52 protein-coding genes (1 of these 52 only partly in view) are annotated in these 56,745 nt (G+C 66.1%); 17 read left to right on the plus strand and 35 right to left on the minus strand.

Annotated features, from left to right (window positions below; genetic code table 11):
• From mrdA to M3I56_RS29725, 4 genes are all read right to left on the minus strand, one after another.
• A partial coding sequence (gene mrdA / locus M3I56_RS29710) for a penicillin-binding protein 2 (RefSeq protein ID WP_254356989.1) occupies positions 1–2,242 on the minus strand: 2,242 nt, incomplete at its 3' end.
• A 101-nt stretch (positions 2,243–2,343) separates the two neighbouring features.
• On the minus strand, positions 2,344–2,856 hold the full coding sequence (gene mreD, locus M3I56_RS29715; RefSeq protein ID WP_069264625.1) for a rod shape-determining protein MreD: 513 nt from the start codon (positions 2,854–2,856) through the stop codon (positions 2,344–2,346).
• The gene (mreC, locus tag M3I56_RS29720) at positions 2,856–3,974 is read right to left on the minus strand and encodes a rod shape-determining protein MreC (RefSeq protein WP_254356990.1); all 1,119 of its coding nucleotides are present in this window, start codon (positions 3,972–3,974) and stop codon (positions 2,856–2,858) included. Before mreC ends, mreD begins: the two co-directional genes overlap by 1 nt.
• A 191-nt stretch (positions 3,975–4,165) precedes the next feature.
• Positions 4,166–5,209: a rod shape-determining protein gene (locus M3I56_RS29725; RefSeq protein ID WP_004189550.1), complete on the minus strand. Its 1,044-nt coding sequence runs from the start codon at positions 5,207–5,209 to the stop codon at positions 4,166–4,168.
• Between the two features lie 431 nt (positions 5,210–5,640).
• Between M3I56_RS29725 and gatC the strand changes: the two genes are divergently transcribed.
• From gatC to M3I56_RS29750, 5 genes are all read left to right on the plus strand, one after another.
• On the plus strand, positions 5,641–5,940 hold the full coding sequence (gene gatC / locus M3I56_RS29730; protein ID WP_028203206.1) for an Asp-tRNA(Asn)/Glu-tRNA(Gln) amidotransferase subunit GatC: 300 nt from the start codon (positions 5,641–5,643) through the stop codon (positions 5,938–5,940).
• 192 nt (positions 5,941–6,132) lie between these two features.
• Positions 6,133–7,623, plus strand: a complete 1,491-nt coding sequence (gatA, locus tag M3I56_RS29735; RefSeq protein WP_028203205.1) for an Asp-tRNA(Asn)/Glu-tRNA(Gln) amidotransferase subunit GatA — start codon at positions 6,133–6,135, stop codon at positions 7,621–7,623.
• Between the two features lie 2 nt (positions 7,624–7,625).
• Positions 7,626–9,101 carry an Asp-tRNA(Asn)/Glu-tRNA(Gln) amidotransferase subunit GatB gene (gene gatB / locus M3I56_RS29740; RefSeq protein ID WP_254356991.1) on the plus strand — a complete coding sequence of 492 codons (1,476 nt, stop codon included), beginning with the start codon at positions 7,626–7,628 and terminating at the stop codon, positions 9,099–9,101.
• Positions 9,102–9,235: 134 nt separating this feature from the next.
• Complete coding sequence (locus tag M3I56_RS29745; RefSeq protein WP_254356992.1) at positions 9,236–10,072, plus strand: PPK2 family polyphosphate kinase; 837 nt, start codon at positions 9,236–9,238, stop codon at positions 10,070–10,072.
• Positions 10,073–10,158: 86 nt separating this feature from the next.
• On the plus strand, positions 10,159–10,938 hold the full coding sequence (locus tag M3I56_RS29750) for an exodeoxyribonuclease III (protein ID WP_254356993.1): 780 nt from the start codon (positions 10,159–10,161) through the stop codon (positions 10,936–10,938).
• A gap of 30 nt (positions 10,939–10,968) precedes the next feature.
• Here M3I56_RS29750 and M3I56_RS29755 read toward each other — a convergent pair whose 3' ends face one another.
• The 8 genes from M3I56_RS29755 to argB form a co-directional block, all read right to left on the minus strand.
• On the minus strand, positions 10,969–12,108 hold the full coding sequence (locus tag M3I56_RS29755) for a M48 family metallopeptidase (protein WP_254356994.1): 1,140 nt from the start codon (positions 12,106–12,108) through the stop codon (positions 10,969–10,971).
• Positions 12,105–13,499, minus strand: coding sequence for an AmpG family muropeptide MFS transporter (locus M3I56_RS29760; RefSeq protein ID WP_254356995.1), 1,395 nt, complete (start codon positions 13,497–13,499; stop codon positions 12,105–12,107). Before M3I56_RS29760 ends, M3I56_RS29755 begins: the two co-directional genes overlap by 4 nt.
• 81 nt (positions 13,500–13,580) lie before the next feature.
• Positions 13,581–14,189: a methionine biosynthesis protein MetW gene (metW, locus tag M3I56_RS29765; protein ID WP_028203199.1), complete on the minus strand. Its 609-nt coding sequence runs from the start codon at positions 14,187–14,189 to the stop codon at positions 13,581–13,583.
• Positions 14,186–15,331, minus strand: coding sequence for a homoserine O-acetyltransferase (locus M3I56_RS29770; RefSeq protein ID WP_254356996.1), 1,146 nt, complete (start codon positions 15,329–15,331; stop codon positions 14,186–14,188). The genes metW and M3I56_RS29770 overlap by 4 nt, the downstream gene beginning before the upstream one ends.
• A 311-nt stretch (positions 15,332–15,642) precedes the next feature.
• A complete protein-coding gene (locus tag M3I56_RS29775) occupies positions 15,643–16,233 on the minus strand; it encodes an HdeD family acid-resistance protein (protein ID WP_051481330.1) in 591 nt (196 codons plus the stop codon).
• 60 nt (positions 16,234–16,293) lie between these two features.
• Positions 16,294–16,980: a nucleoid occlusion factor SlmA gene (slmA, locus tag M3I56_RS29780; protein ID WP_254356997.1), complete on the minus strand. Its 687-nt coding sequence runs from the start codon at positions 16,978–16,980 to the stop codon at positions 16,294–16,296.
• 45 nt (positions 16,981–17,025) lie between these two features.
• Entirely contained in the window at positions 17,026–17,799 is a 774-nt protein-coding gene (locus M3I56_RS29785; protein WP_254356998.1) for a pyrimidine 5'-nucleotidase, read from the minus strand.
• 52 nt (positions 17,800–17,851) lie between these two features.
• The gene (gene argB / locus M3I56_RS29790; protein ID WP_028203194.1) at positions 17,852–18,751 is read right to left on the minus strand and encodes an acetylglutamate kinase; all 900 of its coding nucleotides are present in this window, start codon (positions 18,749–18,751) and stop codon (positions 17,852–17,854) included.
• Between the two features lie 321 nt (positions 18,752–19,072).
• On the opposite strand from argB, the gene M3I56_RS29795 reads away from it, so the two are divergent.
• Complete coding sequence (locus tag M3I56_RS29795) at positions 19,073–19,309, plus strand: cysteine-rich CWC family protein (RefSeq protein WP_254356999.1); 237 nt, start codon at positions 19,073–19,075, stop codon at positions 19,307–19,309.
• 13 nt (positions 19,310–19,322) lie between these two features.
• On the opposite strand, the gene M3I56_RS29800 is transcribed toward M3I56_RS29795, so the two are convergent.
• Positions 19,323–20,717 (minus strand): hypothetical protein, encoded by a 1,395-nt coding sequence (locus M3I56_RS29800; protein WP_254357000.1) that lies wholly within the window; start codon positions 20,715–20,717, stop codon positions 19,323–19,325.
• Between the two features lie 193 nt (positions 20,718–20,910).
• Between M3I56_RS29800 and M3I56_RS29805 the strand changes: the two genes are divergently transcribed.
• Together M3I56_RS29805 and M3I56_RS29810 are read left to right on the plus strand one after the other, a co-directional pair.
• Positions 20,911–22,347: an ATP-binding protein gene (locus M3I56_RS29805; RefSeq protein WP_254357001.1), complete on the plus strand. Its 1,437-nt coding sequence runs from the start codon at positions 20,911–20,913 to the stop codon at positions 22,345–22,347.
• A gap of 18 nt (positions 22,348–22,365) precedes the next feature.
• On the plus strand, positions 22,366–22,908 hold the full coding sequence (locus M3I56_RS29810) for a response regulator transcription factor (RefSeq protein WP_254357002.1): 543 nt from the start codon (positions 22,366–22,368) through the stop codon (positions 22,906–22,908).
• A gap of 70 nt (positions 22,909–22,978) precedes the next feature.
• Here M3I56_RS29810 and hslU read toward each other — a convergent pair whose 3' ends face one another.
• From hslU to M3I56_RS29855, 9 genes are all read right to left on the minus strand, one after another.
• A complete protein-coding gene (gene hslU, locus M3I56_RS29815; RefSeq protein ID WP_254357003.1) occupies positions 22,979–24,328 on the minus strand; it encodes an ATP-dependent protease ATPase subunit HslU in 1,350 nt (449 codons plus the stop codon).
• A 36-nt stretch (positions 24,329–24,364) separates the two neighbouring features.
• Positions 24,365–24,901, minus strand: coding sequence for an ATP-dependent protease subunit HslV (hslV, locus tag M3I56_RS29820; protein WP_254357004.1), 537 nt, complete (start codon positions 24,899–24,901; stop codon positions 24,365–24,367).
• 337 nt (positions 24,902–25,238) lie between these two features.
• Entirely contained in the window at positions 25,239–25,658 is a 420-nt protein-coding gene (gene dksA / locus M3I56_RS29825; protein ID WP_028203189.1) for an RNA polymerase-binding protein DksA, read from the minus strand.
• 594 nt (positions 25,659–26,252) lie between these two features.
• Positions 26,253–27,338 carry a GTP-binding protein gene (locus M3I56_RS29830; protein ID WP_254357030.1) on the minus strand — a complete coding sequence of 362 codons (1,086 nt, stop codon included), beginning with the start codon at positions 27,336–27,338 and terminating at the stop codon, positions 26,253–26,255.
• Positions 27,339–27,559: 221 nt separating this feature from the next.
• Positions 27,560–28,762, minus strand: a complete 1,203-nt coding sequence (locus tag M3I56_RS29835) for a class I SAM-dependent rRNA methyltransferase (protein WP_254357005.1) — start codon at positions 28,760–28,762, stop codon at positions 27,560–27,562.
• A 63-nt stretch (positions 28,763–28,825) separates the two neighbouring features.
• Positions 28,826–29,764: a tyrosine recombinase XerC gene (gene xerC / locus M3I56_RS29840; protein WP_254357006.1), complete on the minus strand. Its 939-nt coding sequence runs from the start codon at positions 29,762–29,764 to the stop codon at positions 28,826–28,828.
• 21 nt (positions 29,765–29,785) lie between these two features.
• Positions 29,786–30,469 carry a DUF484 family protein gene (locus tag M3I56_RS29845; protein ID WP_028203185.1) on the minus strand — a complete coding sequence of 228 codons (684 nt, stop codon included), beginning with the start codon at positions 30,467–30,469 and terminating at the stop codon, positions 29,786–29,788.
• 130 nt (positions 30,470–30,599) lie between these two features.
• Entirely contained in the window at positions 30,600–31,466 is an 867-nt protein-coding gene (gene dapF / locus M3I56_RS29850; RefSeq protein ID WP_254357007.1) for a diaminopimelate epimerase, read from the minus strand.
• Between the two features lie 58 nt (positions 31,467–31,524).
• A complete protein-coding gene (locus tag M3I56_RS29855; protein ID WP_254357008.1) occupies positions 31,525–32,412 on the minus strand; it encodes a lipid A biosynthesis lauroyl acyltransferase in 888 nt (295 codons plus the stop codon).
• Positions 32,413–32,683: 271 nt separating this feature from the next.
• Here M3I56_RS29855 and metK point away from each other — a divergent pair, with 271 nt between their 5' ends.
• Positions 32,684–33,874, plus strand: coding sequence for a methionine adenosyltransferase (gene metK, locus M3I56_RS29860; RefSeq protein WP_254357009.1), 1,191 nt, complete (start codon positions 32,684–32,686; stop codon positions 33,872–33,874).
• A gap of 114 nt (positions 33,875–33,988) precedes the next feature.
• On the opposite strand, the gene M3I56_RS29865 is transcribed toward metK, so the two are convergent.
• On the minus strand, positions 33,989–34,357 hold the full coding sequence (locus tag M3I56_RS29865; protein ID WP_028203181.1) for a hypothetical protein: 369 nt from the start codon (positions 34,355–34,357) through the stop codon (positions 33,989–33,991).
• A gap of 526 nt (positions 34,358–34,883) precedes the next feature.
• Here M3I56_RS29865 and M3I56_RS29870 point away from each other — a divergent pair.
• Entirely contained in the window at positions 34,884–35,645 is a 762-nt protein-coding gene (locus M3I56_RS29870; RefSeq protein ID WP_254357010.1) for a phytanoyl-CoA dioxygenase family protein, read from the plus strand.
• Positions 35,646–35,667: 22 nt separating this feature from the next.
• Here the strand turns inward: M3I56_RS29870 and M3I56_RS29875 are convergent, their stop codons facing one another.
• Positions 35,668–35,874 carry a DUF3185 family protein gene (locus M3I56_RS29875; protein ID WP_254357011.1) on the minus strand — a complete coding sequence of 69 codons (207 nt, stop codon included), beginning with the start codon at positions 35,872–35,874 and terminating at the stop codon, positions 35,668–35,670.
• A 245-nt stretch (positions 35,875–36,119) separates the two neighbouring features.
• On the opposite strand from M3I56_RS29875, the gene mgrA reads away from it, so the two are divergent.
• Both mgrA and M3I56_RS29885 read left to right on the plus strand, forming a co-directional pair.
• A complete protein-coding gene (mgrA, locus tag M3I56_RS29880; RefSeq protein ID WP_254357012.1) occupies positions 36,120–37,163 on the plus strand; it encodes an L-glyceraldehyde 3-phosphate reductase in 1,044 nt (347 codons plus the stop codon).
• A gap of 275 nt (positions 37,164–37,438) precedes the next feature.
• Positions 37,439–38,362 (plus strand): fatty acid desaturase, encoded by a 924-nt coding sequence (locus tag M3I56_RS29885; protein ID WP_254357013.1) that lies wholly within the window; start codon positions 37,439–37,441, stop codon positions 38,360–38,362.
• A gap of 130 nt (positions 38,363–38,492) precedes the next feature.
• Here M3I56_RS29885 and M3I56_RS29890 read toward each other — a convergent pair whose 3' ends face one another.
• From M3I56_RS29890 to M3I56_RS29910, 5 genes are all read right to left on the minus strand, one after another.
• Positions 38,493–38,678 (minus strand): hypothetical protein, encoded by a 186-nt coding sequence (locus M3I56_RS29890; protein ID WP_028203177.1) that lies wholly within the window; start codon positions 38,676–38,678, stop codon positions 38,493–38,495.
• Positions 38,679–39,010: 332 nt separating this feature from the next.
• Positions 39,011–40,252 (minus strand): MFS transporter, encoded by a 1,242-nt coding sequence (locus M3I56_RS29895; protein WP_254357014.1) that lies wholly within the window; start codon positions 40,250–40,252, stop codon positions 39,011–39,013.
• Positions 40,253–40,356: 104 nt separating this feature from the next.
• A complete protein-coding gene (locus M3I56_RS29900) occupies positions 40,357–41,910 on the minus strand; it encodes an efflux transporter outer membrane subunit (RefSeq protein WP_254357031.1) in 1,554 nt (517 codons plus the stop codon).
• Positions 41,910–43,163, minus strand: coding sequence for an efflux RND transporter periplasmic adaptor subunit (locus tag M3I56_RS29905; RefSeq protein ID WP_254357015.1), 1,254 nt, complete (start codon positions 43,161–43,163; stop codon positions 41,910–41,912). Before M3I56_RS29905 ends, M3I56_RS29900 begins: the two co-directional genes overlap by 1 nt.
• 10 nt (positions 43,164–43,173) lie before the next feature.
• Positions 43,174–46,356 carry an efflux RND transporter permease subunit gene (locus M3I56_RS29910; RefSeq protein WP_254357016.1) on the minus strand — a complete coding sequence of 1,061 codons (3,183 nt, stop codon included), beginning with the start codon at positions 46,354–46,356 and terminating at the stop codon, positions 43,174–43,176.
• Positions 46,357–46,903: 547 nt separating this feature from the next.
• Between M3I56_RS29910 and M3I56_RS29915 the strand changes: the two genes are divergently transcribed.
• The gene (locus M3I56_RS29915) at positions 46,904–47,116 is read left to right on the plus strand and encodes a hypothetical protein (RefSeq protein WP_028203174.1); all 213 of its coding nucleotides are present in this window, start codon (positions 46,904–46,906) and stop codon (positions 47,114–47,116) included.
• Between the two features lie 123 nt (positions 47,117–47,239).
• Positions 47,240–48,292 (plus strand): serine/threonine protein kinase, encoded by a 1,053-nt coding sequence (locus tag M3I56_RS29920; RefSeq protein WP_375541814.1) that lies wholly within the window; start codon positions 47,240–47,242, stop codon positions 48,290–48,292.
• A gap of 15 nt (positions 48,293–48,307) precedes the next feature.
• Here M3I56_RS29920 and M3I56_RS29925 read toward each other — a convergent pair whose 3' ends face one another.
• Entirely contained in the window at positions 48,308–50,266 is a 1,959-nt protein-coding gene (locus M3I56_RS29925) for a DUF3857 and transglutaminase domain-containing protein (RefSeq protein ID WP_254357018.1), read from the minus strand.
• Between the two features lie 451 nt (positions 50,267–50,717).
• Between M3I56_RS29925 and M3I56_RS29930 the strand changes: the two genes are divergently transcribed.
• The 3 genes from M3I56_RS29930 (at position 50,718) to M3I56_RS29940 (ending at position 52,739) form a co-directional block, all read left to right on the plus strand.
• Positions 50,718–52,118, plus strand: coding sequence for an OFA family MFS transporter (locus M3I56_RS29930; protein WP_254357019.1), 1,401 nt, complete (start codon positions 50,718–50,720; stop codon positions 52,116–52,118).
• A gap of 13 nt (positions 52,119–52,131) precedes the next feature.
• A complete protein-coding gene (locus M3I56_RS29935; protein WP_254357020.1) occupies positions 52,132–52,260 on the plus strand; it encodes a DUF1145 domain-containing protein in 129 nt (42 codons plus the stop codon).
• A gap of 206 nt (positions 52,261–52,466) precedes the next feature.
• On the plus strand, positions 52,467–52,739 hold the full coding sequence (locus tag M3I56_RS29940) for a hypothetical protein (protein ID WP_375541813.1): 273 nt from the start codon (positions 52,467–52,469) through the stop codon (positions 52,737–52,739).
• Positions 52,740–52,764: 25 nt separating this feature from the next.
• Here M3I56_RS29940 and M3I56_RS29945 read toward each other — a convergent pair whose 3' ends face one another.
• The 5 genes from M3I56_RS29945 to M3I56_RS29965 all read right to left on the minus strand — a co-directional run.
• Entirely contained in the window at positions 52,765–53,787 is a 1,023-nt protein-coding gene (locus M3I56_RS29945) for an XdhC family protein (protein WP_028203170.1), read from the minus strand.
• Positions 53,760–54,332, minus strand: a complete 573-nt coding sequence (locus M3I56_RS29950) for a CoxG family protein (protein WP_254357032.1) — start codon at positions 54,330–54,332, stop codon at positions 53,760–53,762. The genes M3I56_RS29945 and M3I56_RS29950 overlap by 28 nt, the downstream gene beginning before the upstream one ends.
• On the minus strand, positions 54,332–55,594 hold the full coding sequence (locus M3I56_RS29955; RefSeq protein WP_254357033.1) for a VWA domain-containing protein: 1,263 nt from the start codon (positions 55,592–55,594) through the stop codon (positions 54,332–54,334). Before M3I56_RS29955 ends, M3I56_RS29950 begins: the two co-directional genes overlap by 1 nt.
• Positions 55,595–55,656: 62 nt before the next feature.
• On the minus strand, positions 55,657–56,544 hold the full coding sequence (locus M3I56_RS29960) for a MoxR family ATPase (protein WP_028203168.1): 888 nt from the start codon (positions 56,542–56,544) through the stop codon (positions 55,657–55,659).
• A 77-nt stretch (positions 56,545–56,621) separates the two neighbouring features.
• Positions 56,622–56,745: the end of a xanthine dehydrogenase family protein subunit M gene (locus M3I56_RS29965; protein WP_254357021.1), read on the minus strand. It continues 674 nt past the right edge of the window; the window shows 124 of its 798 coding nt (coding positions 675–798); its start codon lies off the right edge, out of view — the gene reads right to left on this strand; it ends in the stop codon at positions 56,622–56,624.

The following is a 56,745-nucleotide window of genomic DNA, read 5'->3' on the forward strand; positions in this document are numbered from 1 at the left end:
GCACGGAAGCGGGCGCGGGGCGGGCGGCGCCCGTGTCGGGCGTGGGCCGCGCCGCCGCGCCGGAGGCCGTAGCCGGACCGGCAGCGGAGGCAGGCGCAGCAGCGGCCGCGCCCGAGGCTTGCGAAGCCGCCGCCGAAGCCGCCGCGGCCGCAGATGCCGCGCCGGGAATCGGCAGCGGCGTGAAGCCGGCGGCGACCCGTACAGGCTGCACGGCGGGCGTGGCCGAGGCGGCCCCAGACGCCGCCGACGCCGCCGACGCCGCGTCGGGCGGCGCGCCGATCACGGGCGCGGACGCGTCCTCCGTGGCCGAAGCCGCCGCGCTCACGGCCGCCTGCGCGACGCCCGGCTTCAGGCGATCGACGAGGTAGTAATCAAGCACGCGCCGAGCGATCGGGCCAGCGGCCTGCGCGCCCCAGCCGCCGTTTTCGACGATCAGCGCGACGGCGATCTGCGGCTTCTCGGCTGGCGCGAACGCGATGAAGAGCGCGTGGTCGCGCAGATTTTCGGCGAGCGCATGCGCCTTGTACTTGCCGCCCTGCAGCGAGAAGACCTGCGCCGTGCCGGTCTTGCCCGCCGAGGTGTACGGCGCGTTGCGGAACACCTGGTAGGCCGTGCCCGAGGGATTCATCGTCACGTTTTCCATGCCGCGCTTCACCACGTCGATATCGGCCTGACTCACGTTCAGGCGCCCGCTTTCGCTCGGCACCGTGAGGCGCTCCTGCTTCGTGATCGGATTTTCGATCTCCTTCACGAGGTGGGGCTTCATCAGGATGCCGTTGTCGGCGAGCGTGGCCGTGGCGTGCGCGAGCTGCAGGATCGTGAACGAGTTGTAGCCCTGGCCAATACCCAGGCTGACCGTCTCGCCTTCGTACCAGCGCTGCTGCTCGGGCTTGCGGTACGCCTTGCGCTTCCATTCGGTGGAGGGCAGGATGCCGCGCGCCTCGCCCGCGATGTCGATGCCGGTGAGCTGGCCGAAGCCGAGCGGCTTCATGAAGTTCGCGATGTTGTCCACGCCCAGGTCGTGCGCGAGCATGAAGAAGTAGGTGTCGTTCGACACCATGATCGCGCGGTTCATGTCGACCCAGCCCTGGCCCGAGCGCACGTCGTTGTTGAAGCGGTGGCCGCCGAACATGTAGTAGCCGGGGTCAGAGAAGCCCCACTGCGGCGTGCGCTTGTGCAGCGTGAGCGCGGCAAGCGCCATGAACGGCTTGTAGGTCGAGCCCGGCGGGTAGGTGCCGTGCAGCGGACGGTTCAGCAGCGGATGATCGGGCGAATTGTTGAGTTCGTCCCAGGTCTGCTGGTCGATGCCATCCACGAACGAGTTCGGATCGAAGCTCGGCGCCGAGACGAACGCGAGAACGTCGCCCGTGGACGGCTCGATCGCCACGAGCGCGCCGCGCTTGCCCGCGAATGCCTGCTCGGCCACCTGTTGCAGGCCAATGTCGATCGACAGCACGAGGTTGTTGCCGGGCGTAGCCTGGGTGCGCGAGAGCGTGCGCACGGGGCGGCCGCCCGCCGTCACTTCCACTTCCTCGAAGCCGGTCAGGCCGTGCAGTTCGGTCTCGTAACTTTGCTCGACGCCGATCTTGCCGATGTAGTCGGTGCCGTTGTAGTTGTTTGCGTCAAGACGCGGATCGTAGTGCTCGGGATCGCTGTCGTTCTTGTCGGAGAGATCGTCGATGCGCTCCTGGTCGCGCTGCGAAATCCGGCCGATATAGCCGATCACGTGCGCGGCCGTGGGCCCGAGCGGATACTGACGGAACAGGCGCGCGCGCACTTCCACGCCGGGGAAGCGGAAGCGCTGGGCCGTGAAGCGCGCGACTTCGTCGTCAGTGAGGCGCGTGCGGATCGGCAGGCTCTCGAAGTTCTTCGAGTCTTCGAGCAGCTTCTTGAAGCGGCGGCGGTCGCGCGCATCGATCGGAATCACGGTCGAAAGCTGGTCGATCGTGTCGTCGAGCGTGTCGGTGAGCTTCGAGGGCGTGATTTCGAGCGTGTACGCCGAGTAGTTCTTCGCGAGCACGACGCCGTTGCGGTCGGTGATGATGCCGCGGTTCGGCACGATCGGCGCGACGGAAATGCGGTTTTCGTCCGCCTGCAGCGAGTACTTGCTGTGGTTCCAGACCTGCAGATAGAGGAAGCGGAACGCGATCAGCCCGAAGCAGACGAACACGAACAGCCCCGCCGCCGCGACGCGCAGGCGGAACTTCGTGAGCTGCTGCTGGGTGTCCTTGAATTCGGTCATGCTGTCAGACCCAGGCTCCGCGGTTCCAATCGCGAGGAACGGCGGGCCGGGGTGCGTAAGAGGTAGTCAAGCGAGTCTTCCAGCGGCGAGCGGCGCGCCGCTCAAATGGGCCGCGTGTCGTCGGGATCGACGGGGCGGCGCTGCGGCAGGAGCAGCAGCACGCTCGCGATCGGCCAGAGGATGGCCTCGACGAAGCCGCTGATGAGGTAACCCCAGCCAGGAAACGACGCGCCCATCAGCAGGCGGATCACGAACGGCACGACCTGCGCGCCGACCAGCATGGGCGTGACGGCGAACATTTGCAGGCCGATCGACATCCACAGCACGCGGCGGTGAATGGTGATCGCGCCATACGAAAGCAGCGTGTACGCGAGCGCGTGCTCGCCGAGCAGGTTCGCGTTGTGGACGTCCATCAGGAGCCCGAGGAAGAACGCGACGCCCATGCCGACCTTGCGCGGCTGGTGAATGTTCCAGAACAGCAGCACGAGCGCGACGAAGTCGGGCACGCCGGGTAGCTTGCCCCAGGGCAGCAGGTTCAGCAGGAACGCCGCCGCGAGGCTGAAAACGATGAAGTACGGATTGACCGGCTGCAGAATGTATTGCGGACGCGGCATCAATGGCCCCCTTTCTCGACGGCCTTCGCTGCCTCTTCCCGCAGGCTCTCCCTGGGCCTTCTCTCGAGCTGCTTTTTCTCCGCCGGCCTGGTGTCGGCTGCGGCTGCGTTCGCTGCAGGCTTCGCCTGCTGCGCCGGGGCCGATGCAGCGGCGGCGGGTTTCGCCTTCGCGTCATCGGCTTTCTTGTCGCTCTTCTTGTCCGCGGCCTTGGCAGGCTTCTTCTTCGCGTCCTTCGCCTCGGCGGCCGCTGCGGCTTCTTCGGCGGCGATCGGGTTGGGCGGCACCTGCGGGACATAGTGCAGCACGAGCACCTGGCGCGCCCCGCGCACGGCGGCGAGCGGCAGGCAGACCACGCGCGCAAACGCAGTGTCGGCCTGCTTGTCCACGCGCAACACCTTCGCGACCGGCAGACCTTGCGGATAGATGCCGTCGAGTCCGCTCGTCACGAGTTCGTCGCCGACTTGCAGATCGGCGCTGATCGGCACGAAGCGCAGATCGAGCAGGTCGCCCTTCGCCGTGCCGTAGATCACGCTGCGCAGGCCCGTGCGCACGACTTCGACCGGCACGGCCTGGTCCTTGTCGGTGACGAGCGTGACTTCGGACTGCATGGGGAACACGCGCGTGATCTGGCCGATCACGCCGTCCTCGCTCAATACCGGCGAACCGTTCTGGATACCCTGCTGCGCGCCGCCGCCGATCACGACCTTCTGCGTGAACGGGTCGCGCGTGTCGTACTGGATGTCCGCTGGCGTGGTTTGCGCGCCGATGCGCTGCGAGAGCTGCAGAAGCGCGCGCAGGTGCGCGTTTTCGGCTGCGAGCGAAGCGGCCTCGTTGGCCTGCTGCGAGAGCTGGAGGTTGCGCGCGTGCAGCTGGGTGTTTTCGGTGCGCAGCGTGGAACTCGTCACGGCCAGATCGGCGGCGCCCATAAAGAAGTCACGCGGCACGAGGGCCGCGCGTTGCAGCGGGTAGAGGCCTGCGCCGAGCACGCCGCGCACGATTTCGAGCGTCTTGAAACGCGCGTCGGAGACGAGGAGCGCGAGCGACAGCACGACGAAGAAAATCAGCCGTGCGAGTGCCGATGGGCCCTGTCTAAAGAGGGGCGGCGGACTGTATTCCATGGTCGGCGCCGGGGGCGTGTGCGGTTCGGTGAAACAGAGGGTGTAACGGAGGGCACAACGAAGTGTGAAACTTCGGCGCCCCGAAGGACGCCCCGTTGCGGGCGCCGTGGCGGCGCGCGTGCCGCCACGCCATCAGTGGCGCGGCGAGGCCGAAACCGCGCCGCGGGCGAGCGCAGCGGTGCGCGGCGCGCTTACTCGTACGAGAAGATGCTGCCAAGCTTGTCCATGCGCTCGAGCGCCATGCCCGAGCCGCGCACCACGCAGGTGAGCGGGTCTTCGGCCACGAGCACCGGCAGACCGGTTTCTTCGGCGAGCAGTCGGTCCAGGTCGCGCAGCAGCGCGCCGCCGCCCGTGAGCATCATGCCGCGCTCGGCGATGTCGGCGCCCAGTTCCGGCGGCGTTTGTTCGAGTGCGATCTTCACCGACGAGACGATCTGGTTAAGCGGGTCGGTGAGCGCTTCGAGAATTTCGTTGCTCGAAATGGTGAAGCTGCGCGGAATGCCTTCCGACAGGTTGCGGCCCTTCACTTCCATTTCCTTGACTTCGGAACCCGGGAAGGCCGAGCCGATTTCCTTCTTGATGGCTTCGGCAGTTTGTTCGCCGATGAGCATGCCGTAGTTGCGGCGGATGTAGTTGACGATCGCTTCGTCGAACTTGTCGCCGCCCACGCGCACCGAGCCCTTGTAGACGATGCCGCCGAGCGAGATCACGCCCACTTCGGTCGTGCCGCCGCCGATGTCGACGACCATCGAGCCCGTGGCTTCCGAAACCGGCAGGCCCGCGCCGATCGCGGCGGCCATCGGTTCTTCGATGAGGTAGACCTGCGAGGCGCCCGCGCCGTGCGCGGCTTCCTTGATCGCGCGGCGCTCGACCTGGGTCGAACCGCACGGCACGCAGATGATGATGCGCGGCGACGGCGAGAACATGCGCGACTCGTGCGCCGTCTTGATGAACTGCTTGATCATCTGCTCGGTGACGGTGAAGTCGGCGATCACGCCGTCCTTCATCGGGCGGATGGCTTCGATGTTGCCCGGGACCTTGCCGAGCATCTGCTTGGCTTCCTTGCCGACTGCCTGAATCGTCTTCTTGCCGTTGGGGCCGCCTTCCTGGCGAATGGAGACGACGGAGGGTTCGTCGAGGACGATGCCCTTGCCGCGCATGTAGATCAGGGTGTTGGCGGTGCCGAGGTCGATCGCCAGGTCGTTGGAGAAGTAGCTACGCAGAAAACCGAACATTCAAAAATCCTGTCTCGCTTGTGGCCGTCCTTCCAGCTTCGTGGGCGAGGGCGGCAGCGGAAAAATTAACAGCCTCAGGGCGACATGCTCCGTCACGAGAGCACTCCGAAATCACGGCGGAGGGCGTCGCAAGGGGCGCCACGAGGGGCCTGAGACTGCGGGGATGGTTACCGGAGGCAGCCTGGCTGCGCCGCCCGTTTGATCTTGTCTGGCCGCATTGTGCTGCGGTCAGAACTGAAAGGCGGATGCAAGGCGGTCCGGGTTTGGGTCGAACGCGTAATGATACCTTATAATTTTGCCTGTTTTGCAGGATCCGGAAGGCAGTTTTTGACCTCATCGAAGCTTTCCTCCAGAGCCGGATCCGGCGCGATAAACCGCGGTTGCAGCACCGAATTTCCGCACTGCCGCAGCCCCTTTTTTCCGGTGACCGCATGGCCCTGACCCTGAACGATGTGAAGCGCATCGCGCATCTTGCGCGCCTCGAACTGGCCGACGCCGAAGCCGGCAATACGCTCGAACGCCTGAACGACTTCTTCGGCCTCGTCGAGCAGATGCAGGCCGTGGACACGACCGGCATTGCCCCGCTCGCCCACCCGATCGAGCAGATCGAGGACGTCGCGCTACGTCTGCGCGAGGACGCCGTGACCGAAATCGTGGACCGTGAAGCGCTGCAGCGTCCCGCGCCCGCGGTGCAGGACGGACTTTACCTTGTACCGCGCGTGATTGAGTAAAGGCGCAGGATTTTTTCGCCCTTTTCGAATCCTTTCGAGTCGTCGGAACCGTTCGAAAAGGCACGGACTCCCGAGTTTTCCGGGGTTTTCCGAGCAGTGGCCGACACGTTTGCCAACGTCGGTCGAGCCGCTTCCGGACGGCGCAACGATCTGATTTCGACCACGCCGTGACGTTCTTCCAGGAATCACGCAATGCATGACAAAAGCTTGACCGAACTGCGCGCCGCACTGGCTGCGAAGGAGTGCTCCGCAGTCGAACTGGCCCAGCACTTTTTGGGCCGGATTGATGCGCATCAAGACCTGAACGCTTTCGTCGACGTCAATCCCGAATTGACGCTCGCCCAGGCCAAGGCCGCCGACGCGCTCCTGCACTCGGGCCACGCGGGTCCGCTCGCGGGCATTCCGCTCGCGCACAAGGACGTGTTCGTCACGCGCGGCTGGCGCTCGACCGCCGGCTCGAAGATGCTCGCAAACTACGTGAGCCCGTTCGACGCGACCGTGGTCGAGCGGCTCGAGCGCGCGGGCATGGTCTGCCTCGGCAAGACCAACATGGACGAATTCGCGATGGGCTCGTCCAACGAGAACTCGCATTTCGGCGCCGTCAAGAACCCGTGGGACACGAAGGCCGTGCCGGGCGGCTCGTCGGGCGGTTCCGCCGCGGCCGTCGCCGCGCGCCTCGCGCCCGCCGCGACCGGCACCGACACCGGCGGCTCGATTCGCCAGCCGGCGTCGTTCACGGGCGTGACGGGCATCAAGCCCACCTACGGCCGCGTCTCGCGCTACGGCATGATCGCGTTCGCCTCGTCGCTCGACCAGGGCGGCCCGTTCGCGCACAGCGCCAGCGATTGCGCGCTGCTCCTGAACGCCATGGGCGGCTTCGACGAGCGCGACTCGACCAGCCTCACGCACGAGCACGAGGACTACACGCGCTTCGTCGGCCAGACGTGGAGCCAGGACGCCAGCGCCGACAAGCCGCTCGCGGGCCTGCGCATCGGCCTGCCGAAGGAATACTTCGGCGCGGGCCTCGCCGACGACGTGCGCGCCGCCATCGACGCCGCGCTGAAGACGTACGAGTCGCTCGGCGCCACGCTTGTGGAAGTCACGCTGCCGAAAACCGAGCTATCGATTCCCGTGTACTACGTGATCGCCCCGGCGGAAGCCTCGTCGAACCTCTCGCGCTTCGACGGCGTGCGCTTCGGCCACCGCGCGGCCGAATACCGCGATCTGCTCGACATGTACAAGAAGTCGCGCGCCGAGGGCTTCGGCCCTGAGGTGAAACGCCGCATTCTGGTGGGCACCTACGTGCTTTCGCATGGCTACTACGACGCGTACTACCTGCAAGCGCAGAAGATTCGCCGCATCATTGCGCAAGACTTCCAGGAAGCGTTCAGGCAGTGCGACGTGATCATGGGGCCGGTCGCCCCGAGCGTGGCATGGGACCTCGGCGCGAAGGGCGACGATCCGCTGCAGATGTACCTCGCGGACATCTACACGCTTTCCACGAGCCTCGCGGGCCTGCCCGGCATGAGCGTGCCGTGCGGCTTCGGCGCGGGTGCGAACGCGCAGCGACCCGTCGGTCTGCAGATCGTCGGCAACTATTTCAACGAGGCCCGCATGCTGCAGGTCGCCGACGCCTTCCAGCGCGCGACCGACTGGCATCGCAAGGCGCCGGCAGGGGTATGAACATGGCAACACAGTGGGAAGTTGTTATCGGTCTCGAAACGCACGCGCAATTGTCGACGGCGTCGAAGATCTTCTCCGGCGCATCGACGCAGTTCGGCGCCGCGCCCAACTCGCAGGCCTGCCCCGTCGATCTCGCGCTGCCGGGCGTACTGCCGGTGATGAACCGCGGCGCCGTTGAGCGCGCGATCCAGTTCGGCCTCGCGATCGGCTCGACGATCGCGCCGCGCAGCATCTTCGCGCGCAAGAACTACTTCTATCCGGACCTGCCGAAGGGCTATCAGATCAGCCAGTACGAGATTCCGGTCGTGCAGGGCGGGAGTATCACGATCCAGGTTCCGGCCAACGAAAAGGCTGGCAAGGAAGCGTACGAGAAGACCGTCAACCTCACGCGCGCGCACCTCGAAGAAGACGCGGGCAAGTCGCTGCACGAAGACTTCGCGGGCATGACGGGCATCGACCTGAACCGCGCCGGCACGCCGCTGCTCGAAATCGTCACGGAACCCGAAATGCGCAGCGCCGCCGAAGCGGTTGCGTACGCGAAGTCGCTGCACACGCTCGTCGTGTGGCTCGGCATTTGCGACGGCAACATGCAGGAAGGCTCGTTCCGCTGCGACGCGAACGTGTCCGTGCGTCCGGTCGGCCAGAAGGAATTCGGCACGCGCGCCGAGATCAAGAACCTGAACTCGTTCCGCTTCCTCGAAGAGGCGATCCAGTATGAAGTGCGCCGCCAGATCGAGCTGATCGAAGACGGCGGCACGGTGGTGCAGGAAACCCGCCTCTACGATCCGGACAAGCGCGAGACGCGTTCGATGCGCAGCAAGGAAGACGCGCACGATTACCGTTATTTCCCCGACCCCGACCTCATGCCGCTCGTGATCGATGCCGCGTGGGTCGAGCGCGTGAAGGGCGAGTTGCCCGAGCTGCCCGCGACGATGCAAACGCGCTTCATCGAGCAGTATGGCGTGACGCCGTATGACGCGAACGTGCTGACGTCGAGCAAGGCGATGGCGGCTTACTTCGAAGCGGTCGTGGCGAAGGCGGGCGCGGCGCAAGCCAAGGCCGCCGCCAACTGGCTAATGGGCGAAGTCTCGTCGCAGCTCAACCGCGAAGGCCTCGACATCGCCGCTTCGCCGGTATCGGCCGCGCAGTTCGCCGTGCTGCTCGCGCGCATCGCCGACGGCACGATCTCGAACAAGATCGCCAAGGAAGTGTTCCAGGCGATGTGGGACGAGAAGGCCGCGGACGTCGACGCTGCCGACCGCATCATCGAAGCGAAGGGCCTCAAGCAGATCTCGGACACCGGCGCGCTCGAAGCGATCATCGACGAGGTGCTCGCCGCTAACCAGAAGTCGGTGGAAGAATTCCGCGCCGGCAAGGAAAAGGCGTTCAACGCGCTGATCGGCCAGGCCATGAAGGCAACCAAGGGCAAGGCGAACCCGCAGCAGGTCAACGAGCTGCTGAAGAAGAAGCTGGGCTGAGTTTGACTTAAGCCGGCCTGATTCGGGCATGCTTGCGAGGCGGCGTCGTGCGTAGCAGTGCGGCGCCGCCTTGCCGCTTCAGGCCGGCAACGGCGCTGGCGCCGTCAAATTCACGAGAGAGAGGAGAACAACGCATGTCCCATATCCCGAGTCTCGACGATTACCGCGTGCCGTACTTCAGCGACAAGAAGCCGGAGACGTTCTCGTTGAGCGCGCTCGACCCCGCCGTGAAACCGTTTTCGAGCGGCAGCAAGGACGGCGACCGCAACCGGCTCGCTGAGATCGGCAACAAGCTCGACGTGCTGCAGGAGCGCCTGCATTCGCAGCGCCATCAGCGCGTGCTGCTCGTGCTGCAGGGCATGGACACGAGCGGCAAGGACGGCACGATCCGCGGCGTGTTTCACGAGGTCGATCCGCTCGGCCTGCGCATCGTGCCGTTTCGCGCGCCGACGCCCATCGAGGCCGCGCGCGACTTTCTCTGGCGCGTGCACCTGCAGGTGCCCGCGGCGGGCGAACTGGCGATCTTCAACCGCAGCCACTACGAAGACGTGCTCGTGCCGCGCGTGATCGGCCAGATCGACACGGCCGAGTGCGAGCGCCGCTACCGGCAGATTCGCCATTTCGAGGCGCTGCTCGCGCAGAGCGGTACGTCGATCATCAAGTGCATGTTGCACATCTCGAAGGACGAGCAGCGCAGCCGCATCCAGGCGCGCATCGACGACCCCACCAAGCACTGGAAATTTGACGTATCCGATCTCGAAGCGCGCAAGCATTGGGACGCCTATCAGGCCGCATACCACGACGCGCTCGCGGCCACCTCCACGGAATACGCGCCGTGGTACGTGATTCCCGCGAACTCGAAGTCGCATCGCAACCTCATGGTCGCCGAACTGCTGCTGCGCCTGATGGAAAGTCTGCAGCTCGAATTTCCGCCGCCCAAGGCCGAACTCAAGGGTCTCAAGATCGACTGAGACCGACCCAATTCCCTCGCGGGGCGCAGCGCAGGTCCGGTTCGGCGCGCCGTGCGAGGCAACGCACAATCAAGAGGAAAGAAGACATGTTGCGTGTGATCACCGCGAATCTGAACGGCATCCGCTCGGCGGCGAAGAAGGGCTTTTTCGAATGGTTCGGCGAACAGAAGGCCGACGTGCTCTGCGTGCAGGAAATCAAGTGCTCGCAGGACGACATGACGCCCGAATTCCTCGCCCCGCACGACTTCACAGGCTACTTCCAGCATGCGGTGAAGAAGGGCTATAGCGGCGCGGGCGTCTATTCGCGCCACGAGCCCGACGACGTCATCATCGGCTTTGGCAGCGAGGAGTTCGACCCGGAAGGGCGCTATGTGGAAACGCGCTTCGGCAAGCTCTCGGTGATTTCGGTGTACGTGCCTTCGGGCTCGAGCGGCGACGAGCGTCAGGCCGCGAAGTACCGCTTCATGGACGAATTCATGCCGCATCTCGCGGAACTCAAGCGTGAGCGCGAAGTGATCCTGTGCGGCGACGTGAACATCGTCCACAAGGAAATCGACATCAAGAACTGGAAGGGCAACCAGAAGAACTCCGGCTGCCTGCCCGAAGAGCGCGCATGGCTCACGAGCCTCTTCGACGACGTGGGCTACGTGGACGTGTTCCGCACGCTCGATCCGCGTCCCGAGCAATACACGTGGTGGAGCAATCGCGGCCAGGCGTATGCGAAGAACGTGGGGTGGCGTATCGACTATCAGATCGCGACGCCCGGCGTTGCGCACAAGGCGAAAAAGACGTCGATCTTCAAGGACATCAAGTTCAGCGACCACGCGCCGCTGACCATCGACTACGACTACAAGGTCAAGAGCTGACGCTCACCGCGCCGCGCTGTGAAACCGCTTTCAGGGCGCCGACACCACCTTGCGCTTCTGCACCGCCGGGATGCCCTGGTAGTCGGGCAACTCGTCGAGCGGCTTGCCGATGGCCTTTGCGTAGAGCGGCATCATGTCGGCGAGGCGCTTGGCGATATCGGCGCGCCGCGCGGGCGTGTACGGATGCACGTAGATGAAGCCCTGGTCGCGGTCGGCGCGCGTCGCCACCGCGAGCTTGTCCCACAGCGTGAGCGCCGCGCGCGGATCGAAGCCCGCGCGCGAGGCGATATCGCTGCCGATCACGTCGGCTTCGGTTTCGTCGGCGTGGGCGTAGTGCATCTCCACGAGCTGCGAGCCGATGCCGAGCGGAAACACGCCGAGATCCGCGAGCCCGAATAGCTGCGGCACGGAGCCCGATTCGATCTGCGCGGCCTGTTGTTCGCCAAGGCGCTCGCGCACGTGCTCGCGCACCGCATGTGCGATCTCGTGGCCGAGCAGCATGCCGAACTCGTTGTCGTTGAGCTTCACGCGGTCGAGCAGGCCGCCGTACACGACGATCTTGCCGCCCGGCAGCGCATACATGCGGATGTCGTTCGAGCGGATCACCGCCACTTCCCACTTCCAGTTCTTGACGCGATCGCTCCACTTCAACGAGTAAGGCGCGAGCCGGTCGACGAACGCCCGCACGCGCTGCACGTGCGGATCGCTTTCGGCATAGAGGCGGTTCGAATGGGCCGCGCCGCGCACGATCTCGTTGAACTCGGCGGTGGCCTGCGCTTCGAGCATCGGCGAAGGAATCAGGTTGCGATATACGGCGGCGTTGCCGAAGCGCACCACGCGGCCCGTGTTCGGCGCACCGGGGGCGACGTTGCCCGGCGAGGCGCTCGCGTTCGCGCCGCTGTTTGCTGCGCCGTTCGCGTTGTTCGCCGCGCCGTTCGCCTGATTGGTTGCGGCATTGCCTGCGCTCGCGGCGCTGCCTGCTGGCGGCGTGGCAGGGTTGCCCGGCACGGCCGCCGGGGCGCTCGTGGCGGCCGGGTTCTCGGCACCCCGCGCATTCCATGCAGAAAGGCCCGGCAATGCCGCGGCAAGCGCCAGCACGAGTGCGCGAGCGCGTGCGCCGCTGCGCTGCAGCGCACGCGGGCTTTGCGCGGCGGTCTCATGCGTGCTCACGACCGGATTCTCCACGGGGCAATACGAATGAGCAGGAGCATACCCGGTACCGCGAGCACCGTGCAGACGATGAAATAGTCGAACCAGCCGATCTTCGCGACCACGTAGCCGCTTGCGGCGGAGGCCAGCGTGCGCGGCACGGAGGCGAGGCTCGTGAAGAGTGCGAACTGCGTGGCGGTGTAACGCGGATCGGTCGTGCTTGCAATATAGGCAGTGAACGCGGCGAGCGTGAGCCCCGTTGCAAAGGTCTCGAAGCCGTACACGAGCGCGAGCGCAACGGCGCGCGGGTCGAGCGTGAACTGCACGGTGGCGCCGAAGAGACTCGCGGCCCACGAAACCGCGTGGCTCACGGCGAGCACGGCATCGTAGATGGCGGCGAGCGAGGGCGACCCTGCGCCGAGCTGCGCGAGCCACGCGAAACCCAGAGTAGAAATCATTTGCAGGAAACCGAAGATCCACAGCCCGCGCCCAATGCCGATCTTCACGAGCGCCACGCCGCCGATAATGCCGCCCGCGAGGCTCGCACCGAACGCCGTCATCTTGGCGATCACGCCGATCTCGGTGCGCGAATAGCCGATGTCGAGGAAGAACGATGTGGACAGGGTGGTCGCCATCGTGTCGCCGAGTTTGTAGAGGAAGATGAAGGCGAGCACAAACAGTGCCGCGGCGAGACCATCGCGGCGCACGAATTCGGCGAACGGCTGCACGATCGCTTCGCGCAGGTTCCTGGGCGGCGCGCCGTGCACTTCGGGCTCTTTCACCACGAGCGTCATGATCATGCCGGGAATCATGAACACCGCCGTCACGACGAACACGGTGCTCCACGGCAGGTGGTCGGAGAGGATCAGCGCGAGCGAGCCCGGCACGAGCGCCGCGATCTTGTAGGCATTCACGTGCACGGCGTTGCCGAGGCCCTGCTGCGTATCGGTCAGCAGTTCGCGCCGATAGGCGTCGATGGAGATGTCCTGGCTCGCGCCGAAGAACGCCACCAGCGCGGTGAGCGCGGCCACGGTCCAGATCGAGTCTTTCGGCGAAACGTAGCCGAGCGTGCCGATGGCGAGCGCCACGAGAATCTGCGTGACGAGCATCCAGCCGCGCCGCCGCCCCGGGCGCCAGCCGGGCAGGCGCGGCACGTAGCGGTCCATGAGCGGCGCCCAGACGAACTTCCAGGTGTAGGGGAACTGGATCAGCGCGAAGAGGCCGATCTCCTTGAGATTGACGCCCTCCGAGCGCAGCCACGCCTGCACCAGATAGACGAGCGTGAAGAGCGGCAGCCCGGAGGTAAAGCCGAGGAACACGCAGATCAGCATGTGCGTATTCAGATACGCACGCCAGCCGGGGTGGGATTCGTGAGCGGTAAGAGCGGGTGCCTCGTGGGGCGGATTCTGCATGTCGTCGTTAGCGGCGGCGGTGTTGGGTGCGGTTCCTCGCGAACCGGTCGGGCAGAAAAACACGCGACGCCGCGCACGGCGTCATTTTTTTCTCACGCGATAGACCGCAAGACTACCACGCCAGTTCACACCCCATCGAACGGTCTGACCCCCATGCAGCACGGCGCGGTCGAGAATTTCGATGCCCACCTCGGGCGCGAGCGCCTCGAAGTCCTTCACCGTGAGAACACGCACGTTCGGCGTGTTGTGCCACTGATAGGGCAGCGACTTCGAAACCGGCATGCGTCCGCGCAGCACCGAGAGCCGGTGCGGCCAGTAGCCGAAGTTCGGGAACGAGACGATGCACTCCTTGCCCACGCGCGCCGTCTCGCGCAGGATGGCGGCCGTCTGGTGAATGGTCTGCAGCGTTTGCGAGAGGACCGCGAAATCGAAGCTCGCGTCCTCGAACAGGCGCAGGCCGTCTTCCAGATTTTGCTGGATCACGTTGATGCCGTTCTTCACCGAAGCGAGCACGCCCGCGTCGTTGATCTCGATGCCGTAGCCCGTGCACTCCAGTTCCTCGGTGAGCAGCGAGAGCAGCGAGCCGTCGCCGCAGCCGAGGTCGAGCACTTTCGCGCGCGGTTCGATCCAGCGCGCGATGGTGCGAAAGTCGGGACGGGCGGAAAGACTGTCGAAAGCGCTCTGGTTCATGCGCCCACCTCAGCAGCAATACGTTCGTAGTAAGCGCGCACCACATTGTGATAGCGCGCGTCGTCGAGCAGGAAGGCATCGTGACCATGCGGCGCGTCGATTTCCGCGTAGCTCACCTGGCGCTTGTGATCGAGCAGCGCCTTCACGAGTTCGCGCGAGCGCGCGGGCGCGAAACGCCAGTCGGTCGCGAAGCTCGCCACGAGATATTTCGCCTTCGTGTGCGCGAGTGCGCGCGTGAGGTCGCCGTCATACGCCTTGGCAGGGTCGAAGTAGTCGAGCGCGCGCGTGATCAGCAGGTAGGTATTGGCGTCGAAGTAGTCGGCGAACTTGTCGCCCTGATAGCGCAGGTACGACTCCACTTCGAATTCCACGTCGAAGTTGAAGTTGTATGCGTTCTCGGCGCCTTCCGCACGTCGCAGCGCCCGGCCGAATTTTTCGGCCATGTCATCGTCGGACAGATAGGTGATATGGCCGATCATGCGCGCCACGCGCAGGCCGCGGCGCGGCTTCACGTGGTGGGCGTAGTAGTCGCCGCCATGGAAGTCGGGGTCCGAGAGGATGGCCGAGCGCGCGACCTCGTTGAACGCGATGTTCTGCGCCGAGAGCTTGGGCGTGGAGGCGACCACGATGCAGTGGCCGAGGCGATCCGGATAGCGCAGGCTCCATGCGAGCGCCTGCATGCCGCCGAGGCTGCCGCCCATCACCGCGGCGAACTTCTCGATGCCGAAGCGATCGGCCACGCGCGCCTGGGCGTCCACCCAGTCCTCGACGGTCACGACCGGAAACTTCGCGCCATAGGGCTGGCCGGTGGCCGGGTCGATGCTCATCGGGCCGGTCGAGCCGAAGCACGAGCCGAGATTGTTCACGCCGATCACGAAGAAGCGGTTGGTGTCGAGCGGCTTGCCCGGGCCGACCATGTTGTCCCACCAGCCCACATTTTTGGGATCGTCCGCGTAGACGCCCGCCACGTGGTGCGACGCATTGAGCGCGTGACAGACGAGCACCGCGTTGCTGCGCGCGGCGTTGAGCGTGCCGTAGGTTTCGACCACGAGGTCGTACCCGGCCAGTGCCGTGCCGTTCTGCAGTTGCAGAGGCTCGTCGAAATGCAGTGTTTGAGGAGCGACGATGCCGATCGATTCCATTCGTTCCGCCTTGGTTTTTCGGGCGGCTAAACGGTGTCGGCGGGCGCGGAGTGCGAAAGGATTGGCGCAGCTGACGACCTCTTTAGCCGCATTTATATCGAACTCCGGGGCCCAGGCCTTTGGAGTTCACGCGCCCGCAATCGAGTCAGCAAATCGGCGCGTGGGTATTGCAAAAGGAACGCAGAGTATATCGGAAAAAGTGCAAAGCGACGCGGCGCGCGGGCAAGGCGGGCCGGGCGGCGCGCTGCCGCCCGGCGCCTTGGCACGGCCGCTTCACGTGCCCGCGCACCGCGCGAGGCTGCGAAGCCTTATCACTTCCCGGGCGCAGAAGGATGCGCGTTGCGCCAGCGCCGCAGCTGCAAGGCCGCGATGATCATCAGGAGGCCGTACAGGACCGCATAGGCGGCGATCACCCAGATCAGCGAGAGCGCGCCCGCGCCGGGGAACATCGCGAAGAAGAAGCCCACCGTGGCCGAGAGCAGCCCCGAAATCCCGACCGCCCACGGATGCGCGATGGCGTGCCGGTACTGGATCGCGTAGACGATTTCGAAGATGCCTGTGAAGAACGCCCACACGCCGATGATCATCACGAGGACGATGGCGGTCTCGCCGGGCCAGAAGAACGCCACGAGGCCCGCGATCACGCCGATCAGACCGATGATGACGTAGGTCCAGCGCCGCCTGCCGCCGCCGCGCGCACCGTAGATGAGCGCGAACGCGCCGTCGACGATGGCGTAGGCGCCCCAGACGATGGCGAGCGTGAGCACGGTGAGACCGGGCAGCGAGAAGGCGAGCACGCCGAAGAGGATGGCGGCGATGCCGCGCGCGACGAGCCAGCCCCAATGGGCGGACAGGCCCATCAGGATGGGCGGCAGGCCGAGGGGAGGAACGGGACGGTTCATGCGACGGTTCTCCTGGTAGCGACGCGAGCCACCGCCGCGGAAAGACGCCGCGCGGTCGCGCTATTGAAGAATGATGCGGATCTGCTCGTCGGCGTGCTCGCTCGGTGAACGAGTGAAGCCGCTTTGCGCATAGCGATGCCAGCAACCGATCACATAGCGCACGACCAGATTCGCCCGGACCGTTGGATCGTATCCCCTGGCGGCAGGCTTCGCGTTGACATGGTCAGACCCCGAAAGCGCCTTGCGCTCGGCCTCCTGCGCGAGATCGACGCGCAGGCACTGGCGCAGCGACGCTTCGACGCGATCGAGCATCTGGTTCACGCGCTCGGCGAGGCGCTCGTGCTCGCCCACGAGGGCTTCGCAGGTCAGTACGCGGGTCATGCCGGCGTTGCGTGTCGAAAAATTGACGAGCATCAGGGCGATCGCACGCGCCTGCAGCACGCCGCTCGGCTCCTTTTCGACGATCTGGTTGATGAGTCCGAAGAGCGTCTGCTCGATGAAATCGATCAGGCCCTCGTACATCTGGGCCTTGCTCGCGAAATGGCGATACAGCGCGGCCTCGGAAACCCCCAGGCGCGCGGCCAGCGCCGCGGTGGTGATTTTTTCGCCGCGCGGCGCCTCGAGCATGCTGGCGAGCGTCTGGAGAATGTGGATACGGCGTTCGCCCGGTTTCGGGCGGGGAGCGCGGCGGGCCGCGCCCGGCGAATCTGCTGCTTCGACTGCTTCACGCGTTTGTGTCGGCTGCATGGATATCGTCCCTGGCGTTGGCCTCTGGGTGTGCGCTCCCCCGTTTTACTTCGAGCGTCCCGACTGCAGGCCTAGTTTCAGGGATTTTAGCGAACGAATGCGACGATCGACATAGTGAGGCCTGCCGGTGCCCGGCAGGTGCGGCGGCAAATGCCCGGTGATCCAGACGGTGCGGATGCCGAGGCGCCGGTAGCGCTTGAGGTGGCTGCGCGTGTCTTCGATCAGGATCGCATCGGCGAGTGCCACGCCCGCCCGGCGCAGCGTGCCGCGCAGCATCGCGCAGTCGGGCTTGGCGCGCCAGTGGCTGCGCGAGCGCATGCCTTCGATGGCGATCACGCGTTCGAACAGCCGCTCGATGCCGAGTGCCGCGAGCACCGCGTGCGCGTAGTCCTCGGGGCCGTTGGTGAGAACGATCTTGCGTCCGGGCAGGGCGGCGAGCGTGCGGGCGAGGCCGCGCTCGGCGTGCAGCATGCCCTGCAGGTCGTCGAAGGTGTGCACGACCTTGAGGAAGTCGTGCGGGTCGATCGGATGATGGCGCGTGAGGCCGAGCAGCGTCGCGCCGTAGCGGCGCGTGTAGCTCGTGCGCAGATGATTGGCTTCGTCGCGGCTCACGCCGAGCGCGTCGACGATGTACTGCGTCATGCCGGCGTTGATGGCCGGGAAGATCGCGCGCGACGCATTGTGCAGCGTGTTGTCGAGGTCGAAGAGCCAGACCGGGCCGCGCAAGGCGGGGGCGCCATAGCTCGGGCCGCCCGCTGTGCGGGCGACGCGGCGCGGCCGGCGCCGGGCACGCCTGGCATGAAGGCTGGAGTCGGTCATCGCGGACGTGAGACTCGGCGGCGGCACGGCGCCGCCGCAGGGAGGAAGGGGCTTAGTGCGAGCGGATCATCGTGCCGAACGGCTGTTCGGTCAGGATTTCCAGCAGCACGGAGTGTTCGATGCGGCCGTCGATGATGTGCACCGAGCGCACGCCGCTCTTGGCCGCGTCGAGCGCCGATGAGATCTTCGGCAGCATGCCGCCCGAGATCGTGCCGTCTTCGAAGAGGGCGTCGATTTCACGCGCCGAGAGGTCGGTGAGCAGATTGCCCGCCTTGTCCATCACGCCCGGGATGTTCGTCATCATCACGAGCTTTTCGGCGTTGAGCACCACCGCGAGCTTGCCCGCCACAAGGTCCGCGTTGATGTTGTATGAGAGGCCGTCTTCGCCGAAGCCGATCGGCGAGATCACCGGAATGAACGCGTCGTCCTGGAGCGCCTTCACGACCGCCGGGTTAATGGCCTCGACTTCGCCCACCTGGCCGATGTCGATGTACTGACCGGGGTTGTCGCGGTCCGGCATCATCAGCTTGCGCGCGTGGATCAGGCCGCCGTCCTTGCCGGTCAGGCCGACCGCGTGGCCGCCGAAGTGGTTGATGAGCGTGACGATGTCCTGCTGCACCTCGCCGCCGAGCACCCACTCGACGACTTCCATGGTTTCTTCGTCGGTCACGCGCATGCCCTGGATGAACGTGCCTTGCTTGCCGATCTTCTTGAGCGCCGTGTCGATCTGCGGGCCGCCGCCGTGCACGATGACCGGATTGATGCCCACGAGCTTGAGCAGGATGACGTCGCGCGCGAAGCCCTGCTTGAGCCGCTCTTCGGTCATCGCGTTGCCACCGTACTTGATGACGACGGTCTTGCCGTGATACTGGCGAATGTAAGGCAGCGCTTCGGCCAGAATTTCGGCTTTCAGGGTGGGGGCGATCTGCGAAAGGTCGATGGGCTCGGACATGGCGGCGGAGACTGGACGAAAAACAGACGAAACTCGCGGACGAAGATCCGCGGACGAAATACGCGGCGGCAAAACGGTCGAAACAGGCCGGATTGTACAGGACTGGCGCGGTGCAGCAGAGAAAAGGGCGGGGAAAACGACGCGCATCTCGCGCTCGGCGAGGCACATGCGCAACACGGGCGCGGGCGCGTCGGCAGCGCCGCAAAACGGGGCGAAATCGGCAGGAAATGGCAGACCTGAAAAGCGAGGCGCAGGACGCACGCGCGGGCTGTGGCATCATCTTCTTGTCGCCAACCCATGGCTTCGAGAGGAGTGCGCGCCATGACCGCCTCCGCCGTGCCCGCCACCGGCATGAAAAGCGCCCGCTGCCCGCGCTGCGGGAACAGCTTCGACTGCGGCAGGAACACCGAACCCTTCGATTGCTGGTGCAAGTCGCTGCCCGCGTTGCCCGCGAGCGAGCTGGACCCGCGCGGGCGCTGCCTCTGCCCCGAATGCCTCGCGACCGCGGCGGCTCCGGCGGCGGGCGCCGTGCCGAAGGGCAGGAGCGCTATGCCATGAAGTGCGCGCTGACTTACGCGCTGCGTTGCGCACCCTGCGCGAGCGCCGCGAGATCGGCGCCGACTTCGTCGATCACGGGCTCCCACTGTCTGAACGCCTTTTGACGGTACAGCCGGGTATTCGGATTCCACGGACTGTCGCGCCGATCCAGCAGCCAGACCCAATGCGGATTCACGTCCAGCAGCACCCACGCGCGCTTGCCGAGCGCGCCCGCAAGGTGTGCGCTCGACGTGCACACGGAAATCACCAGGTCGAGCGCGTCGACGAACGCGGCAGTGTCGTCGAAGGTCTTCCACTGAGCGCTGAAGTCGGCCACCTCGAACCCCGCCTCGCGCGCCGCGGCGATGTCTTGCCCTGCGCCGGGCCGCAGCGAATAGAACGTCACGCCCTCGATGCCGCCGAAATGCCGGGCGTACCGCTCGAGCCCGACGCGACGAAACGGGTTGCGTTTGTGCGTGAGGCTGCCCGTCCACGCGAGCCCGACCTTCAGACGCTTTTCACCCGCAAGGCGTTCGCGCCAGCGCGCCGCCGCCTCGGGATCGGCCTTGAGGTAAACCGTGGGTCCCGGGATCGTGGCTTCCTCGGTGCCGAAAATGGGCACGTAGCGGCAGAATTGCAGCAGATCGCCCATGCCCTGTTCGCCCCATACCAGCAATGTGCGGCCTGCGAGCGGCTCGCCTCGCCACTCGGGCTTCGGGAACACCGGGCGGCCCATGGCCAGCTCACTCGACCCCTGCCAGCGCATCTCGTGTCCGGGCCAGCCTTCTGCATCGTTGCCGCGCAGAAGCTGGGTCATCGACAGGTTCAAGCGTAGCGATGCGTCGTTGGGCGCATACTGGCAGGCGGCGCGCGCGGCGCGTTCGACCTCGTCCCACTGCTGCGTTTCCTTGCAGGCCATCGCGTGATTGTTCAGGGCGAGCGGGCTTTGCGGCGCGAGATCGAGCGCGCGGGAGCTGGCGCGGAGTGGACGCGCCGTGTCGGTATCGGTTGGGAATACGCGGGCAAGGTTGATCCAGGCGTTGACGTTGTCGGGCTCTTCGGCGACCGTTTCTTCGAGCAGCGGCAGAATCTCGCGGTCTCCAAAATTGATCTGCATCAAAGCTGTTGCAAGATTGTTGCGCAGATTTGGAAACGTACGCGCGATTCCCAGCGCGTGGCGGTAAGGTTCTACCGCTTCGGCGTGACGGTTTGCAAACTGCAGCGCGAGGCCCGCTGCGAACCACGCGGCGGCCCGCTCCGGTGCGAGCCGGGCGATCGCGGCGCTCAGGCGTACGGCTTCTTGCGCCAGGGCGCTGTCCTGTGCGCGAGCGGCGATGAGGACGAGCGAGTCGTTGTCCAGGCCGCGCAGCTCGGCGCGCGTGGCGGCCAGCAATTCGTGTGCGGACGCATCGGTCGCCTTCGGTTCCACTGGCGGTGGCAGCGTCGATGAAATCGAGAAAGAGATTGCGCACAGTGTGAAGTACGTCAGGGGGCGAGGCTTGCATTGTTCCGTCTTGCTTGTCAGAAAGCGCCGAAGCGAATGTGGTCGGCGGATGACATAGATTGAAGCAAACCCTTTCAAGATGATGAATCAGATAAGTCTTAACCGGTAAACTGACAGCATGCATCGCATAACCGTCAGTGCTCGTGTCAATCTCAGCCATCTGTTCTGGCTGCGCAGTCTCGCCATCATCGGCCAGCTCTGTACGATCGCATTCGTGCAGCTCTTCATCGGCGTGCAGTTGCCGCTGCCCGCCATGCTGTTCGTGATCGCCATGGAAGTGGCGTTCAACGGCGTGACCTGGCTGCGCGTCACGCAGGATCGTCCCGAGTCGAATCTCGAACTGTTCGGCCAGCTCTGGGTCGATCTCGGCGCGCTTTCCGCGCTGCTCTTTCTTTCCGGCGGCACGACCAATCCGTTCGTCTCGCTGTACCTGCCCTCGCTCGCCATCGCGGCCGCCGTGCTGCCGTGGTATCTCACTGCCTGGCTCGCGGCCTTCGCAGTGGCCTGCTATGTGCTGCTCGGCTTCGACAACGTGCCGCTCAATCTCGACAATCCCGCCAACCTGTTCGACTACTATCGCGCGGGCATGTGGGTGAACTTCATGGTGAGCGTGTGCCTGATCGTGTGGTTCGTCGCGCGTATGTCGCGTGCGCTGCGCCAGCGCGACACGGCGCTCGGCGACGCGCAGCAGCGCCTGCTGCGCGACGAGCGCGCCGTGGCGCTGGGCGTGCAGGCCGCCACCGTGGCGCACGAGATCGGCACGCCGCTCTCGACCATCGCCATGCTCACCGAGGAGCTGCGCGACGTCGCGCGAACGGACGAGGGCCTCGAACCGTATGCCGCCGACCTCGAACTGCTCGACAAGCAGATCTCGCTTTGCACCTCGGCGCTCGCACGGCTGAGGAGCCGCGCGTCGTCCACGGGCGCGCGCCAGGTCGTGAGCGAATGGCTCGGGCCGTTCGTCGAGCAATGGCGCCTGCGCCATCCGCACGTGAAGTTCGAACTCCTCGACAATGGGCCGGGCGACTTCGCCCTCGACGACACCGTCGCCGTCGGCCAGATCCTCACCATCCTGCTCGACAACGCCGCGCGCGCCAGCCGCGATTTCGTGACGCTGCGCGCCTATGCGGCCGCGCGAGCCGGTTACGTCGATTTCGAAGTTTGCGACGCGGGGCCCGGCATTCCGTCATCGCTGCGTGCCTCGCTGGGCGCCGCGCCCGTGGACAGCACCCAGGGCGGTCACGGCGTCGGGCTGTATCTCGCGTTTTCGTCGGCGGCGCGGCTTGGCGGCTCGATCGAGCTCAACGACGTCATGCCGCCCGGCAGCGCGTCGGGCGAAGTGAGCGGCGCGGACGACGAGACGCCGGCCGGCGTCGTAACCGGCAGCGGCATGCCCAAGCGCCGCCCGCGTGGCACCCGTGCGGTGCTGCGCCTGCCGGCGAAGCAGGTCAAGGTGGGTCAGGCGAGCCCCGCGGCGGCGGCGCGCGAGGGCGCAGCGCCCGCGGGTTCGGAGATTGGATCAGGCGAGGGGCCGACCCGGCCCGACGCCGCGTAACAACACGGAGAATCAGGCATGAGCGATATGAGTTTTCTGGTCATCGACGACGACGAAGTGTTCTCCGACATCCTCACGCGCGGCCTCACGCGGCGCGGCTTCGAGGTGAAGCAGGCACACAATGCGGAAGAGGCGATTCGCTGCGCCAACCAGCAGAAGTTCTCGCAGATCACCGTGGACCTGCATCTCGGCAACGACTCAGGCCTGTCGCTCATCGCGCCGTTGCGCGAGCTGCAGCCGGACGCACGCATGCTCGTGCTCACGGGCTATGCGAGCATCGCCACGGCGGTGCAGGCTGTGAAGGACGGCGCGGACAACTATCTGGCCAAGCCCGCCAACGTCGAGATGATTCTCTCGGCACTCCAAAGCGATGCGAGCGCCATGCAGGCCGAAGAGGCCATCGAGCACCCGGCGCCGCTCTCGGTCGCGCGCCTCGAATGGGAGCACATCCAGCGCGTGCTGGCCGAGCACAACGGCAACATCTCGGCCACGGCGCGCGCGCTCAACATGCACCGGCGCACGCTGCAGCGCAAGCTCGCGAAGCGCCCGGTGCGCCAGTAAGCACAGCCCGGCGCGGCAAAAAAAAAGGGACCCCGCGGGGGGTCCCTTTTTCATGCGCCATGCGTAACGTTTAGAGCACGTAACGCGACAGGTCTTCGTCCTGCGCCACTTCGCCGAGCGCCTTGTCGACATAGGCGGCGTCGATGCTCACGCTCTGGCCCGCGTGATTGCCGGCCGCGAACGACACATCTTCCAGCAGCTTTTCGATCACCGTGTAGAGACGGCGCGCGCCGATGTTCTCGGTCTTCTCGTTCACGGAGAAGGCGATTTCCGCGAGGCGGCGAATGCCGTCTTCGGCGAAATCGAGTTGCACGTCCTCGGTTGCGAGCAGCGCCTGATACTGCTTCACGAGGCTCGCGTCGGTCGCGACCAGAATCGCTTCGAAGTCCTTCACGGAGAGCGAGTCGAGTTCCACGCGAATCGGGAAACGGCCCTGCAGTTCGGGAATCAGATCGCTCGGCCTCGAAAGATGGAACGCGCCGCTCGCGATGAACAGGACGTGATCGGTCTTCACCATCCCGTATTTCGTGTTGATGGTCGTGCCTTCCACGAGCGGCAGCAGATCGCGCTGCACGCCCTGACGCGAAACTTCACCGCCGCTGCCTTCGTTGTTGCGCGAGGCGATCTTGTCGATTTCGTCGAGGAACACGATGCCGTTCTGCTCGACGTTCTGCACGGCCTTTTGCTTGACCTCTTCGTCATTGAGCATCTTGCCGGCTTCCTCGTCGGTCAGCAGCTTGAGCGCTTCCTTGACCTTCACCTTGCGGCGCGTTTTCTTGCCGCCGCCCAGATTGGCGAACATCGAGCGGATCTGCTCGGTCATGTCTTCCATGCCCGGGGGGCCCATGATGTCCATGCCCACTTGCGGCTGCTCGACGTCCAGCTCGATTTCCTTGTCGTCGAGCTGGCCTTCGCGCAGGCGCTTGCGGAAGGTCTGACGCGTGGCGTTGTCGCCGCCTTCGGCGTGGCTCGCCGCATCAGACGAACCGAAGCCTACCGGGCGCGCGCTCGGCAGCAGGATGTCGAGGATGCGGTCTTCGGCCTGATCCGTGGCCTTGCTGCGCACCTTGCGCATTTCCGTTTCGCGCGTCTGCTTCACCGAGATTTCGATGAGGTCGCGCACGATGCTGTCCACGTCGCGGCCCACGTAGCCCACTTCGGTGAACTTGGTCGCTTCGATCTTGATGAACGGCGCGTCCGCGAGCTTCGCGAGACGGCGCGCGATTTCGGTCTTGCCGACGCCGGTCGGCCCGATCATGAGGATGTTCTTCGGCGTGATTTCCTGGCGCAGCGGATCGGCGACCTGCTGGCGGCGCCAGCGGTTGCGCAGCGCGACGGCCACGGCCTTCTTCGCGTTCGCCTGGCCGATGATGTGCTTGTCGAGTTCCGAGACGATCTCGGCGGGGGTCATGGTGCTCATCCTGATTCCTTCTCGTCTGTGCGGTCGGTTGGCGAGTTATTCGATGGTTTCGATCACGCGATTGTGGTTCGTGTAGATACACATGTCGCCCGCGATCTCGAGCGATTTTTCGACGATCTCGCGCGGCGAGAGTTCGGTGTTCTTCAGGAGCGCGCGGGCCGCGGCCTGCGCATACGCGCCGCCCGAACCGATCGCACAGATGCCTTCTTCGGGATCGAGCACGTCGCCGTTGCCGGTGATCACGAGCGTGGTGGTCGGGTCGGCGGCGATCAGCATGGCTTCGAGGCGGCGCAGCATGCGGTCGGTGCGCCAGTCCTTGGCGAGTTCGACGGCGGCGCGCGTGAGGTTGCCCTGATGCTTTTCGAGCTTGGCTTCGAAGCGGTCGAGCAGCGAGAACGCGTCGGCGGTGCCGCCGGCGAAGCCGACCATGACCTTGCCGCCGTAAATGCGCCGGACCTTCTTCGCGCCACCCTTCATGACGATGTTGCCGAGGGTGACCTGGCCGTCGCCGCCGAGCGCGACCTTGTCGCCGCGCCGCACGGATACGATCGTCGTGCCGTGAAATTGCTCCATGTGCGTTCCTTTTTACAGTTGATGCCGGGTTGGATGCGAAGGTGGTGTGCCTGCCGCTTTTGGGTGGGCGCCGCGGTGCCCGCGCGTCGTGGGCGCTGCGGGCGCCGCCGCCCTGAATCCGGGTGCGCTGCGCGCGCCTCTCGGGCGCCGCGAGCGCATATCACCTGGAGTTTAGGGCGGCGATGGGCATATCAAGGCCCGCGGGCACAGAAAACGGCACGGCGGCCGGGCGTGCAACGGCGCGCGCAAAAGAAAAAAGCGCACGGGACTCCGTGCGCTTCGACAGGGAAGGCAAGTCGCTAGCCGCGCAAGCAGGGCTGCGCGGCCAGAAAAAAGCTCAATCGCCGAACAGCTTCTGGCGCAGTTCGCGTCGCTCTTGCGCTTCGAGCGAGAGCGTGGCGGTCGGACGCGCGAGCAGACGCGGGATGCCGATCGGCTCGCCCGTTTCTTCGCACCAGCCGTAGTCGCCGGAATCGATGCGAGCGAGCGATTGCTGCACCTTCTTGAGCAGCTTGCGTTCGCGGTCGCGTGTACGCAGCTCGAGCGCATGCTCTTCTTCGATGGTCGCGCGGTCGGCCGGATCGGGAACGATCACGGTTTCGCGCAGATTCTCGGTGGTCTGGCCCGCATTGCGGAGGATTTCCGCCTGCAGCTGTTCGAGCCGGTTCTTGAAGAAGGCGAGCTGATCCTCGTTCATGTAATCCTTGTCGCTCATCTTCAGGATTTCGGCTTCGGTCAAGAGTCGTTTCGTCGTCATCTGGCTTGCTTCTTCAATGAGTGAGGCAAAACTGGCACATCTTGCCTGCACTTTTGTGTTGCCCGCAGTGGCCGCAGTGGCCTTTACCAACCTTTACCACTTTGCCAGGCGCAGTTACCGCGCCGTTATATGCGCGCTGGCGGGCACGGACGATGAACTGTCGTGACGCCCGAAGCGCCGCTGCGGGGCCGAACTCCTCTGGAAACCGGTCATCAGATGCTCCTGAGGCATATATCGTACCGACTGCGCGCTGCGACGCGATGCGCTGCCGGCGGGGCGTCCCTCGGCTGAATTCCGGGGCACCTCTCTTCCAGTGGGGCCGTATTGTAACCGAACCGCAAACTCGCGCCGCAAGCGGGAAATCCCTGCGGTGGCCCGCCTGTCACCAGGCCGTTTGTGTACCGGTCGATATCCAGAAAATATAACGCGCCAATCGTGAAAAAGCGATGGTCGGGTACGTTATTTGACGCACGAAACCGGCAGAATTCTTTGCGCGGGCCGCAAACTCAGTCCCGGGCCGCGTCGCAGTGCACAAACTCCAGACGAAAACGCCCGGCAGCGGGCCGGGCGTATCGGGAAAAGCGGGGAAGCCTGTCAGGCGAGGCAGGCGTCGAGCCCGTCGGTGATGAGGTCCTGCGGCAGTTCGATGCCGATGAACACCATCTTGCTGCCCTTCTTCTCGATCGGCAGCCACTTGGCGGCCAGGTCGCTGCCCATCATCTGATGCACGCCCTGGAACACCACCTTGCGGTCCACGCCCTTCATGTAGAGCACGCCCTTGTAGCGCAAGAGGCGCTCGCCGTAGATCTGCAGGATGCCGCCGAGGAAGTCTTCCAGGCGGTTCGGATCGAACGGACGGTCGCTGCGGTAGACGAACGACTTGATCTTGTCGTCGTGGTGCGCGTGATGGTGGTGGGCGTGATCGTGGCCTTCGTGGTTGCACTGGCCGTGATCGTGGTCGCAATCGGCGTGGTCATGATCATGCGCGTGATCATGGTCATGATCGTGATGCGCGTGAGCGTGATCGTCTTCGGCGAGGAAGTCGGGGTCGATTTCGAGCTTGGCGTTCAGGTTGAAGCCGCGCAGGTCGAACACTTCCTTGATGTCGGCCTCGCCGAAATTCACCTGGCGGATCTGCGCCTTCGGGTTCATGTGCAACACGCGATGACGCAGGTCGGCGAGTTCGTTTTCGTCGACGAGGTCGGCCTTCGTGATGAAGAGGCGGTCGGCGAAACCCACCTGGCGCTGCACCACTTCGTGCTCGTCGAGCTGATGGTTGCCGTGCTTGGCGTCCACGAGCGTGATGATCGCGTCGAGCAGGAATTCGTCGGCGATCTCGTTATCCATGAAGAACGTCTGCGCGACCGGGCCCGGATTGGCGAGGCCGGTGGTTTCGATCACCACACGGTCGAAGTCCAGCTTGCCGTCGCGCTTTTGCTGCGCGAGGTCGCCGAGCACGCGCGCGAGGTCGCCGCGAATCGTGCAGCAGATGCAGCCGTTGCTCATCTGGATGATCTGCTCGGTGCTGTCCTGCACGAGGATTTCGTTGTCGATGTTCTCTTCGCCGAACTCGTTCTCGATCACGGCGATCTTCATGCCGTGCTTCTCGTTCAGGATGCGCTTGAGCAGCGTGGTTTTGCCGCTGCCGAGAAAGCCGGTCAGGATGGTGACGGGAATCATGCTGGTTGCCATGCTGTCTGCCTGGTAGGTGTTCGAGGGGTACGTTCAGGCGCGCCGCTTCGTGCTGTCGCTGCCTTCGAGTGTTACAACATAACTTCCTATTGAAACATATCTGCGCTGCGCCCGCATGCGGCGGCCGGGCGCGAAACCCAATCGGGGCGCGAACGCCCGGTTCGAAAGGTGCTCCAGCGCGCCGCCGAAAAAGCTCAGGTAAGGCCGTCTCAGGCGATTTGCAACAGCAGGCCCTTCAGATATTCGCCTTCCGGGAACGCCGTGAGCAGCGGGTGATCCACACCCGCGCCAAGGCGCTTGAGGATACGCGCGTCCACCCTGGCGTCGGCGGCGGCGCCGGCCACGATCTTCTGGAACAGCGCCGAATCGATCGCACCCGAGCACGAGTACGTGAACAGCAGACCGCCCGGGCGCAGCAGCTTGAAACCCGTGAGATTGATGTCCTTGTAGGCGCGCGCGGCGCGGTCCACGTGTTCGCGCGAGGCCGCGAACTTGGGCGGATCGAGCACCACGAGATCGAAGCGCTCGCCCTCGTCGTAGAGGCGGCGCAGCGTCTTGAAGGCGTCGGCGTCGAGCCAGGCGGCGAGCGCTGCGTCGAAGCCGTTCGCCTCGACGTTCTTCTGCGCCGTGGCGAGCGCTTCGCCCGAGGAGTCGATCGACACCACGCGTTTCGCGCCGCCCTTCATGGCCGCGAGCGAGAAGCCGCCGGTGTAGCAGAAGCAGTTGAGCACCTCGCGCTCGCGCGCGTACGTCTGCACGAGCGCGCGGTTGTCGCGCTGATCCACGTAGAAGCCGGTCTTGTGGCCGTTGCGCACGTCCACGTGATAGCGCACGCCGTTCTCGCTCGTGATGATCGTTGCGGGCGGTTCGTCGCCGGCGAGCAGGCCGGTGATCTGTTCGAGCCCTTCCTTCTCGCGGATCGACACGTCCGAGCGCTCGTAGACGTTCGGGCAGCCCGTGGCCGACGTGAGCGCGGCGACGATCGCCTCCTTCCACACCTCGACGCCCGCCGCCATGAACTGGCACACGAGCTGGCCGCGGCCGTCGCCGCCATCCTCGAGGTAGTAGTCGACGATCAGGCCAGGCAGGCCGTCGGCCTCGCCGAAGATCAGGCGCACCGCGCCCGTGCCGCTCACCATCGCGCGGCGGTCGGCCACGGCGCGCTGCACGCGCCGCTTGAAGAACGCGTGGTCGATCGGCTCGTTTTCGTCGAAGCTCCACACACGCGCGCGGATCTGCGAATGCGGGCTGTAGGCGGCGCGCCCGAGAAAGCGGCCATCGGCCGCGCGAACGATGACGGTGGCGCCTGGCGCGGGCTTGCCTTCCACGCGGTCGATCGCGTTCGCGTAGACCCACGGATGGCGGCGCAGCAGGGATTTTTCTTTGGACGGCTTGAGGGTGACGATATTCATGATGGGTTCGATGCAGGGTAACGGCACTGGTGTCGCGCAGCGTTGCGCGAGCGCCGTGGCGTATCAATCGCGCTTCTTGGCGCGCGGATGCGCGGTGTCGTAGACCTTCGCGAGGTGCTGAAAATCGAGCGACGTATAGACCTGGGTGGCCGAGATGCTCGCGTGGCCGAGCAGTTCCTGCACGGCGCGCAGGTCCCCGCTCGACTGCAGCAGATGGGTGGCGAACGAGTGCCGCAGCACGTGCGGGTGCACGTTCGCCGGGATGCCCGCCGCGATGGCGGCGCGCTTCACGCGCTCGCGCACCACGCCCGGCGCCATGCGGTTGCCGCGCACGGAGAGAAAGAGCGGGGCGTCGTCGTGCTTCACGAAGGCGCTGCGGGCGGCGAGCCAGGCGTCGAGCGCGTCGAGCGCCTTGCGCCCGACCGGCACCATGCGGTGACGGTTGCCCTTGCCCAGTACCTCGACTTCGGCGGCGTCGCGCTTGAGCCAACCCGCCGATTCGTAGCCATCGCGCTTCACGTAACGCACGTCGAGTCCCACGAGCTCGGCGAGACGCAGCCCCGACGAGTAGAACAGCTCGAGCATCGCGCGGTCGCGCAACGCCTCGGGGCCGCCTTCTTGCGCGCCGGCGATGGCGGGCGCTTCCATGAGATGCGCGGCGTCGTCGACGGAAAGCGCCTTCGGCAGTGTTTTGGCGCGCTTGGGCGCACGCACGGCGGCCACGGGATTCGCGTCCATTTCGATGCGCCCCGCGAGCCAGCGATAGAAGGCGCGCCACGCCGATAGCCGGTGCGCGATCGAGCGCGCCGAGAGACCGCCCGCATGCGCGCGCGCCACCGCGCCGCGCACTTGCGCGGGGGTGAGCGTTTCGAGCGGCTTGCCGTTGGCGAGCGTCTTCAGCTCGTCGAGTTCATGCGTGTAGCCGCGCAGCGTGTGCTCCGAGAGCCGCCGCTCGTGTTCGAGCGTCGCGAGGTAGTCGGCGATCGGATCGGTTGGGTTCACGTCGTGCGGCCTGGACGGGTGTCAGTGCGGCAGCAGGCGCGAGAGCGCTGCGCTCGCGAGTGCGCCGATCTGCGTGAGAAAGTCGGTGGCCATGCCTTCGTGGAAGCGGCGCGGGTCGGGCGAGCCCATCACCAGCAGGCCAAAGGCTTCGGCCACTGGCGCGTCGTTCGAGGCCACGGCGGGGGCGCGCAGCGCGATGATCGCGACCGATTCGGCGGCGCCGTCGCTCGAGTCGAGCCATTGCGCGGCCTCGAAGCCGGTGTTCGCGCCGCAATACGGCGTGTCGAGACTGTTCGCGAAGATGCGCACTTCCTCGCCGGTATGGCGCGCGAAGTCGGCCTGGCTGTAGGCCTCGGCCACGTCCCACACGCGCAGCGCGGCCTGCGGCATGTCGAACACGTCGCGCAGGTTCTGCGTGATCGAGCGCGGCAGCGCGTACGGATCGCGCTCGGCGATCATGCGCGTGGTCCAGCGGTTGAATTTCGCGGCGATCGAATCGTTCTCGTGACCGTAGCGAAGCAGCTCCGAAAGACGCCGCTCGAGATGCTTGTTCTTCTCGCGCAGCATTTCCATCTGGCGTTCCTGCAGCGAGACGGCAGCCTTGCCGTGCGGATTGCCTAGCTTGATCGTCGCGAGCAGTTCGGCGTGCTCAACGAAAAAATCGGGGTGGGCGAGCAGATAGTCGGCAACTTCGCGATCGTTCATGTTGTGGACGCGTTGTAGTTGTGAGGCGCGCACGGCGGCGCGCAGGCTGTCATGCGGTTGATTGTTTTTGCGTATTCGTGCGGCGCGACGTTCTCTCGTTGCGCACGCCGCACGACGCCGATGGTGCGCGCTAGTCGGCCAGCTCGATCTCGCCTTCGAACACCGTGGCGGCCGGGCCCGCCATGGTGAGCGCGGCGGATTCGTTGCGCGCGCCGTCCCAGGCGATGGTCAGCAGGCCGCCGTGGGTATGCACCTTCACGGGCGTGTCGAGCAGCCCGCGGCGAATACCCGCCGCCACGGCCGCGCACGCGCCCGTGCCGCACGCGAGTGTTTCGCCCGCGCCGCGCTCGAATACGCGCAGCTTCACTTCGTGGCGCGAAACGATCTGCATGAAACCGGCATTCACCTTGTTCGGGAAACGCGCATGCGTTTCGATGACCGCGCCTTCAGCCTTCACCGGGTACGCCTCGACGTCGTCCACGACCTGCACCGCGTGCGGGTTGCCCATCGAGACGACTGACACCCAGCGCCGTGCGCCGTTCACGTCGAGCGGCCAGAGCGTGTCGTTGCCTTCGCGGCGGCCTTCGAGGCCGTTCGCGTTGAACGGCACGAGCGCCGGCTCGAACTCGGGGCGGTCCATGTCGACGACGACTTCACCGTTTTCCTGCACGACGAGCGTGATCGTGCCCTTCTGCACCTGCACGCGCACGCGGCTCGAATCGGTTAGCTTGCGGTCGCGCACGAATTTCACGAAGCAGCGCGCGCCGTTGCCGCAGTGCTCGACCTCGCCGCCGTCGCAATTGAAGATGCGATAGCGGAAGTCCACGCCTTCCACGGTCGGCTTCTCGACCAGCAGCAACTGGTCCGCGCCGATGCCGAAGTGGCGATCGGCGAGCGCGCGCACGCGCTCGGGCGTGAGCGCGAGGTCCTGGCTGTAGCCGTCGAGCACGACGAAGTCGTTGCCCGCGCCGTGCATCTTGGTGAATTTGAGTTTCATGCCGTTATTGTAAGCGAGGCCCGGGCGAAAACCCGGGCCTCGATCGTGTGTGCGACGCTCAGCTGTATACGCTCGGCTCGCCTGGCGGCCGCGTCTTGAAGCGCTTGTGGACCCAGTAGTACTGCTCGGGAATGCGCGGAATCTGTTCTTCGAGGAAGGCGTTCATGCGGCGTGCGTCGAGGTCGTCGTCGCCGGTTGGATAATTTTCCCAAGGTTTGAACACTTTGAGCCGATAACCCTTGTAATTGGGCAACACCTCGCCGATGAACGGTACGACCTGCGCATGACCCACCTTCGCCAGACGCCCCACCGCCGTGAGCGTGCACGCCGGCACGCCGAAGAAGGGCACGAACGTGGAATTGCGCATGCCGTAATCCATGTCGGCGCCGAGCATCACGGGCTTCTTGTCGCGCAGCCAGCGCAGCACGGCGCGCGCGCTGTCCGCGCGGCTCACCATTTCCGCGCCGAAACGGCTGCGTCCCGCCTTGGCCGCGGCCTCGAATTCTGGGTTCGAGAACGGCTGGTAGAGCGAGCCGCAGGGCCGGTGCAGCGAGTAGTTGAGGAACATGGAGCCCGCCTCGATACCCACGAAATGCAGGCCGAGGAAGAGCGTAGGCGGCAGGTTCGGATCGGTGAGATCGATCTCGCTGTCGAGCTCGACGATTTTTTCGAGCTTCTTAGCCGAGGCGAACCATTGCACGCTGCGCTCCATGTAGCTGCGAATGGCGTGACGGAAGTGCAGCCCCGCCACTTCCTCGCGCTTTTCGTCGCTCCACGCGGGGAAGCACAGGCGCAGATTCGTATGAACGACGCGCTTGCGCCGGCTCGGGATCTTGTAGAGCAGCCAGCCGAGGCCGTCGCCCAGACGCGCGACGAAGCCATAGGGCAGGATCGCGAACAGCTTGAGCAAGCCGATGGCGAAACGGGAGCCGAGTTTGCCTAGCATGCGGCAACTCCGCGGCAGGGCTTGCGAACTGTGAAGAAGGCGACGAACGGCACGCGAGGGTACTCTGCGACAATTTAAGGAAGTCGCTATAATAAGGGCTTCGCCGAGTTAATAGACAACTTGCGGGGCGAAGCCGGTGGGCTGTGAACTACGCGTGATCGATCGCGAATCATGGCAGCCGGGCAGCAATTCCGCTAAAGCGTCGCCGCTTCAAAGCTCCCGAAGCTGGCTACGTGAACTCAACCGTCACCAGCTACAAGGAGCTAGACAAGTGGCAAACGACTATTTCTTCACCTCCGAATCCGTCTCCGAAGGCCATCCGGACAAGGTCGCCGACCAGATCTCGGACGCGATCCTCGACGCCATCCTCACGCAGGACAAGTACTCGCGCGTTGCAGCGGAAACGCTCTGCAACACGGGTCTCGTCGTGCTCGCCGGTGAAATCACCACGACGGCCAACGTCGACTACATCCAGGTCGCGCGCGACACCATCAAGCGCATCGGCTACGACAACACCGACTACGGCATCGACTACCGCGGCTGCGCGGTGCTCGTCGCCTACGACAAGCAGTCGCCGGACATCGCCCAGGGAGTGGACCGCGCGCACGACAACAACCTCGACCAGGGCGCCGGCGACCAGGGCCTGATGTTTGGCTACGCGTGCGACGAAACGCCCGAGCTGATGCCGCTGCCGATCCACCTGTCGCACCGTCTGGTCGAGCGCCAGTCGAACCTGCGCCGCGACGGCCGTCTGCCCTGGCTGCGTCCGGACGCGAAGTCGCAGGTCACGATCCGCTACGTCGACGGCAGGCCGCACGCCATCGACACCGTCGTGCTCTCCACGCAGCATTCGCCGGACATCGATCTCGGCACGCTGCGCGAAGCCGTGATCGAAGAAGTCATCAAGCCGGTGCTGCCGGCCGAGCTGATCAAGGGCGACATCAAGTTCCTCGTGAACCCGACCGGTCGCTTCGTGATCGGCGGCCCGCAGGGCGATTGCGGTCTCACGGGCCGCAAGATCATCGTCGATACCTACGGCGGCGCAGCCCCGCACGGCGGCGGTGCGTTCTCGGGCAAGGATCCGTCGAAGGTGGACCGCTCGGCAGCCTATGCTGGCCGCTACGTTGCGAAGAACATCGTGGCCGCCGGGCTCGCGTCGCGCTGCCTGATCCAGGTGTCGTACGCAATCGGCGTCGCTGAGCCGACCTCGGTCATGGTCAACACGTTCGGCACCGGCAAGGTGTCGGACGCGACCATCACGAAGCTCGTGCGCGAACACTTCGACCTGCGTCCGAAGGGCATCATCCAGATGCTCGACCTGCTGCGTCCGATCTACGAAAAGACCGCCGCTTACGGCCACTTCGGCCGCGAAGAGCCGGAATTCTCGTGGGAAGCGACCGACAAGGCGCTGGCTCTCGCCGAAGCCGCCGGCACGGAGCCGGTCAGCGCAGCCGTCGCGTAAGCGTTCGCAAAAGCCGGCCTCGCGCCGGCTCGAGCTAAGAAAAACCCCGCAGGGCGCAAGCCCATGCGGGGTTTTTGTTTTCTGCGGATCGCGCGGCGTGGGTCGCGCGCGGGCTCAGCGCATCGCGAAGCCGAACCAGCCCGCGCTGCTCGCGGCCATCCGGCGCGGCTTGCGCGTGCTGCGCGCCACATGAACCGTGGAAGGCGCGGCGAGCGTGCGCAGCGGCGCATTCGGGCGATAGAGCAGCGTGCGCAGCGAGAAGTGACGCGTGCCCGAGCGCATGCGCAGCACGGCGAAGAACGAGTGGAACCAGCTGCGCATATTGTCGACGGGCTTCACTTCGCGCACTTGTTGCGTGAGCGCGCGGGTGCGGGCGGCGTGGTGTCGCAGTGCACGCACCAGGTGACGGCGGGCGGGGCGTGCCGCTTTCAGGGCTGTGTGGGCGGCGTGGGTCATGCGTTGAGTATCGAAGAGGGTATGCATGGCGGTTGAGCAATCGGGTTCGAGGTGCGCCTTGCGCGACGCTTTGCATCGAGCAGCAAACGTGCCTGTCTTTCAGGGCGTCACGATCTGGGTGGACGGGAGACAGGCCGCATGGCGCGGCGTAAGACGCGACGCGACGGATTCTTCTGTTGGAGCGCCTTGGGTGGCAAGGCGTTCACGGCGATCCGTGCGTGCGATGAGAATTCGGCAAAGTAAAACAACATCACGGCAGGCTACACGCGAATCATGACGGCAGAAAGTCGGTTAATACCCGGCCCTGCGCGTCTTTGATGCACTCGATCCCGCCCTTTGTCCTCATCGCGGTGCGTGCGCGCCATTCGCGTGCAGCTCGATTTGCGGCGCGCATGGAGCCACCTCGTGTGAGCGCGTGGTCCTTCCCGCCGTGCCGGCACGCTTTACAATCGATGAGTCGGCGCGCGCCGACGCCTCAGCCCTGGTCGCTTAACGAAGCGACGAACGCAGGCTGCGGCCCTTGCTCGCATCGAGATCGCATAACGGAAGTCCCATGTCAGTCCATTCAAAGAAAGAACAGGTGCAGGCGCTGCGCGAGCGCGGCTTCGTGGTGGTGCCGGGGCTCGTCTCGCCCGAGCGCTGCGAGGCGATCAAGCGGGTTGCGCAGGAGCAGTTGCAGGCGGCCGCCGCGCCGCTCGAATTCGAAGCCGATCTGCGCTACCCCGGCGCGCCCGAATCGAAGGACGCCCCTGGTGGCCATACGGTGCGGCGCCTGCTCGACGCGTACTCGCGCCACGCGCTGTATCGCGAATGGGCCACGTCGCCGGAAATTGCGGGGTGGATGGAGTTGTATTTCGGCGAGGAGCCGGTGCTGTCGTGCGCGCATCACAACTGCATGATGACGAAGCACCCGCACTTCGGCAGCCTGACGGGCTGGCACCGCGACGTGCGCTACTGGTCGTTCGAGCGCGACGACCTCGTGTCGGTCTGGCTCGCGCTCGGGCCCGAGAAGATGGAAAACGGCGGCCTGTGGTTCGTGCCGGGCTCGCACGACGCGCCGTTCACTTCGGACAAGTTCGACGCCGCGAAATTTTTCCGCGCCGACCTGCCCGAGAACAAGGTGTGGATCGACCGCGCCATCGCCCCGACGCTCGCCGCCGGCGATGTGGTCTTCTTCCACTGCAACACGCTGCATTCGGCGGGGCAAAACCAGAGCGATCAGGTGAAGTTTTCCCTCGTGTACACGTATCACGGCGCGAGCAACGTGCCGCTGCCGGGCACGCGCTCGGCGTCGAAACCCGAGGTGAAGTTCTGAGCCGATACAGCCGCGCTTTCGCCTAGCGCCGGCGCCCCGACATCGTGAGCCCGGTGATGCCCGCGAGCGTCGCAGCGATGCCGCCCACAATCAGGAGAATCGTGCGGTTGGTGGGCGCGCCGGTGAAGAGGCGCGACATGTCGTTCGCGAACGAATGGAGCGACTGGCCGCCGAAGTACAACAGGACGACGCCACAGGCGATGAGCGCGATCGAAATCGCTTTGGCCATGAACGACCTCTCGCAAAGGATGGACGCCGCAGTGTAGGCGAGTGGCCGCGGCGCGTCCAGGGTGCGGTTTTTCTGGCGGCCTGACGCGCGCTGCTCCGCACTGTCCATCGCCTTTCCCGCATAGTGGACATCTGCACGGCTTGGGCGGATTGGCTAACATAGCTGCCTCACGCGAGCGGCGCGCCCCACGGCGCGTTGCGCCCATCCCTTCGCTCACTACCCGTTTTTCGCCGAGGATTCAGACCATGGCTTACGAAGCAGCCTCAGAACGCTATTCGGACATGCAGTACCGCTTTTGCGGCAAGTCGGGGCTCAAGCTGCCCGCACTGTCGCTCGGTCTGTGGCACAACTTCGGCGACACCACGCCGATCTCGACCCAGCGCGATATCCTGCGCACCGCGTTCGATCTCGGCGTCACGCACTTCGACCTCGCGAATAACTACGGCCCGCCGTATGGCAGCGCCGAAACCAACTTCGGCCGCATTTTCAAGGACGATTTCCGTCCCTACCGCGACGAACTCCTGATCTCGTCGAAGGCCGGCTGGGACATGTGGCCGGGTCCGTACGGCCAGGGCGGCGGCTCGCGCAAGTACGTGCTCGCGAGCCTCGACCAGAGCCTGCAGCGCATGGGCCTCGACTACGTCGACATCTTCTATTCGCACCGCTTCGACGTGGAAACGCCGCTCGAAGAAACCGCGGGCGCGCTGGCCACGGCCGTGCAGCAGGGCAAGGCGCTCTATGTCGGCATCTCGTCGTATTCGCCCGCGAAGACGCGCGAAATGGCGAAGCTGCTCGCCGAATACAAGGTGCCGCTGCTCATTCACCAGCCGTCGTACAACATGCTCAACCGCTGGGTCGAGGAAGAACTGCTCGACACGCTGGAGGACCTGGGCACGGGCAGCATTGCGTTCACGCCGCTCGCGCAGGGCGTGCTCACGAACAAGTACCTCAACGGCGTGCCTGAAGACGCGCGCGTGAACCGCCCGGGCGGCGGCTCGCTCAAGAGTGAGCACCTGAGCGAGCAGAACATCGAACACGTGCGCAAGCTCAACGACCTCGCGCTGCGCCGCGGCCAGAGCCTCGCGCAGATGGCGATCGCCTGGACGCTGCGCGGTGAGCGCGTGACCTCGGCGCTGATCGGCGCGAGCCGCGCGGAGCAGGTGCGCGAGAACGTCGCGGCGCTGAAGAACCTGGCGTTCTCGAAGGAAGAACTTGCGGAGATCGACCGCTATGCGACCGAGGGCGGCGTGAACCTGTGGGAGAAGCCGTCGACCGATCAGCCGATCTGAGCGGCCCGCTTTTGCCCGCTTCCCGGCGCAAAGAACCGTCTCCTCGTGAGGCGGTTTTTTTATGCGCGAACGATCGGGCGCAGATCGGCCATGGCCGCACGGCGCGCCGTTCTTCGCCTTGTCATGTGGCCCTGCTAACGTCGCGGCAGCCTTTGCCGCGAGGAATCACCATGGAGTCCTTGAGCGCCGAATCTGACGCGCTTTCCCCGTCCGCCACGTGCGCCGAACCGGCTAGGCGGACCACGAACCCACCACAACCCGCAACGGCGGGCCGCATGAACGCCGGGCTGATCGCGTTCGCGTTCACGGCGCTCTGCTACGAACTCATCGGATTGCCGCTTTTGCTGGACGCGGCGGGCGGCCCGACGCTCGCCCTCGTGGCGACGCTCGCGCCCGTCGTGCTCGCCACGCCGATCCACTGGGGCCTCATTCACGAAGGCATACACGGACAACTGGCGCGCGACCGGCGCGTGAACGAGTGGCTCGCCCGCGCGCTCTCGATTGGTCTGGCGATGCCGTTCGACGCCGTGCGTTTCGGACACCTGATGCATCACCGCTTCACGCGCGAGCCGTTCGACCGGCCCGATGTGCACGACACGCACGACGCGAGCGGCCCGCGCTGGCGTCGTCGCGTGGCGTACTACGGGCGGCTGATGGGCGGCCTGTACCTCGCCGAACTGCTGCTGCCGCTTCTGGCGTTTGTGCCGGTGCGGCTCGCGCGCGCCGTCATTGCGCGCGGCGTGGGCACGCATGGCCGCGAAGGCGTGCAGGTGCAGCGGCTCTTCGCGAACCACGCCGCCGATCCCGTGAGGCGCCGCCGCGCGCGGCGCGACTGGCTTGCGTCGCTCGCCCTCTATGCGGCTTCGTTCGCCCTCTACGGCAAGGCCTGGCCCGTGCTACTCGCGGCGATGTACCTGCGCGGACTGTGGCTCTCGCTTGCCGACAACCTGCCGCACTACGGCGTCGCGCTCGAAGAACCGGGACGCGCGCGGGATTTTCGCGTGCCGCGCGCGCTGGGCGTGCTGCTGATGAATCATCATCTGCATCGCCAGCATCATCTGCATCCGACGCTGCCGTGGACGGCGCTGCCCGCGCTCGTGCACGCCGAAGAGGCCGCAGGCGCGGCGGCGCGAACGGATTATCTCGCCGCTGCGTTGCGTCAGTTCAGGGGATTGCAGCCGGGCATCGATCCCAGCTGAGAGGGATGGTGCGAGCGAGTGGCGCGCCTGCACGCAAGCCGCGGCGCTTTGCGCCGCGAGGATGCCGCATCGTCACTTCGCGCCGACGCATCACGAACGCCGTGCGTACGAAGCGTACGGCAAACGTCCGCTACATCAGCGCCGGCAGTGTCTCGACGAGCGCAACGGCCGCGAGTACGCCGATCAGCGCGCCGATCACGCGCAGCGTGTTGTGTCTGAATTCCGTCGCGCACGGCACGGCGCCAAGAAAGAGCGCGCCAGCGAGGGCCATCGGGATGATCATCACGAAATCGCCGATCGTGAAATAACCTTCCATGCTCGTCTCCTTATCGTATGGGCGACGAAGGCTCGCAGTGGTTGTCGTTCTCGTCGCCATGCCAGTCGCATGACGCTGCGGCCCCGGGCCTGAAATCGAGTATAGGTGAGGGCCGCGAGCACGGCGGCGCGCGTGTGCGCCGCCGTGCTCGCCGTGAATCTCATGCCGCGTCGCAAAAGCCCGCCAGAAGCGGCGTTCCGCTGCGGTGCGATGCGCACGGACCGCAATTCGCGAGTCGTCTGAATATTACGAACATCTTTCGATTGCAATCGCACGCGCCACACAAAGGGGCGAGTGTGCACGTTGCATGCCGCGCGGGCGGCTTAGCGGGCTCAGGCCGCTCCGGCCCGCTCGCGCGCGCGCAATGTGAGCGCCAGCGCGAGCCCCACGACCAGCAGCACGATCACGAGGCCGGCCACACCGCCCCAGCCCGCGACGGCCCAGAAGTGTCCGCCGATCGAACCCATCACGCTCGACCCGAGGTAATAGGCGAGCAGGTAAAGCGCAGCGGCCTGGCCCTTCGCTTCGCGCGCGAGCCGGCCGACCCAGCCGCTCGCCACCGCATGCCCCGCGAAGAAGCCGATGGTCAGGCAGGCGATGCCTGCCGCAATCGCCGAGAGCGGCGTGAACAGCGTGAGCACGACGCCCGTGAGCATCAGCGCGAGACCGGCGATCAGCACGCGGCCGCGCCCGAACGTGTCAGCCATGCGGCCCGACCACGGCGAGGCGACCACGCCGGTCAGGTAGACGAGGAAAATCGCGCCGATGGCCGCCTGGCTCATGTGATAAGGCGTCGCGATCAAGCGATAGCCGATGTAGTTATAGAGCGTGACGAAGCTGCCCATCAGCACGAAGCCCATGGCGAACAGCATGGGCAGACCCGGCCGCGCGAAATGGCGCAGCAGCGCCGCGCGATGATGCGCGAAACCGAGGCCGCTCTTCGGCACGAAGTGGCGTGACGGCGGCAGGAGCGAGCGGAACGCGAACATGGAGGCGAGCCCGAGGACGCCGATTACGGCCACGGCCACGCGCCAGCCGAACAGGTCGGTGACGATGCCCGTGATCACGCGCCCCGCCATGCCGCCGATCGCCGTGCCGCCCACGTAGAGACCCATCGAGAGGCCGAGGCCGTCCGGGTGCATTTCCTCGGCGAGCCAGGCCATGGCCACGGCGGGCACGCCGCCGAGCGCGATGCCCTGGAGTGTGCGCAGCACGAGCAGCTGGTGCCAGTGCGGCACGAAGGCGGTGGCGAGCGTGAGCAGCGACGAGGCGCACAGCGACGCGGTCATCATGCCGCGCCGGCTCCAGCCTTCGGAGACGAAGCCCGCGACGAAGATCGCGATGGCGAGCGCGGCCGTCGTGAATGAGAGTGAGAGGCTGCTCTGCGCCGGACTCACGCCGAAGGTTTCGGAGAACGCGGGCAGGAGCGGCTGCACGCAGTAGAGAAGCGAAAAGGTGGCGTAGCCGGCGAACAGCAGCGCGAGGCTTGCGCGCCAGAATTCGGGGGTGCCGCGTTCGATGTACGGAACGGCGGAGGGCGCGGAAGTGCGCTGGGCGCCCGGTGATGCAGTCACGACAGGATCTCCAGCAATATTGCGAAGGCGCAACGATACGCCTGTTGGGCAAATGGCGTTGTCGAGCGCCGCAGGCCGGGTGCCTGATGCGACTGCGTGACTGGTTAGCCCGGCGCGCGCGAGGCGGCCGGCTGCGTGCTGCGAGCCGCGCTTGGCGAAGCGCCTTGCGGCCCGCTGGCGGGCTGCGCTTTTTGCGCATCGTCCGGGTGGACCAGCGCCGCGTCGCCCGGCAAATCCGCCGCGCTCCAGCCGCCGCCCAGCGCCTTCACGAGCGCGACGCTCGCCGCCATGCGCCGGCGCGAGATCGCCACGGCCTGGCGTTCGTTGGTGAGCGCCGTGGTTTGCGCGACCACCACGTCGAGATACGTGATCGCTCCGCTCAAATAGCGATTGTTGATGGTGACGAGCGTGCGCTGCGCGGCATCCACCGCGCGGTCCTGGGCCGTCGCCTCCTGCTCGAGCACGCGCAACGCCGCGAGGTTGTCCTCGACCTCGCCGAAGGCGTCGAGCACCGTCTGGCGATACTGCGCGATGTTCTCGTCATACTGGGCGCGCGCTTCGTTGCGTACCGCCTCGCGTCCGCCGAAGTCGATCAGCGTGCCCGCGAGCGTCGGCCCGAGCGACCAGAAGCGCGCGGGGGCGACGAGCCACTGACTGAAGTTGGTCGCCTCCAACCCGCCCGTGACCGCGAGCATGAGGCTCGGGAAGAACGCCGCCGTCGCCACGCCCACCTGCGCGTTCGCGGCGGCGACGCGGCGCTCGGCAGCCGCGATGTCGGGGCGCCGTTCGAGCAGCGTCGAGGGCACGCCCGGCGGGCTCGCGATCGCGCGCACCGCGTAGGCCTCCTTCGGCGCGGCAGCGAGCGTGAACGTGGAAGGCGACTGTCCGATGAGGATGGCGATGGCATGCTCGAGCTGCGCGCGCTGCACGCCGAGATCGATCGCCTGCGCCTCGGTAGTCTGCAGCTGCGTTTGCGCCTGGCCCACATCGGCGTCGGTGGCGATGCCGCCCGCGTAGCGGTTCTGCGTGAGTTCGAGCGATTCGCGGTAGGCCTTGATCGTGTCCTCGAGCAGTTGGCGTTCGCGGTCGATGCCGCGCAGCTCGAAGTAGTCGGTCGCGAGTTCGGCCTGCATCGAAAGCAGCACGGCCTGCATGTCGGCGGCGCTCGCCTGCGCACTCGCTTTCGCGGCCTCGACGTTGCGCGCGACGCGGCCCCAGATGTCGGGCTCCCAGGTGGCGTCGATACCCAAGGAGTAGTCGTTGATCGTTTGACCGGCTTTCGACGTGTACAGGAGATTCTGCGAGGTGCGGTAGCGCGAAAAGTCGCCGCTCGCCGTCACGAGCGGGAAAAAGCTCGAACGCTGCTGCGCGACGTTCGCGCGCGCCGCGCGAAAGTGCGCCTGCGCGGCCTGCACGTTCTGGTTCGCACTTTCGACCTGGACTTCGAGTGCGTCGAGCCTGGCGTCCTCATAGATCGTCCACCACGCGCCGCGCGACGCGTTGTCCGCGGGCTGCGCAAGCGTCCAGCCTGTGCCTTCGAGTTCCTTGAACGTCGCGGCCACGGGCATCGTCGGGCGCACGTAGTCGGGGCCTACCTTGCAGCCGCCGAGCGCCGCAAGCATGGCCAACGCGAACAGCCGAATCCGCGCGTGCTTCATCATTCGCCCTGCGCCTGCGCGCTGTTGCCCATGTTCCTGCCCGCACCGCTCGCGCCATGCGCCGCACCGGCCTCGTGCTCGCCGTGCTGCTGCACGATGCGCACCGGCGTGCCGTCGACGATCGCGTCCTGCGGATTGACGATCACGCGCTCGTCGCCCGTGAGCCCCGCCGCCACCGCCACTCGCGTGCCGAAGTCGGTGCCGAGCGTGACCTTCACGAGCTTCACGCGGTCTTGCGCATCGACCGTCGCCACCTTCACGCCGTCGGGGCGGAACAGGAAGGCGTTGCCGGGCAGCGTGATCGGCGTGGCCGAGCCGTCGAGCGCGAAGTGGACCTGCGCGTAGGCGCCGGGCAGTAGCTCGCCGCTGCGGTTGTCCACATCGACTTCGACCAGCATGGTGCGCTGCTGCGCGTCGACCGCGCCCGCCGTGCGCGCGACGATGCCGGGAAAGTGCTTGTCCTGCTCCTCGTTGAGCGTGAGGTACGCGTGCTGCTGCACGCGGATCTGCTGCGCGTAAGCCTGCGGCACGTTCGCGTACACGCGCAGACGGTCGGCCTGCGCAAGATGGAACAGCTCCTTTTGCGAGGTGCCGCCGTTGCCTGCGTCGATGAGCGCGCCCACGTCCACGTTGCGCGCCGTGACGATGCCGTCGAAGGGCGCCGTCACGCGTTCGTACGATTGCAGCTGCGAGAGCCGCGAAACGTTGAAGCGCGCGGAGTCGAGCGTGGCCTTTTTCGCGAGCATGTCGCCGACTTTCTCGTCGGCGTCCTGTTTCGCCACCGAGCGCGTTTGCAGCATCTGCGTCCAGCGGTCGGCCGTGGTTTTCGCGAGCGCGTAGTTCGCTTCGGCGTTGGCGAGATCGGCGCGCGCGGCGCGCAACTGGTCGTCCACTTCGGGCGCGTCGATTTCGGCGAGCAGCTGGCCCGCCTTCACGTGCGCGCCGATGTCGAAGTACCACTTGCGCAGGTAACCGCTCGTGCGCGCGTAGATCGGCGTATCGAGAAAGGCCTGCACATTGCCGGGCAGCACGAGGTCGAGCGCGCGCGTCGAGCGCTGCGGCGTGACCACCTGGACGGATAGCGTGCTCGCGGTTTTTGCCTCGCGTTCGAGCGCCGCGTGCGCGCTGTGGCGCGACCAGATGCCCTGCGCCGCGAGGCCGAGCACGATGAGCGCGGCGAGCACGATAGGCCACCGCCGCAGTTTATGAGGCGACGCCTCTTGCGGCGAAGGCGTTTGCGAATGATTCGTCATGACAGGGTATTCATGATTTGGGCACCACGTTTTCACTGGCGCGCTGGCGGCGCTCGCCGAGCTTGCGGTAGATGAGCGAGAACACCACCGGTACGAAGATTAGCGTGGCGAGCGTGCCCACCGCGAGGCCGCCGATCACCGCGCGCCCGAGCGGTGCGTTCTGCTCGCCGCCTTCGCCAAGGCCGATGGCCATCGGCACCATGCCGATCACCATGGCGAGCGCCGTCATGAGCACCGGGCGAAAGCGCGTGTAGCCCGCTTCGATCGCGGCGCGCGCCGCGTCGCCGTGCAGGCGCAACTGCTCGCGCGCAAAGCTGATGACGAGAATGGAGTTCGCCGTGGCGATGCCGATACACATGATCGCGCCCGTGAGCGCCGGAATGGACAGCGTGGTGTGCGTGAGGAACAGCATCCAGACAATGCCCGCGAGCGCGCCCGGCAGCGCCGTGATGATGATGAACGGATCGAGCCACGACTGGAAGTTCACGACGATCAGCAGATACACGAGCACGATCGCGAAGATGAGCCCGCCGAACAGTCCGGAGAACGAATCGTTCATCGTCTGGACCTGACCGCGCAGCTTGATGCTCGACGTCTTCGGCAGTTCGCTGCGCGTCTGGTCGATGATCTTCGCGATGTCGTCGGAAACGGCGCCCAGGTCGCGCCCGTCGGCGGTGCCGTAAATGTCGATGGTGGTCTGCGCGTTGTAGTGCGTGACCACCGCGTCGCCCGACACGCGCTGCATGCTCGCGAGCGAGCCGAGTATGTTGCTGCGCCCGTTCGCGGTGAGCGGAATGTTGGCGAGCGATTGCAGCGAATCGATCGTGTATTGCGGGGCTTCGGTCACGACGTTGTAGCTCACGCCGTTGACCGGATTGAGCCAGAACGTGGGCGTGGTCTGCTGGCTGCCCGAGAGCGTGATGAGCAGGTCGCTCGCCACGTCCTTCTGCGTGAAGCCCGCCTGCTGCGCGCGCGTGCGGTCCACGTCGATGAAGATGCGCGGCAGGTCCGCGGGCTGCTGGATGCGCGCGTCGGCGAAACCGGGCACGCCGCGCAGCCGCGCGAGCAGCGTCGCCGCGAACGCGCGGTTGCCGGCCACGTCGCGGCCCACGATCTGCACGTCGATGGGCGAGGGCATGCCGAAGTTCAGCGTCTGGCTCACGATATCGGCGGGCAGGAAGGCGAACTGCACGCCCGGAAACTCGTCGTTGAGCGTGCGGCGCAAGAGGCGCACGTAGCCGGCGGTGGCATGATGGTCCTCGTTCAACGAGATCAGCACGTCGGCGTCGGACGTGCCGAAGGTGCCCGTGTTGCTGTATGAGAGGTTGATGCCCGAGACCGGCAGGCCGATGTTGTCGATGATCGAATGCAGCTCGCGCGGCGGAATCAGCGTGCGCACGCGCTTGTCGATACGGTCGACGAGCACGGCGGTTTCCTCGACACGCATGCCCGTTTTCGCGCGCACGTGCAGTGCGATGGTGCCCGCATCGACCTGCGGAAAGAAGTCGCGCCCGAGGAACGGCATGAGTAGCAGCGACGCGCCACAGCAGGCGAGAAACGCCACGACGAACCACACAGGATGCTTCACCCGCGCCGTGAGAAACACGCGATAGCGCTCGCGCAGCCCCTCGAAGCCACGCTCGAACGCGAGGTGCACGCGCATGAACGGATTGCGCGTCGTGCCATGCAGGTGATGCGGGTCGGCGGCCTTGTGATGATGGCGCATCAGGTATTTCGCGAGTGTGGGCACGAGCGTACGCGAGAAGAAGTACGACGCCAGCATCGCGAACACCACGGCTTCCGCGAGCGGAATGAAGAGGTAGTGCGCCACGCCCGTGAGCAGGAACATCGGCACGAACACGATGCAGATGGAGAGCGTGGAGACGAGCGTGGGAATCGCGATCTGATGCGCGCCGTCGAGAATCGCCTGTTCCAGCGTCTTGCCTTGTTCCAGTTGCTGGCTGATGTTCTCGATCGCGACCGTTGCGTCGTCAACCAGAATGCCGACCGCGAGCGCGAGCCCGCCCAGCGTCATGATGTTGATGGTCTCGCCGAGCGCCGCGAGCACGATCACCGAGGTGATCATCGAAAGCGGAATTGAGATCGCGATGATGAGCGTGGCGCGCCAGTTGCCGAGGAACAGCAGGATCATGAGCGCCGTGAGGGCCGCCGCGATGAGCGCTTCGCGCAGCACGCCCTGCACGGAGGCGCGCACGAAGACCGACTGGTCGGCGACCGGATCGATATTGAGTGAGCTCGGCACGAGATTGCGCAGCGTCGGCATCATCTCCTTGATGCGGTCCACGATCTCGAGCGTGGACGTATTGCCGCTCTTGTTGATGGTGAGCAGCGAGGCGCGTTGGCCGTCCACGCGCACGATATTGGTTTGCGGCACGTAGCCGTCGCGCACGTGCGCCACGTCGCGGATATAGATCGTGCCGCTCGCCGTGGTTTTCACGGGAATGTCGTTCAGGCCCGCTAAGCTGTCGGGGCTTGCATTCATCGTCACCGAATATTCGGTCGCGCCTATTTTGGCCGTCCCCGAAGGCAGGATGAGGTTCTGCGCGCTGATCGCGTTCACCACGTCCATGGGCGAGAGATTGTGCTGCTGCAGCGCGCGCTGGTTGATGTCGACCATGATCTGCCGCTGCTTGCCGCCATAGGGCAGCGGCGCGGAGGCGCCCGGCACGGTCGCGAGCTGCGTCTTCAGGAAGTTGTTGCCGTAGTCGAACAACGCCTGCTCGGTCAGCTGCGGCGAGGAAAGCGACAGCCGCAGGATCGGCACCGTCGAGGCGTTGTAGCGCAGGATGAACGGCGGCTGGATGCCGGGCGGTAGCGAGCGCAGCTGCGCCTGTGACAGCGCCGTGACTTCGGCGAGCGCTTCCTGGATATTGGCATGCGGCTGGAAGAAGATCTTCACGACCGCGATGCCGTTCAGCGACGTCGATTCGGTGTGCTCGATATCGTTCACTGCCACGGAAAGGCCGCGCTCGTAGTTGAGCACGATGCGCTTTTCCATCTCGTCGGCGGGCAGACCCGTGTAGGTCCAGATCACCGAGAGCACCGGAATGTCGATGTTCGGGAAGATGTCCGTGGGCGTGCGCAGGATCGTCAGCGGCCCGACGATCAAAAGCAGCAACGCGAGCACGACGAACGTGTACGGGCGCTTGAGCGCGAGTCGAACGATCCACATGGAACGGCGGGTTCCTTCGCTGGTGGCGGAGTCTGGCTCGCGCGGCTGGTCTGGCCGCGGTGGCGAGCGTTCAGGTTATCGGTATCGTGGCCGGCTATCATGGCGCGCGTGAGGTCTTTGCCTGTGCTGCGCCGGGCCTTTGTGGTGCACGGTTGGGACAGGACTATAGCGCCAGTCCCCCTGCATCAGCGTACTTTTTCAGGGACTGCCCTAGCAAGGTCGCGAAGAATGGGGTTTACCATCTGTTACAGTCAGGTTTTCGTAAGATGCGTGAGCGAAGCGGGGCGGGGCTGTGGCGGCACAGGGCGCCGTGAGCCCGGCGCCGTTGATACACCCCCCTATTTTTTCGCTTTGCTCGCGCGCTCAAACAAGCAACAATGGGGATGCCAAGGGTCCGGCCGTGCTTAAGCGCGCGGCGCGAGCGGGTCGCCCGAGGCGAGTTTGGATGCGCGCGCAACCGATGGTGCGCATCGGTTTTTTTGTCAGCATGCCGACCGGCCTTCCTTCGAGGAAGCTGGCGAAGGTAGCGAGGTAACGGGGAAACATCATGCAAATCGGTTCTATCGTCCGTACCGTTCATATCGCCGTGCCCCAGGGCGCACGCGGCATCGTGATGCGCATTCTCGGCGACATGGCGATGGTGACGTGGTATGCCGGGGAGCCCGGCACGTCGGCGCAGCTCAACACCGAGCCCTTTTTTCTTGAAGATCTGATCGATACGGGCGAGCACGTCATGCCCGCCGGCGCGCAGATCCACTGAGCCTGGGCCCTGTGACACGTTGACGAGGCGCTGCGTCTCGTCGCAGGGTTGTGCCCCGCGTTTGTATTCATCGAGTCTGCCGTGTGCACCGATTGCTCGCCGGCAGTGCCCGCAAGAGGCACAATTGCGGGTATGAATTACGATCCTTCTCCTGTCCCGGGCGGCCCTTCCGGTCCCGGCGACCAGCAAGCCGCGCCCTACGCGCGCCTCACGCCCGAATGCGTGCTCGACGCCGTCGACGGCGTGCTGATCCCAGCCGAGCACCGCACGGATGGCCGCATGCTCGCGCTCAACAGCTACGAGAACCGCGTGTACCAGGTGGGCGTGGAAGACGGGCCGCCGCTCATCGCCAAGTTCTATCGCCCCGGGCGCTGGAGCGACGAGGTGATCCTCGAAGAGCACGCATTCGTCGCCGAACTCGCCGCGCGCGAGATTCCAGCCGTGCCTGCGCTCGCCTTCGAAGGGCGCACGCTGCACGAGTTCGACGGGTTTCGCTTCTCGCTGTTCGAGCGGCGCGGCGGCCGCGCGCCTGATCTCGACCGCAGCGACACGCTCGAATGGCTAGGCCGTTTCATCGGCCGCATTCACGCCGTGGGCGCGACCCAGCCGTACCAGGCACGCCCCACGCTCGACATCCAAACCTACGGCTACGAGCCGCGCACGTATCTGCTCGAACACGGTTTCGTGCCCGAGGACCTGCGCGAGGCGTGGCGGACCGCCGTGACGCTCGCGCTCGAAGGCGTGGAGGCGGCATTCGAGCGGGCAGGCGAAACGCGCTCGTTGCGCCTGCACGGCGACTGCCATCCGAGCAACGTGCTCTGGACCGACGCCGGCCCGCATTTCGTGGACTTCGACGACAGCCGCATGGGTCCCGCTATCCAGGATTTCTGGCTGCTTTTGCCCGGCGATCGCGCAGGCGCTTCGCGTGCGATGGCGGATTTGCTCGCCGGCTACGAGGACTTCTGCGATTTCGAGCCGCGCGAGCTGCATCTCGTCGAAGCGCTGCGCACGCTGCGTCTCATCCACTACTCGGCCTGGCTCGCGCGCCGCTGGCACGATCCCGCGTTTCCGGCCGCCTTCCCATGGTTCAACACGCAGCGCTACTGGGAAGAGCGCATTCTCGAACTGCGCGAGCAGATCGGCGCGATGCAGGAAGGGCCGCTCTGGCCCGTGTGAACGTCGTGCGCCGGCTCACTGCGCGCTTGCCGGACTATCCAGCGCGGCGCCCTGGGCCGACGGCTTGACGATCAACTGCGCGCGCAGGTCGCGTGCCATCGTCTCGAACGCGGGGCGCATCTGCGCGAAATCGTCGGCGCTGCATACGTCGCTCGCGAAATGCGTTTGACCGGTGCGCGTGACGCGCAGCACATTCGCCTGCGGGTCGAGCGCGTACTGCGAAGTGAAATCGATGAAACGGTTGTCGGCGTGCTGCGCGATGGGCACGTCGAGCACGCGCATGCCCGGCGGCAGCACGATGCGCGTGCGCTCGGTCATTACCACGTTGCGGCACACGAAGGGCTGCGTGCGCCGCGATTCGCCGAGCCAGTAGCGCAGATTCGCGTCGAGCCCGCCCACGAAGCTCGTGAGCGTGGGCACGGGCGTGGTCATTTCAGGGTCGACGAAGCCGTCGAAGGTGCCCGTGAGCGTGAGCACGAGCGGGCCCGCCGTGGCCTCGAGCGGGCTGGAGGCGAGCGTGGCGCTGCCGCGCAGATTGGCGTTGCGCAGCTCCCATTGCAGCGACTCTTCGCGCTGCGCCGGCGTTTGCAGGCGCAGCACGCTGCGCGTCTGTTCGGCGGACCAGCCCTCTGCCTGCAAGCGGTAGATGAAGCGCGCCGAGCCGTCGGGCGCGACCGTGATGTCGAGATCGCTCTCGCGCGTGGTCGTGGCCGTGGCGGGCGTGCGGACCTGCGTGCCGTCGCCGGCGAGCACGGCCTCGCGGTCCATGTCCGTCGACGGCAAATAGCCGAACTCGATGTTGCTCGCCGTGGAATCCGCGAACATCTGCAAATCGGGCAGCCAGGTGATGACGTGATTGATCACGCCGAAGCCGGGTACGCTCGGCAGCGAGTAGACCGTGCCGCTGTTCACGAGCGCCGGCACGCTGCGGATGCCCACGGCGCCGAGCAGCGCACCGTAGAGCGCAACGTGGTCCTTGCAGTCGCCGTAGCGGTTCGCGAGCACGTCGGTTACGCGGTGCGGCACGATCTCGCCGCGTCCGATATTCATCGCCACGTAGCGGATGTTGCGGCGCACCCAGTCGTAGAGCGTTTGCGCCCTGGCGCGCGGGGTGTCGTCGTGCGCCGTGAGTGTCTGCGCAAGGCGCACGATGGCCGGGTCGCGCACGGTGGGATCCGCCGCCGCCTCGCGATAGACCTTTGCGAAGGCCGCGTAGTCGGGGAAGGTGGACACCATCAGCCGGTCGCCGTAGCTCACGTAGGCGACCGAGCCATATTCGAGGCGCTCGAAATTCGCTTTGTCATAGCGGTACTCGTAGCGTGTGCGGCCGTTCACCGTGGCGGGCGGCAGCACGATGAGGCCGCGCGCGTCGGCGTAGAGCGGGACTTTCGCGGGCAGGTCGTAGATCACGCGGAAGTTGTGCGTGGGCGCGAGGTCGGGCGGCGTGAAGTCGCTGAACCAGCCGGGCACGAGCGGCACGCGCTGGATCTTGCGCCACGTGAGATGCACGCGCGCGCCCGGCTCCACGGCCGGGAACACGATCACCTTGTCCTGGACGTCCTGGAACATCGGGGCGTCGAACGAGCGCACTTCCTGCACGTCGCGGATCTGCTCTGGGCGCACGTCGTGACGCCCGCCCTGGGCGTCCTCGGTCCACGCTTCGAGCACGTCCACGTGGGCCATCTCGCGGTTGAACCACACGTAATACTGGCCCGCGCGCGCAATGCCGGCCTCCGTGTTCACGCGCAGGGTGAGCGAGTCGAGCTTGGTGTACGAGCCGTCCGCATTGACGGTGAAGGTCTGCGTTTCCGCTTCGTTGGTGTAGGGCGCCTGCGCGGCGCTGCCCGCCGGATTCAGCGTGCCCGCTTCGAGGGGCACCGGGGTGAGCTGCGCCACGCCCGGGCGCAGGTCGGCGGCGAAGGTTCCCGTGGCGGGGCCGAGCACGGCTAGGCAAAGAGCGAGAGCGAGGCGCATGAGGGGCTCGGCAGGTGGCGGGTCGCGGATAGGCGCTACTCCTGCCACTTAAAAGTCATGTAACCCGCTTGTCAAGCGGATGGCCCGCACACCGCCCGCAGGGGCCCCTGTATCGAGCATTGAGTCTAAATGCTGGGCCGCGCAACGAAATGGCCGCCCGCATGGTTCTCCGTGGCTTCATACGGCGCTGCCGCCGATTTGCTGCGCGCGCAACAATCGAAGAAGTGCGGCGTCGCGCGGGCCGTTGTATGGCATATGTATGTTTACCTCATATTGCCAAGGCGGCGGTTGGGGACTAAGGTTCGTGCAGCCGTCAAGCGGCAATTAAGTGTTCTATGCGTTTGCGCATAAAAAGAGCACGAAAGACCACGCCTACCAACAGCCATTTTGGATGGGACCAGAGCGAGCGCTCACCCCGCGCGCTCAACCTCTGGTCGACTCGGGAGATCCCATGAGCAGCGTTGCAGATTCGACGCGCGGTGCGCAAAGCGCACCTTTCTTTTCCAAAGAGGCGACCATCGCCCCGCCGGGCTTTTCGCGCTGGATGGTGCCGCCCGCCGCGCTGGCCGTGCATTTGTGCATCGGCCAGGCCTACGCGTTTTCCGTGTTCAACGCGCCGCTCACGAAGGTGATCGGCATTACGCAGTCCGCGTCCGATGACTGGTCGCTCACCACGCTTGGCTGGATTTTCTCGCTGGCCATCGTCTTTCTCGGCCTTTCCGCCGCGTTTGGCGGCAAGTGGCTCGAACGTGTGGGCCCGCGCCGCACGATGTTTACCGCCGCGTGCTGCTTTGGCGGCGGTTTCCTCGTTTCCGCGCTCGGCGTGTACCTGCATCAGATCGCGCTGCTCTATCTAGGCTACGGCGTGATTGGCGGAATCGGCCTCGGGCTCGGCTACGTCTCGCCGGTTTCGACGCTGATCCGCTGGTTCCCTGACCGCCGCGGCATGGCAACCGGCCTCGCGATCATGGGCTTCGGCGGCGGCGCGATGATCGCCGCGCCGCTGTCCGTCATGCTGATGAAGCATTTCGCGAGCGACACGAGCGTGGGCGTCGCCCAGACCTTCGTGGTGCTCGGCGTGGCGTACTTCATCTCGATGACGATCGGCGCCATCACCATCCGCGTGCCCGCGCCGGACTGGAAGCCGGCTGGCTGGACGCCGCCCGTCGTGGCGAAGAAGCTCGTGTCGAACCAGCACGTGCACATCGACCAGGCGCTCAAGACACCGCAGTTCTACCTGATCTGGCTCGTGCTGTTCCTCAACGTGACGGCCGGCATCGGCATTCTGGGCCAGGCCTCGGTCATGATCCAGGAAAGCTTCAAGGACACCGTGAGCGCCGGCGCGGCGGCGGGCTTCGTCGGCCTGCTCTCGCTCTTCAACATGGGCGGGCGCTTCGTGTGGGCTTCGGCTTCCGACTGGGTGGGCCGCAAGAGCACCTACTTCATCTTCTTCGTGTTCGGCGCGGTGCTCTATTACGCGGTGCCGCAGTTCGCGCAGAGCGGCAATATCGTGTTCTTCGTGCTCGCGTTCTGCCTGATTCTCTCGATGTACGGCGGCGGCTTCTCGACCGTGCCCGCGTATCTCGCGGACATGTTCGGTACGGCGTTCGTCGGCGGCATTCACGGCCGCCTGCTCACCGCGTGGGCCGCGGCGGGCGTGGCGGGCCCGGTGCTCGTGAACTACGTGCGTGCGTACCAGGTCGCGCACGGCGTGGCGAAGGCCGACGCGTACACGATGACCGTGCACATCATGGCTTCGCTGCTCGTGATCGGCTTCATCTGCAATTTGGTCGTGCGCCGCGTGGACGCGAAGCATCACATGAGCGAGACGCAACTCGCCGCCGGTAAATAAGGAGGAACGCGCAATGTCTATTCAAGCTGCCCCGAAATCGTCGAACAAGGCGCTGATGGCGGTCTTCTGGCTCTACGTGCTGGTGCCGCTCGTATGGGGCGTGACCAACACGCTCGCGCAGGCGATGAAGCTGTTCGGCTGATGCCGTGACGCCCGAGTGAAGCGAGGCGGCGTGAGCCGCCCATCGAAGCAACCCGTACTGCGGGCCGCCGACGAAAGTCGCGGCCCGCGGTTTTTTTGGGGCGCGTAGTCAGGCGCTCGAAGCCGCATTGGCCGCGCACGTTCGGGGCGATCCCTCGCCGCACCGCAGTACGATGCGTTTTCATACGCGGCTGCCGGAGACGGGCGATGGTGCGGCTCATGATGATCCTGCTGGGCGTGGAGTATCTGCGCGAGCGCTGGCGCGGCGTGATGGCGGCGGGCGTGGTGAGCGCGATGGCGTGGACGCCGGGACTCACGCTCGACTATGCGCGCGCGTTGAGCATGCTGGCCGATCCGCGGCCTTCGGGATGGACGCGCATGCTCAGATCGCTGCGCGCGTCGATGCTAAGACGTGAACGCAGGCACGAACGCGAGCGGCGGCGCGAGACGGACCACGACGGGCGCTCGCCTCACGCTTGAAGCATCGCGACCACACGAGGCCGCTTCACACATCGCACGTCGATCCCGCTCCTGCCGCCTGTTCGCGCGCGGCTTTGGCGCCTTCCACCTGGAGAATGGTCGGCAGCGAGACGCCGTTCTTCGCCGCCGTGACTTCCGCGAGGATCGACACGGCGATTTCCGGCGGCGTGCGGCTGCCGATGTAAATGCCCACCGGCCCATGCAGCCGCGCGAGTTCCGCTTCGCTCAGGTCGAACTCCTTGAGCCGCTCGCGCCGCGCCGCGTTGTTGCGCCGCGAGCCCAGCGCGCCCACGTAGAACGCGGGCGTCTTGAGCGCTTCCATCAGCGCGAGGTCGTCGAGCTTCGGGTCGTGCGTGAGCGCGATCACGGCGCAGCGTTCGTCGAGCTTCATATCGAGCACCGTGTCGTCGGGCATGGTGCGTACGAGGGCCGTGCCGGCCACGTCCCAGGTGTCGGTGTATTCCTCGCGCGGGTCGCACACCGTCACCTGGTAATCGAGCCCTACCGCGATCTGGCAGAGATAGCGCGAGAGTTGCCCCGCGCCGATCACCAGCATGCGGTAGCGCGGCCCGTGGATCGTGAGCAGGCGCGCGTCGTCGAAGTCCACGCCATCGGTCGCTTTCGCGGGGCCGAGCGTGGCGCGCCCGGTCGCCATGTCGAGTGTGCGCGCAACGAGTTCGCCGCGCTCGACGGTTTCGAGCAGTTCGCGAATGCCCGAGGCTTCGGAGAGCGGTTCGAGCACGAGCTGGATCGTGCCGCCGCATGGCAGTCCGAAACGATGCGCCTCTTCCGCCGTGATGCCGTACTTCACGGCTTCGGGCCTGGCGATCGTCACGCCTTCGCGGCGCACGCGGTCGATCAGATCGTCCTCGATGCAGCCGCCCGAAACGGAGCCGACCACGAGGCCGTCGTCGCGCACCACGAGCATCGCGCCTTCGGGGCGCGGCGACGAGCCCCACGTTTTCACCACCGTCACCAGCAGCGCGCGGTGCCCTGCGTCGAGCCAGTGCACGCCGGATTTCAGGACTTCGAGATCCACGCTGTCCATGATCGTTTCCTCTTCGGTGTTTCCTCTGCGCCTTCGCCTTGCGGCTGGGCTTCTGCGTCGCTGGCGGCAAGTGCCGCCGCTTCGTCGGCATTTTGCTGCGCCTCGCCGCCCAGCTGTTCCCCGAAACGCTTGAAAAACTCGCCGGCGATCTTGCGCGCCGCGCCGTCCACGAGCCGCGAGCCAATCTGTGCGAGCTTGCCGCCCACCTGGGCATTCGCGGTGTAAGTGAGCGTGGTGGACTCGTCGCCGGCAGATTCGAGCTTCACGTGCGCGTCGCCCTTGCCGAAGCCCGCTGCGCCGCCCTGACCCTCGAAGACGATCGTGTAGCTGTTCGGTGCGTCGATATCGGCGAGCTGCATGCGGCCCTTGAAGCGCGCCTTCACCGGGCCTACCGCGGCGGTCAGCGCGACGGCGTAGGCGTTCTCGCCGTCGGCTTCGATGCTTTCGCAGCCCGGTATGCACGCCTTGAGGATCGCCGTGTCGTTGAGCGCTTCCCAGGCGCGCCGTTGCGGCACCGGCAGCGTGTGGCTTTCGGTCAGCTCCATCATGTTTCTCCTTGTGCCGGGCGCTCCTGCGACGTGTGCAATGCGCGTGCCGGTTTTGCCAGATGAGGTGCCGTTCGAGGCGCATGCCCAATCGGCGCGGCTTCGCACAGGCTGCGCGCGAACGCTTCGAGGCTGTCGAGATTGTGGACGGGGTAGTGCGCGTCGACGTGGGGCAGCATCGCCTGCACGCCGCGCGCCTTGGGCGCGAAATCGCGGTAACGCAAGAGCGGATTGAGCCAGACCACGCGATGCGCGAAGCGGTGCAAACGCGCCATCTCCTCGCCGAGCAGGCTGCATGCATCGTGATCGAGCCCATCGGTAACGATGAGCACCGTCGCGCGGCCGCCGAGCATGCGGCGCGCCCAGCGGCGGTTGAACTCCGCGAGCGCGGCGCCGATGCGCGTGCCGCCCGACCAGTCCGCGACCTGGGTGGCGAGCTGGGCGAGCGCGACGTCGGGGTCGCGTTCGCGCAGCGCGCGCGTGGCGTGCGTCAGGCGCGTGCCGAACAGGAACACCTGCAGGCGTTCGCGCGACTGCAGCAGCGCGTGGCAGAAGTAGAGCACCGCGCGCGAGTAGCTGCTCATCGAGCCAGAAATGTCGAGCAGCAGCACGAGCGGCAGCTTGCGCTCCACGGGCGCGCGATATTTCCACACGGTCCAGTCGCCGCCCGCCCGCACCGCGTGGCGCGCGCTCGCGCGCAGATCGGCGTGGGTGCCGCGCGATGACGCCTTCAGGCGCCGCGTGCGAACGGTGGCGAGCGGCAGGCGGCGCGCGCGGATCAGGTGGCGCAGCGCGCGCCATTCGTCGGCGGTGAGCGTGTCGAAGTCGCGCTGGCGCAGGCGTTCTTCGGCGCTGAACGTGGCGTGCGCGCGCAACTCGTGTTCTTCGTGCGAGGGCGGTGGCTTCGCGCCGGGGCGATTGGCAGGACGCGCCGCGAGCGCGTCGGCGAGGCGGTTGTTGCGGCGCGGCGGCGGCACGCCGCCTTGCACCTTCGGCAGCAAGAGCGCGCGCAGCTTGCCTTCGAAATCCGGATCGCGCCAGAAAAGGGCGAACGCGGCGTCGAAGATCTCGCGCTCGTCGGGCGCGCTCGTGAGGAGCGCCGCGAGCGCCGCGTGCACGTCGTCGCGGCGGCCGAGGTCGATGTGGCGCAGCGCTTCGATCGCATCGACGGCGCGCGAAGGCGACAGCGGCAGGCCTGCGCCGCGCAGCACGCGCACGAAATGCACGACGTTGCGCGCGAACACGGGCGCGAGGGCGGGCATGGCGGCGGGCGATGTCGTGCGGGTTTCGGGCGACAGGGACGATAAGGCGGAGGGCATCGTGCTCACTCCGCGAGCGCGAGCGTTTGCGCGATGCGTTGCGCGTCGAGCTGCGCGAGGTCGTCCTGGTACTTCAGCAGCACGCCTAGCGTGTCCTGCACCGACTGCGGATCGAGTTCCGTCACGGCGAGTGCGCTAAGCGCGCGGCACCAGTCGATCGTTTCCGCAATGCCGGGCGCCTTGAAGAGGTCCATCGTGCGCAACTGGTGCACGAACGCCACGGCGCGCTGCTGCAGTTCCGGCGCGGTTTCCGGCGCGCGCGTGGCCACGATTGCGAGTTCGCGCGCGCGGTCCGGATAGCCGAGCCATTGATATAGACAGCGCCGCTTGAGCGCGTCGTGCACTTCGCGCGTGCGGTTCGACGTGATCACGACGAGCGGAGGCGTACTCGCGCGCACGGTGCCGTATTCGGGAATCGATACCTGGAAATCCGAAAGGAGTTCGAGCAGGAAGGCTTCGAACGGTTCGTCGGCGCGGTCGATTTCGTCGATCAGCAGCACGCGGCGCGCGCCCGGGTTGTGTGGGTCGGGCTGCAGCGCCTGGAGCAGCGGGCGCTTGAGCAGAAATTCGTCGCGATAGAGCGTGTCGTTGCGGGGCTTTTCGCCGGCGGCTTCGGCAAGTCGCAGCGCCATGATCTGGCGCGGATAGTCCCACTCGTACAGCGCACTCGCCGTATCGAGTCCTTCGTAGCATTGCAGGCGCAAGACCGTCGTGCCGAGCATTGCCGCCGCGGCCTTCGCGAGTTCGGTCTTGCCCACGCCCGGCTCGCCTTCGAGAAACAGCGGGCGTTCCATGCGCAGCGCAAGAAAGAGCGCCGTGGCGAGTTCGCGGCTCGCGAAATAGCCGCGCGCTTCGAGTTGTGCGAGGGTGTCGTCGATCGAGGCGGATTGCATTCGGGCTTCTGTCAACGCGAATCAAAGGCGGCGAGCGCTCCCACGTCCACATGGAAGCGCTCGCCGTCGGGACAAGCCTAGCCGTTGGCCTTCGCCACCGCGCGCGCCGCCAGCACCGGGATGAGGTGCGCGCGGTATGCCGCGCTCGCGTGCAGGTCGGTGTTGAGGTCGTCGGCGGGGATCTTCACGGCGCGTGCGGCT

This window comes from Paraburkholderia sp. CNPSo 3281, from assembly GCF_024206515.1.
Taxonomy (GTDB): domain Bacteria; phylum Pseudomonadota; class Gammaproteobacteria; order Burkholderiales; family Burkholderiaceae; genus Paraburkholderia; species Paraburkholderia nodosa.

Coding starts and splice junctions, on each gene's coding strand:
- mreD (WP_069264625.1), bottom strand. CDS start 2,856: ATGCCGCGTCCGCAATACATTCTGCAGCCGGTCAATCCGTACTTCATC.
- mreC (WP_254356990.1), bottom strand. CDS start 3,974: ATGGAATACAGTCCGCCGCCCCTCTTTAGACAGGGCCCATCGGCACTC.
- M3I56_RS29725 (WP_004189550.1), bottom strand. CDS start 5,209: ATGTTCGGTTTTCTGCGTAGCTACTTCTCCAACGACCTGGCGATCGAC.
- gatC (WP_028203206.1), top strand. CDS start 5,641: ATGGCCCTGACCCTGAACGATGTGAAGCGCATCGCGCATCTTGCGCGC.
- gatA (WP_028203205.1), top strand. CDS start 6,133: ATGCATGACAAAAGCTTGACCGAACTGCGCGCCGCACTGGCTGCGAAG.
- gatB (WP_254356991.1), top strand. CDS start 7,626: ATGGCAACACAGTGGGAAGTTGTTATCGGTCTCGAAACGCACGCGCAA.
- M3I56_RS29745 (WP_254356992.1), top strand. CDS start 9,236: ATGTCCCATATCCCGAGTCTCGACGATTACCGCGTGCCGTACTTCAGC.
- M3I56_RS29750 (WP_254356993.1), top strand. CDS start 10,159: ATGTTGCGTGTGATCACCGCGAATCTGAACGGCATCCGCTCGGCGGCG.
- M3I56_RS29760 (WP_254356995.1), bottom strand. CDS start 13,499: ATGCAGAATCCGCCCCACGAGGCACCCGCTCTTACCGCTCACGAATCC.
- metW (WP_028203199.1), bottom strand. CDS start 14,189: ATGAACCAGAGCGCTTTCGACAGTCTTTCCGCCCGTCCCGACTTTCGC.
- M3I56_RS29770 (WP_254356996.1), bottom strand. CDS start 15,331: ATGGAATCGATCGGCATCGTCGCTCCTCAAACACTGCATTTCGACGAG.
- M3I56_RS29775 (WP_051481330.1), bottom strand. CDS start 16,233: ATGAACCGTCCCGTTCCTCCCCTCGGCCTGCCGCCCATCCTGATGGGC.
- slmA (WP_254356997.1), bottom strand. CDS start 16,980: ATGCAGCCGACACAAACGCGTGAAGCAGTCGAAGCAGCAGATTCGCCG.
- M3I56_RS29785 (WP_254356998.1), bottom strand. CDS start 17,799: ATGACCGACTCCAGCCTTCATGCCAGGCGTGCCCGGCGCCGGCCGCGC.
- argB (WP_028203194.1), bottom strand. CDS start 18,751: ATGTCCGAGCCCATCGACCTTTCGCAGATCGCCCCCACCCTGAAAGCC.
- M3I56_RS29795 (WP_254356999.1), top strand. CDS start 19,073: ATGACCGCCTCCGCCGTGCCCGCCACCGGCATGAAAAGCGCCCGCTGC.
- M3I56_RS29805 (WP_254357001.1), top strand. CDS start 20,911: ATGCATCGCATAACCGTCAGTGCTCGTGTCAATCTCAGCCATCTGTTC.
- M3I56_RS29810 (WP_254357002.1), top strand. CDS start 22,366: ATGAGCGATATGAGTTTTCTGGTCATCGACGACGACGAAGTGTTCTCC.
- hslU (WP_254357003.1), bottom strand. CDS start 24,328: ATGAGCACCATGACCCCCGCCGAGATCGTCTCGGAACTCGACAAGCAC.
- hslV (WP_254357004.1), bottom strand. CDS start 24,901: ATGGAGCAATTTCACGGCACGACGATCGTATCCGTGCGGCGCGGCGAC.
- dksA (WP_028203189.1), bottom strand. CDS start 25,658: ATGACGACGAAACGACTCTTGACCGAAGCCGAAATCCTGAAGATGAGC.
- M3I56_RS29830 (WP_254357030.1), bottom strand. CDS start 27,338: ATGATTCCCGTCACCATCCTGACCGGCTTTCTCGGCAGCGGCAAAACC.
- M3I56_RS29835 (WP_254357005.1), bottom strand. CDS start 28,762: ATGAATATCGTCACCCTCAAGCCGTCCAAAGAAAAATCCCTGCTGCGC.
- M3I56_RS29845 (WP_028203185.1), bottom strand. CDS start 30,469: ATGAACGATCGCGAAGTTGCCGACTATCTGCTCGCCCACCCCGATTTT.
- dapF (WP_254357007.1), bottom strand. CDS start 31,466: ATGAAACTCAAATTCACCAAGATGCACGGCGCGGGCAACGACTTCGTC.
- M3I56_RS29855 (WP_254357008.1), bottom strand. CDS start 32,412: ATGCTAGGCAAACTCGGCTCCCGTTTCGCCATCGGCTTGCTCAAGCTG.
- M3I56_RS29865 (WP_028203181.1), bottom strand. CDS start 34,357: ATGCATACCCTCTTCGATACTCAACGCATGACCCACGCCGCCCACACA.
- M3I56_RS29870 (WP_254357010.1), top strand. CDS start 34,884: ATGTCAGTCCATTCAAAGAAAGAACAGGTGCAGGCGCTGCGCGAGCGC.
- M3I56_RS29875 (WP_254357011.1), bottom strand. CDS start 35,874: ATGGCCAAAGCGATTTCGATCGCGCTCATCGCCTGTGGCGTCGTCCTG.
- mgrA (WP_254357012.1), top strand. CDS start 36,120: ATGGCTTACGAAGCAGCCTCAGAACGCTATTCGGACATGCAGTACCGC.
- M3I56_RS29885 (WP_254357013.1), top strand. CDS start 37,439: ATGAACGCCGGGCTGATCGCGTTCGCGTTCACGGCGCTCTGCTACGAA.
- M3I56_RS29890 (WP_028203177.1), bottom strand. CDS start 38,678: ATGGAAGGTTATTTCACGATCGGCGATTTCGTGATGATCATCCCGATG.
- M3I56_RS29900 (WP_254357031.1), bottom strand. CDS start 41,910: ATGAAGCACGCGCGGATTCGGCTGTTCGCGTTGGCCATGCTTGCGGCG.
- M3I56_RS29905 (WP_254357015.1), bottom strand. CDS start 43,163: ATGACGAATCATTCGCAAACGCCTTCGCCGCAAGAGGCGTCGCCTCAT.
- M3I56_RS29910 (WP_254357016.1), bottom strand. CDS start 46,356: ATGTGGATCGTTCGACTCGCGCTCAAGCGCCCGTACACGTTCGTCGTG.
- M3I56_RS29915 (WP_028203174.1), top strand. CDS start 46,904: ATGCAAATCGGTTCTATCGTCCGTACCGTTCATATCGCCGTGCCCCAG.
- M3I56_RS29925 (WP_254357018.1), bottom strand. CDS start 50,266: ATGCGCCTCGCTCTCGCTCTTTGCCTAGCCGTGCTCGGCCCCGCCACG.
- M3I56_RS29930 (WP_254357019.1), top strand. CDS start 50,718: ATGAGCAGCGTTGCAGATTCGACGCGCGGTGCGCAAAGCGCACCTTTC.
- M3I56_RS29935 (WP_254357020.1), top strand. CDS start 52,132: ATGTCTATTCAAGCTGCCCCGAAATCGTCGAACAAGGCGCTGATGGCG.
- M3I56_RS29940 (WP_375541813.1), top strand. CDS start 52,467: ATGGTGCGGCTCATGATGATCCTGCTGGGCGTGGAGTATCTGCGCGAG.
- M3I56_RS29945 (WP_028203170.1), bottom strand. CDS start 53,787: ATGGACAGCGTGGATCTCGAAGTCCTGAAATCCGGCGTGCACTGGCTC.
- M3I56_RS29950 (WP_254357032.1), bottom strand. CDS start 54,332: ATGGAGCTGACCGAAAGCCACACGCTGCCGGTGCCGCAACGGCGCGCC.
- M3I56_RS29955 (WP_254357033.1), bottom strand. CDS start 55,594: ATGCCCGCCCTCGCGCCCGTGTTCGCGCGCAACGTCGTGCATTTCGTG.
- M3I56_RS29960 (WP_028203168.1), bottom strand. CDS start 56,544: ATGCAATCCGCCTCGATCGACGACACCCTCGCACAACTCGAAGCGCGC.